The organism is Pseudomonas sp. TE6283 (assembly GCF_054060555.1).
Map to the genome: position 1 here is coordinate 1 of NZ_JBSSDH010000026.1, position 54,673 is coordinate 54,673.

Sequence of the window (54,673 nt, forward strand, 5' to 3'; positions counted from 1 at the left end):
CGGTCCTCCCGGGAGCAAGAACGGAGCGAGGGAACCCCGGAGCGAAGCGCAGGGGCCGGATGAACGGAGCGGAACGGTTTTGCCTACTTTTCCCAAGAGAAAAGTAGGCCGCCGTAAGGGCGGAAAGGTGACTAAATGTCGTTATCTTCTACGAATTCGCATAAAAATATCAAAACAATCATCCCAGAGCCAGAGCCAGAGCCAGAGCCAGAGCCAGAGCCAGAACCAGAACCCGAAAAAAGAACCGCAGTGCCAGGGGAGCACCAACACCGCGGTCCAAGGGGAAAGCCCGTCACTGCTGGGTAACAGTCGCCATGTTGGCATTACCATACTGCATAACATTGGCCGTCTGACTCGCACCGCTCTGGTCGACAAACGCCTGGTTGTTATTCCCCGCCTGAGTCACGTAGGCCAGGTTGACCCCATCGGTCTGCTTGATGGTCGCCTCGTTCCCATAGCCCTGCAGCTGGTAGGTGTAGCTCTGGTTGCCACTCCCCGACTGCTCGACGGTTATGCTGCCGCCGCTACCAGCAGCCAACCCCTCGGCATAGTTGCCAGTCCCCCGCTGGTCGGCGATAAGCAGGTTGTCGCTGCCGTTCTGCTCGAAGTACAGCTCGTTGTTGCTGTCCGCCTGGCGGGTCTGCATCTGGTTGCGGTTGCCATTCTGGTTCAGCCGCGCGATCTGGGCGTTGCCTTCCTGGGTGATATTCACCCCGTTGCCATGACCTACCTGGTTGATCTGCGCCTGCTGCCCGACCCCGAACTGCCCGCCGGACTTCTCGCCCTTCCAGTTGCTGGCCATGATCTTGTTGGCATTGCCCACCGTGTTGATGGTCAGGCTGTGGTTGTCACCGGTCTGGTAGGTGAAGTGCAGGTTGTTGTTGCCCACCTGCGAAATGTTCGTCACCGCCTGGCTGGTTTCGTATTGGTCCGACCAACTGGCGTTGCCACGGCCTGTCTGGCTGAGGCTGGCAGTGTTGCCCTGGCCGAAGCTCTGGTCGATGTAGCCTTCGTTGGCCTGGCCATTCTGGTAGACACTGGCCTGGCTGGCGGCCTGGTTGTCCTGCCACACTTCAACCGAGTTGCCGGTACCGTACTGGTCGATGCCGATGGTGCCGCCCAGGCCGTCGCGCTGGTCGCCGTAGGCCCAGTTCTGCTTGCCCTCCTGGTAGATGGCGATATCGCCATCCTGGTGGGTCATATGTTCGGCGGCGGCCTGGTTGTCGCTGCCACCTTGCATGATCGAACTCTTGTTGTTGCTGCCACCGAACAGCTGTTCGACGGTCGCACTGTTGCCGAAGCCCGACTGCAGGGTGGTGGCCTTGCTGCCGGTCTGCGTGTCCTGCCAGATGATCGACTGGTTGCCGCCGCCGGCCTGGATCTGCAGCGCTTCGTTGTTTTCACCCACCGACTGGCTGGCGAATGCATCGTTGAGCTCGCCGCCGGCATGCTGGGTGATCTGGCTGCCGTTCTCGTACAGTTGCTCGGCGTAGCCGGCGTTGAACGAGCCGGTGGCGCTCTGCTGGATGTGGCTGGTGCTGGCGTCCTGCAACGCCATGTGGTTGTGGTCGTGACCGGTCTGGTTCTGCGTGGCCGAGGCGAAAGGCGCCTGCGACTGCTTGACCTCGGCTATGTTCTGGGCGCCTTGCTGGTTCTGGGTCGAAACGCTGTCGTCAGCCATGGCCTGGCCGGCAAGGGCCAGGACGATGGCAGCGCTCAGGGGGGCGAGCTTGTGCATGGTGTTGCCTCCAGATCTGTCGTGTTGGGCCTAGCGGTATTGGGTGACATGGACCTGCTGGCCGTTGCCGGCCTGGGTCACGGTGCTGTTCAGCCCCGTGCCGCGCTGGTCGATGGTGGCGCTGTTGTGGTTGCCGATCTGTTCGATGGCGGCGCTGTTGTCGCTGCCGTTCTGGCGGATCGTGGCGTTGTTGCCCTGGCCCTGCTGGCTGATCGCGGCCGTCAGGTCGCTGCCCTCCTGCAGGATGTACGCTTCCTGCGCGCTCCCGGCCTGGACGATCCGGCCCAGCAGGGCCTGGCCGTTCTGGTCGAGGGCGGCGCGGTTGCCCGTGCCCAGTTGCTCGATCACCGCGGCCTGGCCGGCGCCCGCCGGCAGCAGGCGCAGCACCAGCGGCTCGCCGAGGTCGCTGCCGACGGCGAGGTCGGCGTTGTCCATCAGGTCGTCGGCCAGGGCCTGGCCGGTGAGGGCCAGGCTCAGCAACAGTGGGTACAAGGCGTTCATGGCATCCCTCCGAGTCTTACTGCACCACCACGTTGACCGTGCGCGTGGTGCCCTGGCTGCTGGTCACCGTGGCGGTCGGCGTGGCGGTGGGCACCAGCGTCGTGCTGTTGCTCACCGTCAGGCGCCAGCGGCCGGTGACCGGCACGGTGGTGGTGCCCAGGGTCTGCACGCCGGTGGTGGTGGTGACGCGTACGGTGATGGTGTTGCCGGTGGTTACCGAGGACGTGCCGCTGATGTCCCAGTTGAAGCGATTGTTCGAGCGCGCCGTGACCGTCGCCGCGGTGACCGCGAAGGTCTCCTGGGCCGGCCGTGGCGATACCTGCACGGTGACCGTGCCGGGCGTCGAGGTGGCGCCGATCGCGTCACGGGCGATGTAGCTGAAGCTGGTGGTAAACGCCGCGCTCACCGTGGCCGGTGGCGTATAGGTGATCACGTTGCCGTCGGTACTGACCGTGCCGCGCCCGGCCGGGGTCGGCTGGGTGACGCTGGCGATGGTCAGCGGCAGGTTGCCTTCCGGGTCGGTGTCGTTGGCCAGCGCGTTGATGGTCAGTGGCACGCCGAGGGTGGCAACGCTGTCGGCCACTGCAGTCGGAGGTTGGTTCGGCGCGACATTGACGGTTACCGTGGCCGGTGTCGAGTTCAGTCCCTTGGCGTCCTGGGCGCGGTAGCTGAAGGTCGCCACCACGGGCGAGGTTGCACCGCTCGGCGGGGTGTAGGTCACCGAAGTGCTGCCGTTGAGCACCACGCCGCCCAGGCCGGTGCCAGGCTGGGTGAGGTCGGTGATGCTCAGCGGCACGTTGCCGTCCGGGTCGCTGTCGTTGGCCAGCAGGTTGAGGGTGATCGGCACCCCGACACTGGTGCTGGCGCTGTCGGCCTGGGCCACGGGAGCCTGGTTCTCGGTTGGCACCGGGGCGTTGCCGACCACCACCACCGGCTCCACATCGACCCCGCCATGGGCCGACTTGACGGTGATGCTGGCGGGTGGCTGGGCCAGGTCGTTGACCGTCAGGCTCTGCTGCACGCCAGACTTGGACATGCGCCCGAAGCCCTGTACCAGCAGGTCGGGCACCACCACTTCATCACTGGAGCGGGCCTCGACCAGCAGGCGCCTGGCGCTCCAGTCATAGCGCGCGGTGGCAACCTTGACCACGTCACTGAGCTTGCTCGACAGCGCTGTCGGACGCGTGGTGCCGGCCGGGCTGCTGGCAGTGACTACCACCACCGACGGCGGCACGGCCTGGCTCAACTGCTGGCTGAAGAACAGCCCGTTGTTGTCGGCGAGCATGCTGAACTGGCACGGCGACGGCGGCGAGCCGATCAGCGCCAGGCCGTTGCGCAGGCACAGGCTGGCGCTGTTCGGCGCCTTGGCGAAGACCTCGACGCGGGTGCCGGCGGCGTTGCGCTGGTAGGTGGCGCGTTCCAGTGTCACCGGGGTCTGCTGGCGCTGGTCGAGGACCTTGCCCGAGACGCTGAAGACGTTGGTCTGGATGGTGCCCGCCGGGCCCTGGATGCGCACGAAGTTGGTGTTGTTCGGGCTGCCGGTCACCGCCTCGGTGATGTTCGGGTCGCCGACGAAGGTCTCGGTGGCGCCGGTGTCCGGGTTGACCTCGGTGTAGGGGCCGCCGACGCCGCGCAGGAACGGGCCGAGGTTGCCGGTCAGGGCACCGCTGAAGTTGCCTGGCGCGCCGATGCCGATGTCGCGGGTGATGTTGATCGCCCGCCGGCCGGCGGTGGTCACGTTGACCGTCTCGACGCCGAACGGGTGGGTGATGGTGTAGGTGCCGGTGCGCGGCACCGAAGCACGGATGCGGATGCGGGCGAAGCTCTGCTGGTCGCCGTTGACCGGGTTCTCGGCGGCGAAGGCCGCCTCGAGGCCTGCGACATAGACTTCCAGCTCGTAGCCGCTGTTGCCCACCTGCGGGATCTGGGTCTCGGCCAGGAACCAGAACATCTCCGGCGGCCAGTTGTCCGGGAACACCAGCGGCAGGGCATCGTCGTAGACCCCGGGCTCGGGCAGCAGGGTGCACATGTAGGCCGGTGCGCCTGGCGCGCCCGGTGCCCGCGAGCTGGTGGCGCGTGACTGGCACAGCTCCAGGGCAAGGTTGTTGGCGTCCTTGTACCACATCGGGTAGCCCCCGGTGGCGAAGGTGTAGGGGCCGGGATCGACCTCGCTCAGGGCGGCCCAGGCCGCGCTGCTGACGGTGAGGGTGAAACCGGCGGCGCACAGCGCCCGACGCGACCAAGTATTCATGCGGCCTCCTTGAAGGCGGTGTCTGTTCATGGCACCAGCACCACGTCTTCGTTGTCGCTGCCGCCGTGGCTGCTGGTGACTTGCACCTGCGCCGGCGGGATGGGTGACAGCCCGGTGGTCAGGGACTTGACCGCGCCGTTGCCGCTCAGGTTGCCGATCAGCGTGCCGTTGCCGGTACGGGCGGTGAGGGCGGGCGGGCTGGTCTCGTCGCTGCTGCTGGCGACCAGGGTCAACTGGCCGCTGGCCAGGCTGTATTCGGCGCGGCTGATGGTCACCAGGTCGGTCAGCGGCATGGCGGCGCTGGTCGGCGTGCTGGTGGCGATGGCCAGGCTGTTGTCGGCGGTCACCTGCAGGGTCAGCGGCAGGGTCGGGTTGAGCGCCGATTGGGCGTACCAGGCGCCGGTGCCGTTGGCCTCGCCCAGGGGCAGGGTCGGTGTCTGGCTGGTCAGGGTGACCGTGGCCGGCGCTGGCGGCGCCATGACGAACACATCCTGCTGGGCCCGCAGGTCGCCGTTGACGGTGTGCCGCGAGTAGGTGCTGCGCTGCGGGATCAGCGGTGTCGGGCGGTTGACCGTGGACAACTTGCCGGAGACGGCGAACAGCTCGGTGCGCAGGTCGATGCCGTTGGGGCCTTCGATGCGCACGAAGTTGGTGTTGAAGGGGCTGCCGGTGACCGGCTCTTCCAGGTTAGGGTCGCCGATGTAGCGTTCGCTGGCGCCGGTGTCCGGGTTGGTTTCGGTGTAGGGCCCGTTGACGCTGCGCAGGAACGGCCCGACGTCACCCTTGAGCGCGCCGCTGTAGTCGCCGGGAGAGCCGATGCCGATGTCGCGGGTCATGTTGATCGCCCGGCGCCCGCCCGCCGGCACGTCGAAGACCTCGACGCCGTAGGGGTGGGTGATCGTGTAGGTGCCGGCCACCGGCACATCGACGCGAATGCGCACCCGGGCGAAGCTGACCTGGTCACCGTCCACCGGCTCTTCGGCGGCGAAGGCAGCCTCGATGGCCGAGCCAAAGCTCAGGTCGATACCGCGGGCGGCATCGACGATGGCGGCGTCGGCGGTGAACCAGAAGGCCTCGTCGGGGAAGTTGCTGGGGAAGACGATCGGCTGGGTATCGTCGAACACGCCGGGGGTGGGCAACAGCGTGCACATGTACGAAGGCGCGCCTGGGGCACCGGCGACTCGCGAGCTCACCGCCTTGGACAGGCACAGGTCGAGCACCCGGCCGTGGCTGTCCTGGTACCAGGCGGGGAACTTGCCGGTGGGCAGGGTGTAGGGGCCGCTGTCGACCGCGTACAGCGCAGCCTGGGCCGGTAGCTGGAGCAGGCCGGCGAAGATCGCCACGGCCAGCGGGTGGGGAGTCGGTCGGTGCATGAGTTGCTTCCTCCTGCAAACGGGCCCATGGGTTGGGGCGTCTGGGGAGGGATCGGCAACTGTTGTGCCAGGTTTTTCAGGGGGCGGTTGAAGGGCTCTGGGGTAGGGGTTTCAGCGTTTCTGGCAAGTGTTCGGCGAGGTACGGCGGGTGGGCGGGGGGACCCAGGATTGGGGAATGGGGCAGGGCTTTCAGGTGTTCGCCGATAGCCTTGCAGCGCCTCCCAGCGCATACCTGATGACTACCAACGATTTCTGACGCACACTGCCGAAAAAACCGATGCCCATTGCCCCGTCTGAGCGGGGCACCCCTGGAGCACGCAATGGCGCGACAACTTCCAACAACAACCGCCAACGACCCGCTGCAGCAATCCCGTCTGGTCCGCCTGAAACTGGCCAGCGAAGGCGAACTGCCCTCCGGCATGCTGCGTGACGAAATCGATGCCTCCTGGCGCCGCAGCCTTGGCCATGGCCTTGACTGCCTGCAGGGCGAGCAGGTGGGCCTGGGCATTCGCCATGGCCTGGACCTGCGCGCGCTGCTGGAGCACAACCGCCTGCTGATCGACGCAGTCACCCCCGAACTGGATTATCTGGTCAAGCGCCAGGGCAAGAGCGGCATCGTCATCCTCGGTGACGCCCAGGCCAACGTGCTGGCCATCGAGGGCCAGAAGCACGTGCTCGCCCGCGAGGGCCTGCGCGACCTGCACCCGGGCAGTTGCTGGAGCGAGGCCCTGCGCGGCACCAACGCCATCGGCACGGCGGTGGTCGAGGGCCAGCCGACCCTGATCAACTGCGGCGAACACTATCTCGACCGGCTCAGCCCGTTCTCCTGCACCTCGGTGCCGCTGCGCGATCCGCGTGGCGAGGTGATCGGCGTGCTCGACGTGACCCGCGAAGGCGTCATGGCCCAGCCCCAGGACAGCCTCTCCACGTTGCTGCTCGCCGCCGGCAGTATCGAAAGCCGGTTGTTCGGGCTGTATCACCCCGAGCACCTGGTGCTGGCCTTCCACAGCCGCCCGCAGTACCTGGCCAGCGCCTGGCAGGGCCTGCTGGCACTGAGCCTGGAAGGCGAGGTGCTGGCCGCCAACGACAACGCCTGCCAGCTGCTGCAGATGCCGCGCCAGGCGCTGCTTGGGCGCCGCAGCAGCGACCTGCTGGGCGAGCGCTCGCCGGCATTCATCGCCCGCCTGTGGCAGGGCGGTGTCAGCAGCGTGCAGACGGCCAAGGGCGAATTCTTCTTCCGTGCCTTGCAACTGCCACGGCATGGCCGTTTCAGTGGTCCGACGCCCACCACCAGGTCGACCGAGCCGGCCAAGATCCAGGCCCTGGAGGCCCTGGCCGGCGGCGATGCACGCTTGGCCCGTGCCTTGCGCATGGCCCGCCAGGGCCTGGCCAATGGCTTGCCGGTGCTGCTGCTGGGCGAAACCGGTACCGGCAAGGAAGTCGCCGCCCGCGCCCTGCACCAGGCCGGAACGCGGGCCGACAAGCCGTTCGTGGCGGTCAACTGCGCGGCGATTCCCGAGGGCCTGATCGAGTCCGAGCTGTTCGGCTACCGTGAGGGCGCCTTTACCGGCTCGCGCCGCGGTGGCATGGTCGGACGGCTGATGCAGGCCCATGGCGGCACGCTGTTCCTCGACGAGATCGGCGACATGCCCCTGGCCTTGCAGGCCCGTCTGCTGCGTGTCCTGCAGGAGCGCCGGGTGGCGCCGCTGGGCGCCGGCGACGAGCAGGACATCGACGTGGCGCTGATCTGCGCCACCCACCGCGATCTCAAGCGCCTGGTCGCCGACCAGCAGTTTCGCGAAGACCTCTATTACCGGGTCAACGGCGTATCCCTGCGCCTGCCGGCACTGCGCGAGCGCGACGACCTGGCGACGCTCATCCAGGGCCTGCTGGACAAGTCCGGGGCCAGGGGCGTAAGCCTCGATGCGCCCTTGGTGGCGCTGCTGGAGAACTTCGACTGGCCGGGCAACATCCGCCAGCTGGAGATGGTGGTGCGTACTGCCCTGGCGATGCGCGAGGAGGGCGAGCAGGTGCTGACCCTCGACCATCTCACCGACTGCCTGCTCGATGAACTGGCCAGCGGCGCCGCGCCGTCCGGCAGCCTGCGCGACAACGAGCTGGAGCTGGTCCGCGCCGCCCTGGCCCGACATCAGGGCAATGTCTCGGCAGCGGCCGAGGCCCTGGGCATCAGCCGCGCGACGCTGTACCGCAAGCTCAAGCAGTTGCGTGGCTGAGCCATGGGCGGACTGTTTTCCCGATTGATCGAATCCAGCGACCCGGCGCTGATGCGCCAGGCGCTGGCCTGGCTGTATGGCTTCGTGCGTCCACACCGTGGCGCCATCGGCGCGCTACTGGCGCTGTCCCTGGGCGCCTCGTTGCTGGCCCTGGCGCAACCCTGGCTGGTCAAGACGCTGATCGACGAGGGGCTGCTGGCCAAGGACTACCAGACCCTCTGGCACATGGCGGTGATCATGATCGTCGCCGGCCTGCTCGGTACCGTGCTGGCCGGGGTCAACCGCTACCTGCACACACGGCTGTCCGGGCGCATCCTGTTCGCCCTGCGCGACGACCTGTACCGCCACCTGCAACGGCTGTCGCCGACCTTCTACGGGCGGCGGCGCACCGGTGACATCCTGTCGCGGCTGGACGGCGATGTCGCCGAGATCCAGCGCTTTGCCGTGGATTCGCTGTTCTCGGCGGTGTCGGCGCTGATCGGCCTGGTCGGCGCCGTGGCCTTGATGCTGATGCTGTCCTGGCAGCTGTCGCTGCTGCTGGCGCTGCTGATCCCGCTCGAGGTGCTGTGGCTGCGCTGGATGCGGCGCAAGGTCGAGCGCGAGGTGCGCAGCCTGCGCGAGCGCTCGGCGGACGTGTCGTCGTTCCTGGTCGAGACGCTGCCGGCGATGAAGTTCATCCAGGCCGCCGGCCAGCAGCAGCGCGAGGCCGAACGCCTCGACCGGCTGGGCCAGGGCTACATGGGGCAGCTGCTCAAGGTACAGGTCACCGAGTTCTTCACCCAGGCGGTGCCCGGCACCCTGACCTCCTGGTGCCGGGCATGCGCGTTCCTGGTCGGCGGCTGGTGGGTGATCCAGGGGACCTGGCAACTGGGCGCGCTGATCGCGTTTTCCACCTACATGGGCATGGCCGTCGGCCCGGTGCAGAGCCTGCTGGGCCTGTACGTGGCGGTGCAGCGGATGGCCGTGAGCCTGGGGCGGGTGATGGAACTCAAACAAGAGGCGGTCGCGGTGCGCGAGGCGGATGATCCCAAGCCCATGCCGCAGGGGGCCGGCGAGCTGCGCCTGGACGGTGTGTGCTTCGCTCACGACGGCCGCCAGGGCAGGGTGCTGGACAAGGTCGATGCCTGCCTGCCGCCCGGGGCCAAGGTCGCCATCAGCGGCGCCTCCGGTGTCGGCAAGTCGACGCTGATCGACCTGCTGCAACGCTTCTACGACCCCGATGACGGGCGCATCCTGCTCGATGGCGTCGACCTGCGCGAGCTCGACCTGCAGGCCCTGCGGCGACGCATCGCCGTGGTCAGCCAGGACATCGTCCTGTTTCGCGGCACCCTGGCGCAGAACCTGGCCTACAGCACGCCCCAGGCCAGCCGTGACGACCTGGAGCGAGTGGTGCGCCTGACCCGCCTGGACAGTCTGGTGCAGAGCCTGCCGCTGGGGCTCGACGGCCTGCTGGGCGAGCGCGGCCAGCAGCTGTCCGGCGGGCAGAAGCAACGCATCGCCATCGCCCGGGCGCTGCTGCAGCAACCGACAATCCTGGTGCTGGACGAAGCCACCTCGGCGGTGGACGAAGCCACCGAGCGCGAGGTGATCGCCGCCATCGACCAGTTGTTCGCCGGGCGCACACGGATCCTCATCAGTCACCGCGCCTCGACCCTCGCCGACGCCGACCTGCACCTTGAGCTGCACGGCGGGCAGTTGCGCAGCAAGGAGGCCGCCGACCATGGCCGCTGAACCGTGGATTGGCGTGATCGACAGCGGCTGCTCGCCGGAGCAGGCGGCCGGCCTGCTGGATGCGCGACGTTTCTGGCTCGAAGAGGGCAGGTTGCGCGAGGGTGACTCGCTGCCGGACGCCTTGGGCCATGGCAGCGCCGTGCTGGCGCGGCTGCGCGCCGAGTCCGGTGCCCTGCCCGTGCTGCTGGCCCAGGTGTTCGCCGGGCAGGGCAGTACCAGTGCCTTGCAGGTGGCGGCTGGCCTGTTGTGGCTGGTGGAAGCCGGTGCGAGCGTGGTCAACCTGAGCCTGGGCCTGCGCCAGGACCGCCCGGTGTTGCGCCAGGCCTGCGCCGAGGCCGTGGCCGCCGGGGTGCTGCTGTGCGCCTCGAGCCCGGCGCGGGGCGAGCCGGTTTACCCGGCCAGCTACCCTGGGGTCATCCGCGTGACCGGTGATGCCCGCTGCGCTCCCGGGCAGTGGTCGTGGCTGGACACGGCCCAGGCCGACTTCGGCGCGGCGGTCGGCAGCGATGGCGGGGCAGGCGCCAGCCTGGCCTGCGCCGCGTTCAGTGGCCGGGTGGCGGCCCTGCTGCGCAATGAGCCCGGCATGACCCGGGAGGCGCTGTTGCGGTGGCTGAAGCATCACGCGGCGTTCGCCGGCCCTGAGCGCAAGGGGCCGATCGATGCCTGAAGCAAGCATCCTGGTGCTCGGCGCCGGGCCTGCCGGCGCGGCCACGGCCCTGGGGCTGCGGCGGATGGGCTACCCCGTCACGGTGGTGTCCGACTGGCGCCGCTTCGCCGCGGTGGAAGGCGTGTCGCAGCGGGTGCTGGAGGGCCTGCGTCATGCAGGCCTGGGCGCCGCCCTGGCCGAGGCCACCACGCCGGCCACGCGCCAGGTGCACTGGAACGGCGAGCGGCTGCAACCGAACCAGGAGTGCCTGCTCGATCGCCAGCGTTTCGACCAGGCCCTGCGCGACGACCTGCGCCGCGCCGGTGTCGAGCTGGTCGAAGGGCGTGTGCGCGAGGTGGAGCGGGGGCAGGGGTACCGGATACACCTGGACGACGGTCGCATCCTGCACGGCGAGTTTCTGGTCGAGGCCCGTGGTCGTCAGGCCCCGTTGAGTGAAGGTCGCCTGCGCGGGCCGGAGACCGTCAGCCTGCTCAACCTCTGGCAGGCCGTGCCCGGCACGCCGGTGTCGGCGGTGGAGAGCCTGGACGACGGCTGGACCTGGATGGCGCGACTGGCCGATGGCCGCTGTTACTGGCAGGTGACGCTGGACGCGACGACGGCGCAGCTGCCGGGCAAGGCGGCCTTGCCTGAATACTGTGCCGAGCGTCGGCGTGGTTCGGCGTTGGTGGCGCAGCTGTTCGGTGAGCGGGCCTTCGCCCCTGCGCAGGTGCATGCGCGCAGCAGCACGGCGATCCTGGCCGGCAACTGCGCGGGCCAGGACTGGCTGCGGGTTGGCGATGCCGCGATGGCGGTCGACCCGCTGTCGGGCAATGGTATCTTCCAGTCGTTGTCCTCGGCGCTCCAGGCGCCCGTGGTGATCAATACCCTGTTGCAACGACCCGGGCAGGCGGACTTGGCGCAGCGCTTCCATCAGACACGGGTCGAGCAGCTGTTCCTGCGTTTCGCGCGGATCGGCCGGGACTTTTACGCACAGGAGACACAGCGCGGTGAACAGCCGTTCTGGGCCCGCCGCCGCAATTGGCCGGATGCCCAGCCGCTGCACGCGGCGGCGGACTGGCAAGCGGTGCGGGTGGAGCGACGCCCGGTGTTGCGCGAAGGCTGGGTGGAGGAGGCCGAGGTGGTGGTGACGGCGGACCAGCCGCTGGGCGTGTGGCACCTGCTGGGTGTCGAGCTGGCGCCGGTGGTACGCGGGGTGCAGGCTGGCATCGGCCTGGAGCGCCTGGTGACACAAGCGCACCAGCCGATGGTTGCGCGCTGGTTGCGCGAACAGGGTTTTTGCTGAGGGTCCATCGCGGGGCAAGCCCGCTCCCACCAGTGCGACCTGACACGGCACCGGTGGGAGCGGGCTTGCCCCGCGATAGGGCCTTTGGCCTAGAAGAAAGTCCCCACCACCAGTTGCAGGTAGGTCCCGCTATCCCGCCCACCCAACTGCACGCCGCCATCCTGCGCACTGCGCTGTGGGGTATAGAAGCCCACCAGCGGGCTGATCAGCCAGTGCTCGTTGATCATCCATTCGACATACAGGTCCACCTCGCGCCCACCCAGGTTGCCCTGGTCGGTCTTGAGCGTGTCGAAGTCGAAGTACAGCGCCCCCACGGTCAGGCCCTCCCGCGGCGTGGCCTTGAGCGCCACATGGTGCACCTGGGTGTTGCTGTTGAAGGGCCCTGCGTAGTTGGCCGCCACCTCGCCCTGGAACCAGGTGCCGTAGCCTCGGCTCAGGCCATAGAACAACGGATCGAAATGCTCCGAGAAGCGGCTGTAGCGGTAGGTGGCGGTGGGCGACCAGGGCAGTGCGGAGAAGGTCCAGTTACCCTCCAGGTACCAGGCGTTCTCGCGTCCGCCAGTGCGGTCCTGGGTGACGTATTCGGCGGCCAGCTCAAGGTCCTTCACCCCCAGGTTGCCGCGCCCACGCAGGCTCACCGTGTCCATGCCGTCGCGGTGTTCCAGGCCGAGGATCTCGGCGTAGCGGCGGTCGACATCCAGGCCGTGGATCCAGCTCAGGCCCACGGTGCCTGCGTCAGCGACATGTTCGAAGTTGGCCACCGCCATGGAGGTGTCGGCCTGGAACGGGTTGTCTGATTTGAGCCACATCAGGTCGCCACGCCAGCCTTGCTTGCCCCCCAGGCGCAGCACGGCGGTGCGGTCGAAGGCCTTGCGCGCCGCCAGGTAGTAGGCGCCGCCCCGGTCGAAATCGGCGCCCAGGTCGACATTGCCGGCATTGACCGGGTCGCCCTGGATCAGGAAACCGTCGCCGAGGGTGATGACCTGGCGCCCCCCGGAGACATCGATGCCATCCTCACCGAGGGCCGGGAACAGGCTGCCCGAGCGCCAGCCGAGGTAGGCGTCCTCGACGCCGGTGCGACGCTCGTTGCCCAGGGTGAAGCCGGCGGCGTCGCCATCGCCCCAGGTGGCCGAGCTGAGCAGGCTGAAGGCACCGTACAGCGTGCCGCTGTCGGCCAGGGCCTGGCTGGCGCTCAGGCCGTATTTGACGTAGCCCTCGCGCCAGTTGCTGCTGCCGGGCTGGCGGTTGCCGAACTGGTCGAAGCTTTCGTCGCTGTGGAATACCCCGAACAGGGCCTCGAGGTTGGCGTCCAGGGTGGTGCCGGCGTTGTTGTAGATTTCGTGGGCCTGGGTGAGGGGAGAGGCCAGCAGCAGGGCCAATGTGCAGGCGAGCTTGTGCTTCATGGTGTGCTCCATGTTTTTATTGTGGTCTTGGTGTTTCTGTCGCGGGGCAAGTTGCAGCGGCGAACCACCCCGCGATGGCGTGATCTAGAGCTTGATCAATACCGACTTCAGCTCGGTGTAGTGCTCGATCGCCGCCGCGCCCATCTCGCGGCCGACGCCGGAGAGCTTGTAGCCGCCGAACGGCAGCGCCGGGTCCAGCGCGCTGTGGCAGTTCACCCACACCGACCCGGACTTGATCCGCGGGATCATCCGGTGCACTGCGGCCAGGTCGTTGGACCAGATGCTCGCGCCCAGCCCGTAGGGGTTGTCGTTGGCCATGCGCACCACCTCATCGAGGTCGTCGAACGGCATGGCCACCAACACCGGGCCGAAGATTTCCTCCTGCACCAGGCGGTGGCGCTGGTCGACATCGACGATCACCGTCGGCTTGACGAAGTAGCCCGGGCCGAAACCTTCGCCGCCGCAGGCGATGGTCGCGCCCAGCTCGCGGCCCAGGTCGATGTAGCCGGTGACCCGGTCCTGCTGCTTGGCCGAGATCAACGGCCCCATCTGCACGGTAGGGTCCAGGCCGTTGCCCAGTTTCATGGCGTTGGCGATGCCGGCGATATCGGCCACCACGTTGTCGAAGTGCTTGCGGTGTACGTACAGGCGGGAACCGGCGCAGCACACCTGGCCCTGGTTGAAGAAGATCGCCGTGGCGGCGCCGGCGGCGGCTTCCTGCAGGTTGGCGTCGGGCAGGACAATGGTCGGCGACTTGCCGCCCAGTTCCAGGGTGACGCGGGTCATGTTGTCCATGGCGGCCTTGCCGATCAGCTTGCCGACCTCGGTGGAGCCGGTGAAGGTCAGCTTGTCCACGCCCGGGTGACGGCTCAGGGCGGCGCCGGCGTTCAGCCCGGTGCCGGTGATCACGTTGAACACGCCGTCCGGGTAACCGGCCTCGCTCACCAGCTCGGCGAGCTTCAGCGCGGTCAGTGGGGTTTCGTCGGCAGGCTTGAGGACTACGGTGCAGCCGGTGGCCAGGGCCGGACCGAGCTTCCAGCAGGCCAGCAGCAGCGGGAAGTTCCAGGCGACGATGGCGCCGACCACGCCGACCGCTTCGCGACGAATGAAACCATGGAACTGATCGTCGGGCATCAGCGGCAGCGAGGGCTCGACCGTGCTGCCTTCGAGCTTGGTGGCCCAGCCGGCCATGTAGCGCAAAAAATCGATGGCCAACTGCACGTCCATCGCTTGGGCCACGGTGGCGCTCTTGCCGTTGTTCAGGCATTCCAGCTCGGCCAGCTCCCGGGCATCGCGCTGCATCAGGCCGGCCAGGCGCCACAGCAGGTTCTGCCGTTCACGCGGGCGTGTGCGGCTCCAGGCCGAATTGTCGAAGGCCTGGCGCGCGGCCTGCACGGCACGGTCCACGTCCTGGGCCTCGGCTGCGGGCACCTCGCCGAGGATCTCGCCGGTGGCCGGGTTGCGCAAGGTCATGGTGCGACCGCTGGCGGCGTCCTGCCAGTCGGCGCCGATGCGCATCCTGGGCTTGCGTGCGAGGAAGTCGCGTGTGGCGGGAAGGATCGGCAGTTCGGAATGCATGGGGCGGCGCCTCTTGTCATGGTTGTGACCAGGGTAGGGGCAATGGGCGTGCCAAAGGACTCAGGTGGCGGGCAAGGCCCGGCTAGCGGTGGTTTTTGCCGGATTGGGAGTGAATAGAATCAGGGTTGATCTGTTGCATATTGAGATCGGGTGAGACGTCATGCGATACACATGGTTATGCGTTCGGCTCGAGGGTGCTGGGGGCTACGAAGCAGCCCCAGGATTGCCAGCCCCGGCGGATGTCTCAAGGTGAAACACCCAGTCGCGAAATGGGACGTTCACCTACAGTCCCAGACGCACGCCCTTACCCGCAAAACCAAGGCAACTTACTGATCCATAACATTTTTGCTGCAACTGGCACACTTCCTGTATCGCAACTGTCACATGCACACCGCTGTACCCAAGCGTGCGAATAACGATAAGAACAACACCGTGGAGGTCTGACCTTGAAGACGACTCGACTCCGGCGGCAGGCGGGCACACTGGCGCTGGTCGCCACCGCACTGCTGTCCGCCCAGGCCATGGCGGCCGAACAGGGCCCGAGCCTGTTGCAGAACAAGTGCATGGGTTGCCATATCCCCGAAGGCAACGACAGCTACAGTCGCATCAGTCACCAGCGCAAGACCCCGGAAGGCTGGCTGATGAGCATCGCCCGCATGCAGGTGATGCATGGCCTTTCGATCAGCGACGACGAGCGCCGCACCCTGGTCAAGTACCTGGCCGACAAGCAGGGCCTGGCGCCCAGCGAGACCGAAGGCGTGCGCTACGCCATGGAGCGCCGGCTGAACACCGTCGAGCACTTCGACGATCAGCTCAGCCAGATGTGCGGCCGTTGCCACTCCGGCGCCCGGGTCGCCTTGCAGCGGCGTCCGGCCAAGGAATGGGAACACCTGGTCAACTTCCACCTCGGCCAGTGGCCGTCCCTCGAGTACCAGGCCCAGGCCCGCGACCGTGACTGGCTGGACATCGCCCTCAAGCAGATGGTGCCGGACCTGGCCAAGCGCTTCCCCCTCGACAACCCGGCCTGGGCCGAGTGGCTCAAGGTGCGGCCCGAGTCCAAGGTCCTGGCCGGGCAATGGGCGTTCAGCGGCCACATGCTGGCCAAGGGCGACGTGCGCGGGGTGATGACGGTCAGCGCCGAGCAGGGCGACACCTTCAAGGTCGAGCTCAAGGGCACCTATGCCGATGGTACGCCGTTCAACGGCAGCGGCTCGGCGATCCTCTACAACGGCTATGAGTGGCGCGGCAACGTCAAGGTCGGCGAGGCCAACCTGCGCCAGGTGTTCGCCGCCATCGACGGACAGATGAAGGGCCGCATGTTCGAGGCCGAACACGACGAGCGCGGCCTGGACTTCAGTGCCTCGAAAGCCGGCCAGGGTCGCCTGCTGGCAGTACAGCCGGCCTTCATCAAGGCCGGTGCCGAGAGCGAGATCACCCTGGTGGGCAGCGACCTGGCCGGCAACCCGGACCTGGGCGCGGGTGTCGAGGTGACCGAGGTGCTGGAGTCGACGCCGACGCTGATCCGGGTCAAGGCGCGTGCCGCCAAGGACGCCGCGAGCGGCCAGCGCGAGGTGGCAGTGGGCGCGCTCAAGGGCGTGCAACTGGCGGTGTACGACAAGGTCGAGGAGGTCAAGGTGGTGCCGGCGTTCTCCATTGCCCGCATCGGCGAGAACGGCGCCTCGGTGCCCAAGGTCCAGGGCCGCTTCGAGGCCGAGGCCTGGGGCAGGGACGCCGGCGGCCAGCCGCTGCGCATCGGCTACCTGCCGGCCAGCTGGAAGGTCGAGCCGTTCAACGAGCGCGCGGTCGAGGACGAGGACGTCAGGTTTGCCGGGCAGATGCAGGCCGATGGCGTGTTCGTGCCGGGCGGGGCAGGGCCCAACCCCGCGCGCAAGATGATGACCAACAACGCCGGCAACCTGAAGGTGATCGCCACCCTCGCCGACGGCGGCCAGCAGGGCGAGGGTCACCTGATCGTCACCGTGCAACGCTGGAACAATCCGCCGCTGCCATAGGCATCAACTGACGCATCGAATACCGGGAGGTCGCCATGGGCGCACTACTGAACCTGGTCGAACGCAACCTGCACGAAGTGCAGGTGGATGCCGACCGCATGCTGTTTCATATCCCCAGCAGTTCGCTGTTCGCCGCCGATGCGGTGACCGGCGGTATCATCGACACCCTGCGCCGCCAGGGCTGCTCCGCCGAGGAGCTGATGCAGCGCCTCGGCCAGCAGTTTTCCGGGCAGGAGATCGAGGAAACCCTGCGCGAGCTGATCGCCCTTGAAGTGGTCAGCGACGGCTCGCCGCTGACCCCGGAGATCGCCCTGAAACAGGTCGAGCGCACGGCGCTGAACACCGTGGTGCTCAACGTCAACACCGGCTGCAACCTGAGCTGCACCTACTGCTACAAGGAAGACCTCGACAAGCCGTCGGCCGGACGCAAGATGAACACGGCCACCGCCGAGGCCTCGGTGGAGATGCTGCTCAAGGAGTCGCCTGACGAGGAACGCTACAGTGTGGTGTTCTTCGGTGGCGAGCCGCTGTCCAACCGGGCGCTGATCGAGCACATGGTGGCCTACTGCGAGCGGCGTTTCGCCGAGGCGGGCAAGCAGGTCGAGTTCATCATGACCACCAATGCCACTTTGCTGACCGAGGAAATCGTCGACTGGCTCGACGCCCACCGTTTCGGTTTGTCGGTCAGCATCGACGGGCCCAAGACCGTGCACGACCGCAACCGCATCACCGTGGGCGGGCAGGGCACCTACGACGTGGTACGGCGCAAGGCCGACATGCTGCTGTCGCGCTACCGCAGCCGGCCGGTGGGCGCGCGGGTCACCCTGACCCGTGGCATCACCGACATCGAGACCATCTGGAACCACCTGTTCAACGAACTGGGCTTCGCCGAGGTCGGTTTCGCCCCGGTGACCTCCGGCGACATGGCCGATTTCAACCTCACAGGCGACGAGCTGGTGCAGGTGTTCGCCAACATGAAGGCCCTGGGCCGGCGCTACCTTGAGGCGGCGCTGGAGCACCGCAACATCGGTTTCTCCAACCTGCACCAGCTGATCACCGATATCCACGAGGGCCACAAGAAGGCCCTGCCGTGCGGGGCCGGGTTGAAGATGCTGGCGGTCGACCACGAGGGCGAGCTGAACCTGTGCCACCGTTTCACCGGCTCCAGCTTGCCGACCTTCGGCAACGTGCACCAGGGCGTGAAGCAGGCGCAGCTCAACGACTTTCTCTCGCAGCGCCTGGACCGCAGCGGCACCGGCTGCGACAGCTGCCGCATCCGCAACCTGTGCTCCGGCGGCTGCTACCACGAGAGCTACGCCCGCTACGGCGATCCGCAGCACCCGACCTACCACTACTGCGAGCTGATGCGCGACTGGGTCGACTTCGGCATCGAGGTCTACAGCCGCATCATGGCCGCCAACCCGGCCTTCATCGATCGCTACATCACTCCCAGGAAGGCGCACTGACATGAAGCACCTCAAACCGCTGAACAACAAGGCGCGCATCCTTGAACAGGCCGCCGCCGAAGACCGCGTCGACGAAGTGCTGGCCATGAGCGCGGTGGCCGGCTGCACCGCCACCACCGACCCGGGCTGGGAGGTGGATGCGTTCGGGGGCGTCAGCTCGCTGTGCCAGCCGATGGAGGCCGACCTGTACGGTTGCTCCGACCCTTGCTGGTGGCCGGCCCAGGTGCCGGACATGATGAGCACCTACCAGGACTGGAACGCCCAGGCGAGCAACTCCGCCGAAGACTGGCGCAACCTCGGCACCGTATTCCCGAAAGACAAATAGAACGACAAGGGGAAACCGCATGAAAGCTGGATTCTGCGCGCAGCTCGCGCTCACCGTCGCCGCCACGGCCTGCGCCTGGGCGGCCCAGGCCGACGAGGCAGGCAAGGCCTTGAAGGCTGGTCATGAATACCTGATCGCCACCAACTACCCGAACAACCTGCACGTGGTCGAGGTGGCCAGCGACACGCTGTACAAGACCTGCCGCATGCCCGATTCATTCGGCCCCGGCACGGCGATGATGGCGCCGGACAACCGCACCGCCTATGTGCTGAACAACCATTTCGCCGACATCTACGGCATCGACCTGGACAGTTGCAAGACCACCTTCCACGCCAACCTCTCCAGCGTGCCGGGCGAGGTCGGCAAGGCCATGTACTCCTTCGCCATCAGCCCCGACGGCAAGGAGGTCTACGCCACGGTCAACCCCAGCCAGCGCCTGAACGACCACTACGTGGTCAAGCCGCCGCGCCTGGAGGTGTTCCGCACCCGCGACGGCCTCGACGCCAAGCCCGTGCGCACGTTCCCGATGCCGCGCCAGGTGTACCTGATGCGCGCCGCCGATGACGGCAGCCTGTACGTGGCCGGGCCGGACATCTACAAGCTCGACGTCAAGACCGGCAAGTACAGCGTCGCGCTGCCACTGCGCAGCTGGAACCGCCCGGGCTACAGCGCCCCCGATGTGCTGTACTTCTGGCCGCACCAGAGTTCGCGGCATGAGTTCTCGATGCTCTACACCATTGCGAAGTTCAAGGATGCCAAGCAGGACCCGGCCACCGCCGAGCCGCTGTACGGCTACCTGAGCATCGACCTGAAGACCGGCAAGGCCCACACCCAGGAGTTCGCCGAGCTGACCGAGCTGTACTTCACCGGCCTGCGCTCGCCGAAGGATCCGAACCAGATGTACGGCGTGCTCAACCGCCTGGCCCGCTACGACATCCAGCAGAAGAAACTGGTCAAGGCCGCCAACCTCGACCATACCTACTACTGCGTGACCTTCGACAAGGCCGGCGACAAGCTCTACCTGGGCGGCACCTTCAACGACCTGGCGGTGTTCGATCCGAACACGCTGGAGAAGGTGAAGAACATCAAGCTGCCTGGTGGCGATATGTCGACCACCACGCCGCAGGTGTTCGTTCGCTAGCGCCATCGCGGGGCAAGCCCGCTCCCACGCCGGCCACACTGGACCGGTGGGAGCGGGCTTGCCCGCGATAGGGCCATGTCAGGAAAAACAAAGACAAGAGACAGCCCATGCCCCAGCCCAGCCATACCCAAGGCTCAAAAGCCACTCCACTGCTCACCCACTGCATCGGCGACGCCTTCGACGCCACCGTCGCCCGCTTCCCCGACCGCGAAGCGCTGGTGGTGTGCCACCAGCACCTGCGCTACACCTGGCGACAACTGGCAGAGGCCGTCGAGCGGCACGCCCGCGCCCTGATGGCCCTGGGCCTGCAGGCCGGCGATCGCCTGGGCATCTGGGCACCCAACTGCGCCGAGTGGTGCATCACCCAGTTCGCCAGCGCCAAGATCGGCGCGATCCTGGTCAACATCAACCCGGCCTACCGCACCAGCGAGCTGGAGTACGCCCTGGGCCAGTCGGCCTGCCAATGGGTGATCTGCGCCGACGCCTTCAAGACCTCCGACTACCACGCCATGCTGCTGGACCTGGCGCCCGAGCTCGGCGCCTGCCGCCCGGGCGAGCTGCACAGCGCGCGCCTGCCCGAGCTGCGCGGGGTCATCAGCCTGGCCGCCACGCCCCCCAATGGCTTCCTGGCCTGGTCGGCATTGCAGGCCCGCGCCGGCGAAATCGACGCCGGGCAGTTGGCCGTACGCCAGGCCAGCCTGCACCGGCATGAGCCGATCAACATCCAGTACACCTCCGGCACCACCGGTTTCCCCAAGGGCGCGACCCTCAGCCACCACAACATCCTCAACAACGGCTACATGGTCGGCGAAAGCCTCGGGCTGACCGAGCACGACCGGCTGGTGGTGCCGGTGCCGCTGTACCACTGCTTCGGCATGGTCATGGCCAACCTCGGCTGCATGACCCACGGCAGCACCCTGATCTACCCCAACGACGCCTTCGATCCGCTGCTGACCTTGCAGGCCGTGGCCGAGGAACGCGCCACCGCACTGTACGGCGTGCCGACCATGTTCATCGCCGAGCTCGACCACCCGCGCCGACATGAGTTCGACCTGAGCAGCCTGCGCACCGGCATCATGGCTGGCGCCACCTGCCCGATCGAGGTGATGCGCCGGGTAATCGACGAGATGCACATGGGCGAAGTACAGATCGCCTACGGCATGACCGAGACCAGCCCGGTGTCGTTGCAGACCGGCGCCACCGATGACCTGGAACGCCGGGTGACCAGCGTCGGCCGCACCCAGCCGTGGCTGGAGAGCAAGGTGATCGACAGCGCAGGTGGCACCCTGGCACGCGGCGAAATCGGCGAGCTGTGCACCCGCGGCTACAGCGTAATGCTCGGCTACTGGAACAACCCCAAGGCCACCGCCGAGAGCATCGATGCCGATGGCTGGATGCGCACCGGCGACCTGGCGGTGATGGACAACGAAGGCTATGTGCGTATCGTTGGCCGCAGCAAGGACATGATCATCCGCGGTGGCGAGAACATCTACCCGCGGGAGCTTGAGGAGTTCTTCTTCACCCACCCGGCGGTGGCCGACGTGCAGGTCATCGGCATTCCCTGCAGCCGCTATGGCGAGGAGATCGTCGCCTGGGTCCGTCTTCACCCGGGGCAGGCGCTGGGCGAGGACGCGCTGCGTGACTGGGCGCGGGCGCGCATCGCGCACTTCAAGGTGCCGCGGCACTTTCGCTTCGTCGACGCGTTCCCGATGACGGTGACCGGCAAGGTACAGAAGTTCAGGATGCGCGAGATCAGCATCGAGGAATTGGCAGGCGGCACCGATCGATAGCCGTCAGCCCTGTGGCCGGGCGCCGTTCAGGAACAGCTGCTCGACCGTCCGCGCGCTGTCGGCGCTCGCGGCGCGGCCACGGTGCTCGGCATCGACCATGCCGTAGACCAGGGTCATGAACGTTTCGGTGAACACCGCCGCGCTGATATCGATGCGCAGCACGCCCAACTGCTGGGCGCGCAGGAAGAACGCGTCCATGGCCTGGATATAGGCCTGCCAGCGCAGGTCCTCGGCGTCGTTGAGCAAGGTGTCGGGGCGGTACTGGAACATCAGGAACATCAGCAGCTCGCGGTGCTTGAGGTGTTCGGCGATCAGGTGGCGAATACCGGCCAGCGGTTCGATGCGTTCCAGGTCGGCTTCGAGGATGACCTGGTTGAGCACCTGCTCGCCATGGTCCTCGAGCAGCTTCACCAGGTTGTCGCGGGTGCCGCAGAAACGGTGCAGGGTGGCCTTGCTGACCCCGGCGGTTTCCGCCAGCTCCTTGAGAGTGGCGCGGGGGTGGACGACAATGGCCTGGGCCAGTGCCTTGAGCAGGCGCTCTTCCTGGAGGGTTCTACGCATGTGGGACCTCGAGTCGGGATTCGGCGACGAAATATCCACAATTGTATCATATGAGACGAATAAATCTCATTGAGCGCATGATGACCGAGATTACGCGATCCCACAGGGATCGCGTATGGCCTGAGGCAATGGCCGGGCTCAAACCGTGTAATGCTTCAACTCACGCGCAATCAGCATGCGTTGGATCTCGCTGGAACCCTCGTAGATCTGGGTAATGCGCGCATCGCGATAGTACTTCTCCACCGGGTAGTCTTCCAGGTAGCCGTACCCGCCATGCACCTGGATCGCCATCGAGCAGACCCGCTCGGCCATTTCCGAGGCGAACAGCTTGGCCTGGGAGGCCTCGGACAGGCAAGGCTTGCCGGCGCTGCGCAGGCGCGCGGCATGCAGGATCAGCAGGCGAGCTGCGTTGACCTGCACCTGCATGTCGGCCAGCAGGTTGGCGATGCTCTGGTGCTCGTTGATCGGCTTGCCGAACTGGATGCGCTCGCGGGAGTAGGTCAGCGCCGCCTCGAACGCCGCGCGGGCAATGCCCAGGGCCTGGGCGGCGATGCCGATGCGCCCGCCTTCGAGGTTGGACAGGGCGATGGCCAGCCCCTTGCCGCGCTCGCCCAGCAGGTTGGCGGCCGGGATGCGGCAGTCGTCCAGGGTCACCGCACAGGTGTCGGAGGCGCGAATGCCCATCTTGTGCTCGCTGCGGTCGACCTTGAAGCCTGGGTTGTCAGTGGGTACCAGGAAGGCCGAAAGGCCTTTCTTGCCCAGTTCCGGGTCGGTCACGGCAAAGACGATGGCCAGTTTGGCGCGGCGGGCGTTGCTGACGAACTGCTTGGCGCCGTTGATGACCCACTGGCCATCGACCAGTTCGGCGCGGGTGCGCAGGTTGTGGGCCTCGGAGCCGGCCTGGGGCTCGGTCAGGCAGAAGCAGCCGATCGCCTCGCCGCTGGCCAGTCGCGGCAGCCAGGCCTGCTGCTGCTCGGGCGTGCCGTAGGCCAGCAGCGGGCCGCAACCCACCGAGTTGTGGATGCTCATCATCGCCCCGGTGGCGCCATCGGCGGCGGAGATTTCCTCCACCGCCAGGGCGTAGGCCACGTAGTCGGTGTAGCTGCCGCCGAACTGCTCCGGGGCGACCATGCCGAGCAGGCCCAGTTCGCCCATCTTGCGCACCACGTCATCGTCGATCCAGCCGGCCTTTTCCCAGGCCTGGGCATGGGGCGCGATCTCGCCGCGGGCGAAATCGCGGGCCATGTCGCGGATCATGATCTGCTCTTCGCTCAGTTCCAGGTCTTGCATCTGTGTACTCCCGGGCTCACAGGCCTTCGAAGAATTGGTCGACCCGCTGGGTGGTGAGGCCGGCCAGGGTCGGCGGATTCCAGCGGGGTTGCTTGTCCTTGTCGACGATCAGGGCGCGCACGCCTTCGATGATATCGCCGTGGGCAAACCACTGGCGGTCGATGTGCAGTTCCATGGCGAAGCAGTCTTCCAGGGCCAGGTGGCGGCCACGGCGCAGCAGTTCCAGGGTCACGGCCATGGCCAACGGCGAGCGGGTTTCCAGCAGGTCGGCGGTGTCCAGCGCCCACTGGCGACTGTCGCCGATGGTCACGGCGCGCAACTGCTCGATGATGCTCGGCAGGTCGGGCAGGGCGAAGAAGTGGTCGATCACCGGGCGCAGTTGCGCCAGTGGCGCGTCCGCCAAGGTCTGGGTGCCGAGCTTGGCGAGCAAGCCTTGCAGGTCCTTGAGCGGGTTGGCGCCGAAGGTCAGGCGGTCGAGCCCGTCATCCAGGGCCGCGAGTTTTTCACTGTCGACGTACCAGTCGGCCAAGCCGCAGTAGAGGGCATCGGCCGCCTTGACCTGGCTGCCGCTGACGCCCAGGTAGATGCCCAGCTCGCCCGGTACCCGGGGCAGGAAGTAGCTGCCGCCGACATCCGGGAAGTAGCCGATGCCCACCTCGGGCATGCCCAGGCGGCTGCGTTCGGTGACGATGCGCAGGTCGCAACCCTGGGCCAGGCCCATCCCGCCGCCGAGGGTGAAACCGTCCATCAGCACCAGCACCGGCTTGCGGTAGCGGTGGATGCACAGGTCCAGGGCGTATTCCTCGACGAAGAAGTCCTCGTGGAGTTTCTCGCCGGCCTTGTAGCTGTCGTGCAGCGAGCGGATATCGCCACCGGCGCAGAAGCCCTTGGGCCCCTCGCCACGCAGCATCACGGCGTGCACCTGCGGATCCTGGGCCCACTGGTCCAAGTGGCGCTGCAGGCTGCGCACCATGTCCAGGGTCAGGGCGTTGAGGCCGGCGGGGCGGTTGAGGGTGAGGTGGCCAATGTGGTTGCGGACCTCGGCCAGTACTTGATCCGTTGCCGAGGGTTGAGCGTGCGCGGTCATCGCGGTCTCCCTGCTTTGTTATTGATTTTCCAAGTGAAGTCCTGGAATGCGCGGGCGGATCGAACGATCCTGTCATGCAAAATTACCTCGCACAATTGGCAAATCTGCAGGGCTGCCCTGCATTTTTGTCATCACGCGCATTCCCGGTCCGACGCAGTACTGTAGCAATAGCGCGCAATCTGTAGGAGCGGCCTTGCCGAGGCGTCGGACCGGTCGGAAAGGGCCGCAAAGCGGCCCCGGCGATAGGTGCATCAACGCTGAAAACCTGGGGGCGCTGCGCGCCCCTGTCGCGACACAAGGCCGCTCCTACAGGGATCGTGCGGCAATTAAGACTTGCCCTTCATCTCCCTCACCCCGAAGGGTGATAGCCGCCCCGTCCCCCCCATGAAACAATCCCGTCCAGCACTCACCCTGGCGGGGACAACAACAATGAGCAACGCCCAGCTGAATTCGCCCGACTGGTATGCGCAGATGGCCCGCGTGGTCGATGCCATCGGCACGCCCGGCTTCGTCGAGGCATTGTTCGCCGCCCTCAACCAGCTGGCGCCGTGCCAGGCCATCACGGTGTTCCTGTACCCACGCAAAGGCCTGCCCTCGGCACTGTTCGCCAAGGACGACGAGGGGCCCTGGCTGCCCGAAGGCAACGTGCAGAAGTACCTCGAAGGCTACTACCTGTTGTGCCCGTTCTACCGCGCCTGCATGGACGGCATGCCCGCCGGCTGCTACCGCCTGAGCGATGTCGCCCCCGATCATTTCAAGCGCAGCGAGTACTACACCTCGTTCTACCAGCATGCCCACCTGGAGGACGAGCTCAACTACCTGGTGCCGCTGGACGCCCAGCTGTCCATCGCCGTGGCCCTGGGCAGCACCCGGCGCCTGGGCAGCCGCCAGGTGGCCGAGCTCAAGTGCGTCGCCGCCTGGGTGGTGGCGGTGGTGCGCCGGCACTGGGGGCAGCTGGATGCCGAGGCCCTGGGCGGGCGCTTCGAGAGCGCGCTGGGGCGGCAGATCAACGCCGCGCTGAACAATTTCGGCTCATCCCTGCTCACCGAGCGTGAATGCCATATCGCCCAGTACCTGCTGCGCGGCCATTCCACGCGCTCGCTGGCCGAGCGCCTGGGGATCAGCGAGGACACCGTCAAGACCCACCGCAAGAACCTCTACGCCAAGCTCGACATCGCCACCCAGGCCGAGCTGTTCTCGCTGTTCATCGCCTCGCTGGCCCAGGCCCAGGAAGGCCTGAGCAAGGACCCGCTGGAAAGCTACCTGCGACGGCGCTGAACCACCGTTTCACCTTATCCAGACAACGACAATCACCGGCCCCGCGTGTGGCCGGAGGGGAGACCTGCGTGCATACGAAAAGCGATTGGCAGCAGCGCGCTGCACGGCAAAGCTTCATCACCACCGCGTTGATCGACGGCCGCCCGGTGGCGGCCCGCGACGGCGCCACCTTCGCCGCCGTCAATCCGGCGACCGGGCGCTGCCTGGCCCAGGTCGCCGCCTGCGCCGACGACGAGATCGACCAGGCGGTGCGTGCCGCCCGCCGAGCCTTCGAGCACGGCCCCTGGGCACGCATGGCGCCGGCAGAGCGCAAGCGCGTGCTGCTGCGCCTGGCCGAGCTGATGCTGGCCCACCGTGAGGAGCTGGCGCTGCTCGATTCGCTGAACATGGGCAAGCCGGTGATGGACGCCTACAACATCGACGTCCCCGGCGCTGCCCACGTCTTCGCCTGGTACGGCGAGGCGCTGGACAAGCTCTACGACCAGGTCGCGCCGACCGCGGCCAGCGCCGTGGCAATGATCAGCCGCGAGGCGCTGGGCGTCATCGGCGCGGTGGTGCCGTGGAACTTCCCGCTGGACATGGCCGCCTGGAAGGTTGCCCCGGCGTTGGCCGCAGGCAACAGCGTGGTGCTCAAGCCCGCCGAGCAGTCGCCGTTCTCGGCCCTGCGCCTGGCGGAGCTTGCATTGCAGGCCGGGCTGCCGGAGGGCGTGCTCAACGTGGTGCCGGGCCTGGGCGAGACCGCGGGCCGCGCCCTGGGCCTGCACCCGGACGTGGACTGCCTGGTGTTCACCGGCTCCACCCAGGTGGGCAAGTACTTCATGCAGTACTCGGCGCAGTCCAACCTCAAGCAGGTGTGGCTCGAATGCGGCGGCAAGAGCCCGAACCTGGTGTTCGACGACTGCCGCGACCTCGATCTGGCGGCGCAGAAGGCGGCGTTCGGCATCTTCTTCAACCAGGGCGAGGTGTGCTCGGCCAACTCGCGGCTGTACGTGCAGCGCTCGATCCATGACGAGTTCGTCGAGCGCCTGCTGCGCCAGGCCCGTGAATGGTTGCCGGGCGACCCGCTGGACCCGGCCAGCCGCGCCGGTGCCATCGTCGATGCCGGGCAGACCGCGCGCATCGAGGCGGCCATTGCCCAGGGCCGGGCCGAGGGCGCTCGCCTGCTGTGCGGCGGCGAGCGGCTGAGCGTGAACGGCTCGCAGAACTTCATCACGCCGACGATCTTCACCGACGTGCGCCAGGACATGGCCCTGAGCCGCGAGGAGATCTTCGGCCCGGTGCTGGCGGTCAGTGCTTTCGACGACGAGGAGCAGGCCATCGCCCTGGCCAACGACAGCGTCTACGGCCTGGCCGCATCGGTCTGGAGCGACGACCTCAACCGCGCCCACCGCGTGGCCCGGCGGCTGAAGGCCGGCACGGTGTCGGTCAACACCGTCGATGCCCTGGACGTCACCGTTCCCTTCGGCGGCGGGCGCCAGTCCGGCTTTGGCCGCGACCTCTCGCTGCATTCGTTCGACAAGTACACCCAGCTCAAGACCACCTGGATCCAGCTGCGCTGACATTCACCCGAGGAGCACGACAATGAACGCACCTTTCTCGCCCAAACGCGACACCCGCGACTACCAGGCCAGCGACGCCGCCCACCACATCCACGCCTTCCTGGACCAGAAGGCGCTCAACGCCGAGGGGCCACGGGTCATCACCCGCGGTGAAGGCCTGTACCTGTGGGACAACGACGGCCGCCGCTACCTGGACGGCATGTCCGGCCTGTGGTGCACCCAGCTCGGTTATGGTCGCAAGGACCTGACCGCCGCCGCCGCCGCGCAGATGGACCAGCTGGCGTACTACAACATGTTCTTCCACACCACCCACCCGGCGGTGATCGAACTGTCCGAGCTGTTGTTCAGCCTGCTGCCGGGTCACTACAGCCACGCCATCTATACCAACTCCGGCTCCGAGGCCAACGAGGTGCTGATCCGCACCGTGCGCCGCTACTGGCAGGTGGTCGGCCAGCCGAGCAAGAAGATCATGATCGGCCGCTGGAACGGCTACCACGGCTCGACCCTGGCGGCCACGGCGTTGGGCGGGATGAAGTTCATGCACGAAATGGGCGGGCTGATCCCGGACGTCGCGCATATCGACGAGCCTTACTGGTTCGCTGCAGGTGGCGAGCTGACCCCGGCCGAGTTCGGCCGCCGCTGCGCCCTGCAGCTGGAGGAGAAGATCCTCGAACTGGGCGCCGAGAACGTCGCCGGTTTCATCGCCGAGCCGTTCCAGGGCGCCGGCGGCATGATCTTCCCGCCCGAGAGCTATTGGCCGGAGATCCAGCGCATCTGCCGCCAGTACGATGTGCTGCTGTGCGCCGACGAGGTGATCGGCGGTTTCGGTCGTACCGGCGAGTGGTTCGCCCACCAGCACTTCGGTTTCGAGCCCGACACCCTGTCCATCGCCAAGGGCCTGACCAGCGGCTACGTGCCCATGGGCGGCCTGGTGCTGAGCAAGCGCATCGCCGAGGCGTTGGTGGAACGGGGCGGGGTGTTCGCCCACGGCCTGACCTATTCCGGCCACCCGGTGGCGGCGGCGGTGGCGGTGGCCAACCTCAAGGCCTTGCGTGATGAAGGCATCGTGCGTCAGGTCAAGGACGACACCGGGCCGTACCTGCAGCGCATCCTGCGCGAGGTGTTCGCCGATCACCCGCTGATCGGCGAGGTGCAGGGCGCCGGACTGGTGGCGGCGCTGCAGTTCGTCGAGGACAAGGCCACGCGCAAGCGCTTCGCCAACGAGAACGACCTGGCCTGGCAGTGCCGCACCTTCGGTTTCGAGGAAGGAGTGATCATCCGTTCGACCCTGGGGCGGATGATCATGGCGCCGGCGCTGGTGGCCAGCCGAAGCGAGCTGGATGAGCTGGTGGACAAGACCCGGATCGCGGTGGATCGCGTGGCGGGGATGGTCGCCAGACGCTGAGTCTGGCTTGGCACCCTGGGGCGCAATGCGCCCCAGGGTCGTCATGGGTCCTGCGGATCATGTCCCAGTGACTGCAGGAACAGCGAAAACAACTCCGGCTGCGACGAGATGTCCAGCTTGGCGTACAGGTGCCGGCGATGGACCTTGATGGTCTCCGGAGAAATGGCCAGCCGCTCGGCCATGGCCTTGGATGAATACCCCCGCAGGATCAGCCGGGCGATTTCCAGCTCGCGCTCCGACAACACTTTCGCCCCGAACAGGCTCATGGCGTCGCGCACCTGGTGGGCCATGCCCGTCGCAGGCGCCGGGCGCAGGCTCAACTGCAGCCAGTGCTGGGCCATCAGCGCGACCACCCACGGACATACCACCGCCAGCAACCCATGACTGGCGCTGTCAAACCGCTCGCGGCGGCCCAGCGACAACGACAGGGCGCCACTTTCACCCAACTGCACGATGAACTGCACTTCGTCTTCCAGCACATGGTCGTGGAAGTACTTGAGGTAGTACTCGCTCTGGCGGAACTGGTCCGGCGCCACTTCCTCCAGGCGATGCAGACCATCGCCGATGCGCTCCTGGCAGGCCTGGTAGAACGGGTCGAGCTGGTACAGCCCGCTGAGGTACAAGGCCATGGCCTCGGGATTGCCTTCGCCCCGGGCATCGAAGATCTCCAGCGCGCGGGGCAGGCCGGCGCGCGGGTAGACCATCGCCAGCGCGTTGTCGAACGCCAGCCATTGCTGCAGCAACAGGATCAGCTGGCGCCAGAAGCGCGGCTGGCCGATCTGCTCGACGGTGCGGGCCAGGCCTGCGTGGGTACTGGCTTCGGTGAACAGGTTATGCATGCGGCGGCGCCATGAGAGTGAAGGAAGCGGGCTCGCCCGCGACAAGGCTCCCGCAGTGTTCAGAGCTTTTCACCCCGGCGTCAAGGGGCGTACCCCCTAAGGGTAATTGGCCCGGGCGTTCGCTCGGCCTACAGTCCAGCCCAGGTCCAGCGGCCGCGTGACCGGTTTTCCCCTCACAACCAATAACAACCAGAGGAAAAACGCCATGAGCTCCAGCGCAGCGCCCACGGGCGCGCTCCAGCAACGGCTGGGGGTGTTCGACGTGGTCGCCATCACCGTGTCGGCGGTGACCCCGGCCAGTTCCGTGTTCGTCATCGCCCCGTTCGCCATCCAGCAGGCCGGCAGCGGCGCCTTTCTTTCCTTCATCATGGCTGCGGCCCTGGCGCTGATGTTCGCCTGGTGCTACGCCGAACTGGGGCGTGCCCACAGCTCCGCCGGCGGTGAGTACGTGTACGCCAAGCGGGTGTTCGGTGGGCTGGCCGGCTACGCCACCTTCCTCACCGTGCTGGCCTCGATGCTGTTCATCCCGCCGGTGCTCGCCGCCGGTGCCGCCACCTACCTGAACAACGCCCTGGGTACCACGTTCGACACCCAGGCAGTGGCCCTGGTGATCGTGGTGTCGAGCTATGCGCTGGGCATCCTCAATATTCGCCTGAACGCCTGGATCACCGGGCTTTTCCTGTTCTGCGAGGTCGCCGCGTTGCTGGTGATCGTGACACTGGGTTTCGGCAACGCCAGTCAGCCGGTAGCGAGCCTGCTGCAACCGCAGATGCTCGAGCAGGGCAGCCTGGTCGTCGCACCCTGGGCGCTGGTGCTGGGGGCGGTGGGCATGGCCCTGTTCGCCTTCAACGGCTATGGTGGCGCGGTGTTGCTGGCCGAGGACATGAAGGACCGTGGCCGTACCGTGCACCGCGCAGTGCTGTGGTCGCTGGCGGTGGTGGTGGCGATCGAGGTGATTCCACTGGCGGCGCTGCTGGTCGGCGCGCCGTCGCTGCAGGCGATGCTGGCCAGCGGTGATCCGATCGGCTATCTGCTGACCGCCCATGGCAACGAGACCCTGGCGCGACTGGTCAGCGCCGGGATCTTCCTCTCGGTGTTCAACGCCATCGTCGCCATCGTCATCCAGGTCGGCCGTGTGGTCTACAGCAGCGGCCGCGATGCGATCTGGACGCCAACCCTCAATCGCGCCTTCACGCTGATCCATCCGCGCTGGGAGTCGCCGTGGCTGGCGACCCTGTTCCTGGCCGTCCCTTCGGCATTGCTGAGCCTGTCCGGCAGCCTGGAGCAACTGACTTCGTTCACCGTGCTGCTGTTGCTGCTGATCTACCTGGTGGTGGCGGCCTGCGCGCTGTGCAGCCGGGTACTGCGGCGCGACCGTGAGCACCCGTACCGCATGCCGCTGTGGCCATTGCCAGCCCTGCTGGCAGTCAGCGGCGCCGGCTGGCTGCTGGTGACCTTGCTGCGCGAGGCGTCGCTGCGCGACCTGTCGATCATTCTCGGGCTGCTGGCCGTGTCGATGGTGCTGTACAGCACCCACGGCCGCCTCAGCCCGACTTTCCAGAAATTGTGAGCATCCAAGGAGTACACATGCGTGCGCGTCAACTGGGCATCACCCTCGGCCACGGCACCCCGGGCCCGTTCAATGCCATCACCGACGTACCGGGAGTGCGGGTCGGCCACAGCACCCTGATCGACGAACAACGCCCGGCGCCGATCCGCACCGGGGTGACCCTGATCGAGCCGCGCGCGGGTGCGGCTCGCCAGCAACCGTGCTTTGCCGGTTGCCATGTGCTCAACGGCAATGGCGACGCCACGGGGCTGGAGTGGATCCGCGAGGCCGGGCTGCTGACCACGCCGATCGCCATCACCAATACCCATAGCGTCGGCGTCGTGCGCGACGCGCTGATCGCCGCCGAGCGCGAGCGCCTGCCGGACGACGCGGTGTACTGGTGCATGCCAGTGGTGATGGAAACCTATGATGGCCTGCTCAATGACATCTGGGGGCAGCACGTGACGCCGGCGCAGGTGCGCGAGGCGCAGCAGGCCGCGGAGTCCGGCCCGGTGCAGGAAGGTCCGGTGGGTGGTGGTACGGGAATGATCTGTCATGAGTTCAAGGGCGGTATCGGCACGGCCTCGCGGCGCCTGGTAGATGACCAGGGGGGCTGGACCGTCGGCGTCCTGGTCCAGGCCAACCATGGCCAGCGGCGCGAGCTGCGGGTCGACGGTTATCCGGTGGGGCGCCAGTTGGGTCACCTGCCGTCGCCCTTCGCCGAGGCCGAGGCGGGCACCCCGGGGATGGGGTCGATCGTGGTGGTGATCGCCACCGACGCGCCCTTGCTGCCGCACCAGTGCCAGCGCCTGGCGCAGCGGGCGTCGATCGGTATCGCCCGTACCGGCGGCGGTACCGAGGACTCCAGCGGCGATATCTTCCTGGCGTTTTCCACCGGCAACCAGGACCTGCCCGCAGCGGACTATGCGCGCAAGGGACTGGCGCAGTGCACGGCGGTGCGCATGCTCAACAACGACCATATCTCGGCGCTGTTCATGGCGGCGGCGGAGGCGGTGGAGGAGGCAATCGTCAATGCCTTGCTGGCGGGGCGGACGATGCAGGGAAAGGGCGGGCTTGTGGTGCCGGCGCTGGAGGGGGACACGCTGTTGACGGCGTTGCACGAGGCGGGGTGGAAGCCTCGCAACTAGCGTTGTGACCATTGCGAGCCAAGCCCGCTCCCACAGATCCTGCGCCGGCTGGCTACAGGCGTGGGAGCGGGCTTGCCCCGCGATGAGGTTGCCTGCTGTCTAGCGGGCTCCAGCCAACACGGCACTACCACCTCGCGAAACCCGCAACGCCACCAGGCTGCCGACCACGATCAACCCCGCCAGCGCATACAGCGCCGCGTCGGTCGAACCAGTCTGGTCCTTGATGAAGCCCACCAGGTAAGGGCTGAGGAAACCCGCCATCTGCCCCACCGAGTTGATGATCGCCAGGCCCGCCACCGCGGTGCCTGCAGTCAGCAGTGCAGTTGGCATCGGCCAGAACATCGGCAGGCCGGTCAGCGCGCCCATGGTGGCGATGGAAAGGCCGAGGATGGCGATGGTCGGGCTGCCGGCGAAGTTCACCGCGATCAGCAGGCCCAGGGCGCCCATCAGCATCGGCACCACAAGGTGCCAGCGGCGTTCGTTGCGCAGGTCCGCCGATCGTCCGACCAGGATCATGAACACCCCGGCCAGCAGGTAGGGAATGGCGCTCAGCCAGCCGATCAGCAGCGGGCTTTCAAAGCCCATGTTCTTGATGATCGACGGCAGCCAGAAGTTGATGGCGTAGACGCCGCTCTGGATGCAGAAGTAGACGAAACCGAAAGTCCAGATCAGCGGGTTGCCCAGCACCGACAGCACGCTGTCGCCGCGGGTGGCCGGCTTGCTGGCGGCGTCGGCCTTCAGGTCCGCCTCGATCAGTTGGCGCTCGGCCGGGCTCAGCCAGCGGGCGCTCTGGTAGCCGTCACTGAGCAGTACGATCGCCAGCGCGCCGAGCACCACGGTGGGCAGCCCCTGGATCAGGAACATCCACTGCCAGCCGGCCAGGCCATGCTGGCCGGCGGCGAAGTGGTCGAGGATCCAGCCGGAGAACGGTCCGCCGAGCAGGCCGGACACCGGGATCGCCGACATGAACAGCGCCATGATGCGGCCGCGGCGGTCCGCCGGGAACCAGCGCGAGAGGTACAGCACCACGCCGGGGAAGAAGCCCGCCTCGGCGGCGCCGGTGAGCAGGCGCAGGGCATAGAACTCGGTGGGGGTGGTGACGAACAGCAGGCAGGTGGACAGGCTGCCCCAGGCGATCATCATCAGCGCGATCCAGCGCCTGGGGCCGAAGCGGTTGAGTGCCAGGTTGCTGGGCAGGCCGCAGAGCACGTAGCCGATGAAGAAGATGCCGGCGCCTAGGCCGTACACGGTTTCGCTGAACTTCAGCGCGTCGAGCATCTGCAACTTGGCGAAGCCTACGTTGACGCGGTCCAGGTAGTTGAACAGGTAGCAGATGAAAATGAACGGGATCAGCCGCAGGGTGATGCGCCGGTACAGCGCGTTGCGGGTGCTCTCGATGCCTTGGTCAGGGGCGGGGCTGTGTGCCATGATCGGGTTCTCTGTTGTTATGGTTGTCACCGCGTCGCCTGTGCCGGCGCTCGCCTTGAGCAGTCTCGGGGAGTGTAGCGCGGCTGTCTTTGTGCTTTTGCACAGCTTCAGCCGCAGGCTGCTGTGCCGCCGACCAAAGTCGAAGGACCCTTGCAATGTTCGAACTGGACCATGACCTGGCCCAGGACATCGTCAATCGGGCGATGGCCATCCTGCCGTGCAACGTCAACGTGATGGACAGCCAGGGCCTGATCCTCGGCAGTGGCGAGCCCGAGCGCATCAATACCCGCCACGAAGGCGCGCAACTGGTGCTGGCCAACGGTCGTATCGTCGAACTGGATACGGACGCGGCCAAGTGCCTCAAAGGCGTGCAGCCCGGTGTCAACCTGCCGCTGATGCTCGATGGCCGGCTGATCGGCGTGCTGGGGCTGACCGGTGATCCGCAGCAACTGCGCACCTACGGCGAGCTGGTGCGCATGACCGCCGAGATGTTGCTGGCCCAGCGTCACCTGCAGGTGGAGCAGCAATGGCGTCGCCAGCGCTGCGACGACCTGCTGGCGCTGTTGCTGGGTGGCAGCGGTGATTCACCTCGCCTGGTCGACGAGGCCCAGCAACTGGGGCTCAAGCCCAACCTGCCACGGATTCCCTGTCTGTTCGAACTGCGTGCCGGGCCGCCGGCCGAAGCGCTGTCGGCCTGGCTGATGAACCGTTACCCGGAAAGCTGGTGCGTCAGTCCTGCGCGCCAGTCGTTGCTGTGGTGCCGTCCGGCGGGCCTGGTGCTGGACGAGCCGCGCCTGTTCGAGCGCCTGCAGCGCCATGGCTGGGACGTGGAACGCCTGGCACTGGGCAGTCCGGCGCAGAGCCTTGAGCAGTTGCGCCGTGGCTATCGACGGGTGCGCGACCTGCTGGCCTATGGCCGGGAAGTGCTGCCTGACGAACGCCTGCTGAGCCTGGCCCGCTATCGCCTGCCGGCGTTGCTCTGGCGGCATCGCAACGACGATGCGCTGGATGAACTGCTCGAACCGTTGCAACGCATCCGCGCCAAGGATGCCAGTGGCCAGTTGCTGCTCACCTTGCGCGCCTGGTGCGCCCATGACGGGCAGAGCCAGGCCTGTGCCGAGGCGCTGGGGATCCATCGCAACAGCTTGCGTTATCGACTGGAGCGGATTGCCGAGCTGGGGGAGGTGGATCCGTTGCGGATGGAGGGGATGTTGAGCCTGTATCTGGGACTGCAGCTGTTGCCGGCAAAGGGGTTGTAGCGTCGCGAACAGGCATCCGCCCAAACAACGCCCTTGTGTTTTGTGCATCCGACCGAGGCCGCTCTGGCGCACACCTGTCAGCATGCACGGCAACAGGACAGGAGAATCCCCATGAAGATCGTCATCGCCCCCGACTCGTTCAAGGACAGCCTCGACGCCGCCGGCGTCGCCCGCGCCATCGCCGCCGGCCTGGCCGAGGTCTGGCCGGCGTCCGAGCGCATCGAATGCCCGATGGCCGATGGCGGTGAAGGCACCATGGAGGCGATCGTCGCCGCCAGCCAGGGCGAGTTGCGCCGCCAGGTGGTGCGCGGCCCGTTGGGCGAGCCGGTCGAGGCGGGCTGGGGCTGGCTGGCCGCGAGCCGCACGGCGGTGATCGAGATGGCTCAGGCCAGTGGCATCCAGCTGGTGCCCAACGGCCAGCGCGACGCCTGCCGCAGCAGTACCTGGGGCACCGGTGAGCTGGTGGCCGCGGCGCTGGCGGCCGGCGCCTCGCGCATCGTCCTGGCCATCGGCGGCAGCGCCACCAACGATGGCGGCAGCGGCATGCTGCGTGCGCTGGGCCTGCGACTGCTGGATGCACAGGGCGCGCCCTTGGCCGAGGGCGGACTGGCCCTGGCGCAACTGGCGCGAATCGATGCCAGCGATCTGGATCCGCGCCTGGCGCAGGTGCGGGTGGACGTCGCCGCCGATGTCGACAACCCGCTGTGCGGCGCCAACGGCGCTTCGGCGATCTTCGGCCCGCAGAAGGGCGCCAGTCCCGAGCAGGTGCAGGCCCTGGACCTGGCCCTGGCGCATTTCGCCGATCATTGCGCGGCGCTGCTGGGCAAGGATGTGCGTGACCAGCCGGGCAGCGGCGCGGCCGGGGGCATGGGGTTCGCCGCCAAGGCGTTCATGGGCGCGCGGTTCCGCCCGGGCGTCGAGGTCGTTGCCGAGCTGGCCGGCCTGGATGAGCTGGTGCAGGGCGCGGACCTGGTGATCACCGGCGAAGGCCGTTTCGATGCCCAGACCCTGCGCGGCAAGACGCCGCTCGGCGTGGCGCGGGTGGCCAAGCGCCACGGCGTGCCGGTGGTGGTGCTGGCGGGGACCCTGGGGGCCGGCTACGAGCAGTTGTACGCACAGGGCATCGATGCCGCCTTTGCCTTGGCCAGTGGGCCGATGAGCCTGGAACAGGCCTGCGCCGAGGCAAAGACGTTATTGAAGGCGCGGGCCGGGGATGTGGCGCGGTTGTGGCAGGTGGCGCGCCAGCGCTGATTCTCAAGTCCTGCGGTAACCCTGAACAACGTCATGGCTGCTGCGCTTGCTGCCCCATTTTCTCCAACCCCCGCATAGTCCGCGTGCGTCACCGGCACCAAGGCGGTGACGCCGCTCAGGCCTCGGCATACATCCACCGCATCAGCGAATGCCGGCCACTGATTCCCAACTTGATTGCGGCGCGGCGCAGGTAACTCTCCACTGTGTTGACCTTCAGCAGCAAGTGCTGCGCCTGCTGTGGCGCCGTACGCCCGGCCAGCAGCCCTTCGCATACCTGCATCTCGCGTTCCGAGAGGCTGATTCCGGTTTGACGCAGTCGTTCAAGGAACCGCTGACCGAGGCTGTCCAGGTCCGCCAGCCCGACGGTGACGGGCTGCAACGCATTGATGTGCTTCTCGAGCATAGGCAACAACAAGGGCGAAATATCTTCCAACCGGCTGCGTTCGATGGCAGAAAAACCATTGCGCGTGCCCGCCCGCAGCACGGTTATTTCGTAGCGGTAGCCATCCTTGCGTCGGGTCAGGTGCAAGCGCGACGAATCGTCGAAGCCCCCACCGGGATCGCCGGCACTGAATACCGTCTCGTTGATCAGTGTCGTGTCAGGCTGGCTGGCACACGCGGGGTCGATTCGCAGTTGACGGATATGCGTCGCGTCAATGGTCAGATGGGTCTGGATCAGGTCGTGCAGGTGCCTGGGAAAGTGGCGGCTACCGGTACTGGATATGGCTTTGCCGATCTGCGGAAACAGCAGGTGCGAATTCATCGTGTCATCCATGATATGCGGTGGAACGGAGGCCCGCGCGCGCCAGTGACCAGCATCCTTGACTGCCGGCGGGGCCATTGGAGCTGCTTGCTATGCTAGTACAACGATTGAGTGACGGTTAAATGAAGCGGCAATAATGGCATAACAATATCATTGTCGGTGCCAGTCATCCGCCGCACCGCGCAGTCGGGTATCATGCGGGTCCTTTCAATCACGAGGCCCGCTCCATGTTCCTGAGCCCCGAAAAGACCGACGAATTCCGCTCTTTCGCCGAGCAGCTGGCCGATGCCGCCGCGGAGGCGATCAAGCCCTACTTTCGCGCCAGCCTGGACGTCGAGGACAAGGGGGGGCGCCTCTACGATCCGGTGACCGTCGCCGACAAGGCCGCCGAGGAAGCGATGCGCCGATTGATCCAGTCTCGTTATCCGGACCATGGCATCCTGGGCGAGGAGCAAGGCACGGCAATGGGCAACAGCCCGTTGACCTGGGTGCTCGACCCGATCGATGGTACCCGCGCCTTCATTACCGGCCTGCCGTTGTGGGGCACCCTGATCGCCCTCAATGATGGCGCGCGCCCTGTGGTCGGCGTGATGAACCAGCCGTTCACGGGCGAGCGCTTCGTCGGCACCCCCCAAGGTGCCTGGCGTGGGCAGACGCCGCTCAAGACCCGCGGCTGCGCCGACTTGAACTCGGCCACGCTGATGTGCACCACCCCCGACATGTTCGATACCCCGGCGCGCAAGGCGGCTTTCGAGGCCGTGGCCGGCAAGGCTCGCCTCATGCGCTACGGCGGTGATTGCTACGCCTATTGCATGTTGGCGTCGGGCTTTGTCGATGTGATTGTCGAGGCGAGCCTGCAGCCGTATGACGTGCAGGCCTTGATGCCGATCATCGAAGGCGCGGGCGGGGTGATCTCCGCCTGGGATGGCGGTTCGGCCCAGAACGGCGGTTGCGTGGTGGCTTGCGGCGATCCAGCGCTGCATGCGCAGGTGGTGGAAATGCTGCGTCACGCCATGTGACCCTCGCCAGCGAGCAGGCCTTCGGACGGTTTGCGCGCGTTTCTGGTTACCTTGGTCGATCGTGCGGGAGAATCGCCCCCTTGGACTCACTTACCCAAGCCGTACTTGGCGCAGCCTTGCAAGGCACCGTGCTGGGTCGCCTGCAAGGCCGTCGCGCATTGCTCTACGGCGCCGCTCTGGGCACCGTGCCCGATCTGGATGTGGTGATCCGCTACGCCGATCCAGTGTCGCAGATGACTTTTCATCGCGGCTTTTCCCACTCGATCTTTGTCCTGTCTGGCCTGGCCCTGGTGTTGGCCTGGCTGGTTGCCTGGCGCTGGCCGGACAAGGGTTACACCCGGCCCCGGCTGTTCCTGGCTTTCTGGCTGGCACTGGTCACCCATCCCATTCTCGACGCTTTCACCGTCTACGGCACCCAGTTGTTCTGGCCGCTGCACCTGACGCCGCAGAGCTGGGCCGCCGTGTTCATCATCGACCCGGTGTACACCGTGCCGTTGCTGCTGGCGGTCGGCTATACGGCGATCAAGGGGCTGCAGGGCAGGGCGACCTCGCTGCTGGCGCTGGCGTTGGCGTGCAGTACCGCGTACCTGGGGTTCGGCCTGGCTGGGCGCATGGCCGCCGAGCAGCGCTTCGAAATGGCCTTGCGGGCACAAGGCGTCACCCCCGGCGAGGTCCGGGCGGTGCCTATAGCCTTCAACAGCCTGATCTGGCGGACACTGGCGAAAACACCGGAGGGTGACTACTACGAAGGTGTGAGCAGCTGGTTTGACCGCGAGTCGCCAGAGATGCTGCGCCAGTCGCGCAACCTGGAGGTGGCCAGGGTGCTTCGCGGTTCGGCGTTGCACGAGCGGCTGCGCTGGTTCACCGACGACTGGCTGCGCTACGACATCATCGGTGATTCGCTGGTGGTCACCGATCTGCGCATGGGCATGCCGGGCAGCTATAGTTTCCGCTTCGAAATGGCCCGGCGCGACCCCTCCGGGCGGTGGGTTGTCACCCAGCCCAGAGGGTGGATCGGGGGCGGCGCCGCAGCCCTGTTCGATGGCGCCAGGCTGGCCTTGATCTGGCGCCGGATCCTCGAGCAGCAACCACCGCTGCCCCTGGCGGCCTGGGCGGCGCCGGGTTCAGGGCATTTGTGATACCCAAAAAAAAGCCCGCCATGGCGGCGGGCAACAAGAGGCGTAGGGAGCAACGCACAACAAGTTTCGGGTCAGGCGGTGAGCGTCTGGCCAAGCAAACGGTCGGCCAGGGTTTCAGCGGCGCGGCGACTGGTCAACGGGCCGCTGATGGTTTCGCCGTTGCGCAGCAGGTACCAGCAGGCCAGCAGGCCTTGTTGGCGCAGGCTGCCGGGTACCGCGCTGCCGACAACGGACATGATCTGGATCGGGGCCATGATGGATCTCCTCTCGAACATGGCCCCACCTTACGCAGATGCCCTCAGGGTTAGAAATCAATGTCCTCGATAGTGGTCATTGCTTTTATCAACGATGGCGCCTACCAGCGCGGTGGACCGTAGTACACCGGCGGTGGGCCGTAGTAGCGACGGTAGACCGGTGGCGGTGCCGGCACGTAGCGTTCGACCACGTAAGGCTGGTAGTAGACCGGTGGTGGCGGCGCCTGCACGTAGACCGGGGGCGGCGGATAGTAGGCTGGTAGTTGCTGGACATAGACGGTACGCGGAGCACTGGAGACGGCCGCCCCGAAAATCGCACCGGCCACGGCAGCACCGACGACCGGCCCCGGGCCGTACCAGCCGCCACCGTGGGCGGATGCCTGCCCGCTGACGGCCAGCGCGCCTACCAGCAGGGCGATTCCGGGGATGAAACGGTTCATGGTCGATCCTCACAAGACAACCCCACGTTCGGGGTTCGATTACTATGACCCCATCTTTGCGCAACTGCTTCCAGGGCAAGGGTAAAGGTTGTGTAAGGGGCGACCGGCGGCAGGGTCTGCTACGCTGGCGCAATCGTTTCAGCCATGACAGAGGATCCGCGATGAGCCATTCACCGAGCCGGGACACGGTGCTGTGCATCTCCCTGGCCGGGCGCCCCGGGACGTTCGGCGTGCGCTTTCACAACCATCTCTACCGCCAGCTCGGGCTGGATTACTACTACAAGGCCATGACCACCCAAGACCTGCCTGCTGCCGTTGCCGGCATCCGTGCACTGGGCATCCGTGGCTGCGGCGTGTCGATGCCGTACAAGGAGGCTTGCCTGGCGCTGGTGGACGAGGTCGATCCGTCCGCCGCGGCCATCGCCTCGGCGAACACGCTGGTCAACACCGACGGCCATCTGAAGGCCTACAACACCGACTACCTGGCGGTGCGCCAACTGCTGGCCCGACACCAGGTCGATCCATCCACCGCGTTCGCCCTGCGTGGCAGTGGCGGCATGGCCAAGGCAGTGGCCAGTGCGTTGCGGGATGCAGGATTCCGTGACGGCACTATCGTTGCCCGCAACGAGCAGGCCGGGCGGCAATTGGCGGATGTCTGCGGGTATCGATGGCTGCCGGAGCTGGGCGACCGGTGTCCGCCGATGCTGGTCAATGTCACACCGATCGGCATGGCCGGAGGGCCGGATGCCGAGCGACTGGCGTTTGCCGAAGCCGCCATCGAGGCGGCGCAGCGGGTGTTCGACGTGGTAGCCATGCCTGCGCGTACCCCGCTGATCCGCGCCGCCGAGGCGCTTGGCACGCCAGTGATCACCGGGCTCGATGTCATCGCCTTGCAGGCGCTGGAGCAGTTCGTGCTGTATACCGGGGTGCGGCCGACACCGGAGCAAATGCAAGCCGCCGTGGCGTTTGCACGGGAAAGTTGACGCCAGACGTCCCTGTTACAGGGCGCCGTTAACGCGCCGTATCGCCGGCGTACCGGCGATACGGCCGGGGCAGGTCACAGGATTCAGAACACTTTCCGGCCAGTCTCGTCCAACTGCTGGTCAACCAGCGCCCTGCCATGGGCCAGGGACACATGCTGGGCATTTTCCAGGTCGGCGAAGAACTTCATCGGCATCGAGATTCGCCGGCTGCAGTGGCCCGCAGGATCGGTGATCACGCAACCGGCCGCATAGGGCAGGGGCGAGTCGGGGTGAGGCATCACGCTGGCGGTGATGGTGTGGTCGCGGTATTCACAGTGAAGGGTTTGCATCGTCCTTACCTCGCTGTGGCTGGGAACAGGCGCTCCTTCTAGATACCACAGCGAGGGGCCGGGAGTTCCCGGCCCGACGAGCGCGACCGACGATCAGGCCTTGAGTTCGGTCGGCTGAATGATCTCGACCCAGTAGCCGTCCGGGTCCTTGACGAAAGCCAGGTGCTTCATGCGGCCATCGCTCAGGCGCTTCTGGAACGGCACGTCCAGGGCTTCGAAGCGGGCGCACGCGGCGACCACGTCGGGTACCGAGATGCAGATGTGCCCGAAGCCGCGTGGGTCGGTGTTGCCATCGTGGTAGGCGAACTCAGGGTCGTTTTCGGTGCCGTGGTTGTGGGTCAGCTCGAGCACGCCGGGGATCGACTTCATCCACTGGTGGCGTTCGGCGTCATCGGCCGGGATGGCTTTCTGGTCAACCAGGGCCAGGAAGTACAGGCTGAAAGCCGCTTCCGGGAAGTCACGCTTGTCAACCAGGCTGAAACCCAGCACGCGGGTGTAGAAGTCCAGGGACTTCTCGATGTCCTTGACCCGCAGCATGGTGTGGTTGAACACGAAGTGGGCGGTGGCGGTGTCCGGCTGGGCGGTGACGCCGGGCAGGGTTTGCAGATCGTGCAGGCTCATGGGTACTCCTGGATCAGGGCCTAAAACAGGCGGACCATGATACGGAAGTCCATCGCCAGCGCAAATGAAAGCGCCCCGCACGGGTGCGGGGCGCTGGAATTAGAGGCCCGCATGTGCGGGCGCGTGATGGGGTCGCTAGTCCTTTAGCTGGTTCGATACTGGGCCTGCGCATGTGAAAAAAGTGTGAAGCAGGTGTCGAGGTTTCATCACCGCACCCAACTTTCCACCGTCTGCGCCCCGTACTGTTCCTTCCAGGCTTTCAGCCCCCGATGGTTGCCGCCCTTGGTCTCGATCCGCTCGCCGGTATGCGGGTTCTGGTAGACCTTCACCACCCGTGGCCGACGCTGCTGCTTGATCGGCGCCGGGGCGCGGCTCGCGGCCTTCGGATCGAGGATGGCGATGATGTCGCGCAGGTTCTTGTCATAGCTTTTCATCAGGCCGACTAGTTTCTGCTCGAATTCGATTTCGCGTTTAAGGCCGGCATCCTTTTTCAGCGCTTCCAGTTGTGCCATCTGTTCCTTGAGCGCTTTTTCGGCAGCACGAAACTCTGCAAGTCTGGACACTGTCATCACTCCTGTAAGTCTGCCGTGGCGGGACGTGACGAACATGAAAACAGACTGAACGCCGGCCACGTGGATGGGTAAAGCTGTTCGCTAAGCGAGAGTGTAGTAGTCGCTTGCGAGTGGGTAAACAGCAAACTTTCAATCAATTAGCCGGGAACTTTGCCGGTTTTTTACGCGCTATTCGAAACCACCCTGGCAGAGGCGTTAGACCATGGTCCCATGGCGCAGGCTAGAGCCTTTGGCGGAAAATTATGGATGATGGTCGACATGTATTCGTTCATCGCGTAGTGCCGGTGCAGATGACTGCCCGGATGGTTTTTCGCCCTTCTTTTGGATGTTCCCTCGCATGTTTGCCCCTTTCCCCCTCGCCCCCGGGCGCCGAGTTGCCGGCCTGTTCTTCCTGTGTGCCGGTGTCAACGCCCAGGCCGCCGGTTTTCTTGAAGACAGCAGTGCCAAGGTCGAAGCACGCAATGTCTATTTCAACCGGGACTTCCGTGATGGCCACAGCAGTTCCAAACAGGGTGCGTCGAAACGCGAAGAATGGGCGCAGGGGTTTATTCTGAATGTCCAGTCCGGTTATACCCAGGGGCCGGTCGGCTTCGGGGTGGATGCCTTGGGCATGGTCGGTTTCAAACTCGACTCCAGCCCCGCCGACAGCAACAGCGGCCTGTTGCCGTCTTCCGGTCACGACCCGCGCCACTCTGCCGACCAGTACGCCAAGATGGGTGTCGCCGGCAAGGTGAAAGTGTCCAATACCGTGCTCAAGTACGGATCGATGATGCCGGACGTGCCGTTGCTCAAGTACAACGACGGCCGCCTGCTGCCGACCATGTTCCACGGTGCCTGGCTGACCTCAGAGGAGGTGCGCGACCTCAAGTTCACCCTGGCGCGCCTGAACCAGTACACCGCGCGGGACTCCACCGACCGCCAGGATATCCGCGTGCACTGCAAGAACAAGCGCTATGCCTGTGACATCGAGGCCGACCACTTCGACCTGGCCGGTGTCGACTACCGCGTCAACGAGCGTGTCAGCGCCCAGTACCAGGTTTCCAAGCTTGAGAACATCTACCGCCAGCACTTCCTCGGCCTGGTCGCCAGCCAGCCACTGGAGGTCGGCACGCTGTCGGCCGACCTGCGCCTGATCAAGAGCGACGACATCGGCAACGCCCGCGCCGGGCACATCGACCACCGCGCCTTCAGCGGCATGCTCGGCTACAGCCTCGGTGGCCACAAGCTCAGCGCCGGCTGGCAGCGCATGTACGGCGACAGCGCCATGCCGTACCTCGACGGCAGCAACCCGTACCTGGTCAACTACGCCCAGGTCAACGACTTCGCCGCCGCCCAGGAACGCTCCTGGCAGGTGCGCTACGACTACGACTTCAAGGCCCTGGGCGTGCCCGGCCTGACCTTCTTCACCCGCTATATCAACGGCGACAACGTCAAGGTTCCCGGCAGCAATGCCGAAGGCAAGGAATGGGAACGCGACAGCGAGCTGAAGTACCAGGTGCAGTCCGGCACCTTCAAGGACGTCAGCGTGCGCCTGCGCAACTCCACCTACCGCAGCAACTACGAGAAATGGGCGCGCGACATGGACGAGACCCGGGTCATCGTCAGCTACAACTTCTCGATCTTCTGAGCCGCTTTGCCAAAGGGCCGGTGGTCGGTCGACAATGACCACTGGCAACCAGGCAGGGCAGGCGATGAAACAGCTTCTACTGATCGGCATCGGGCCGGGCGATCCGCGCCAGGTCACCTATGAGGCGGTGGAGGCCCTGCGCAGCGCCACGGTGTTCTTCGTCCTCGACAAGGGGGCTGACAAGGACGAACTGGTGCGCCTGCGCCGGGCCATTATCGAGCGCTACCGGCCCGAGGGCGGCTACCGCCTGGTGCAGGTCGAGGACCCCCGTCGGGACGGTCAGGCGCCGGACTATGTCGGTGCCGTGCAGGACTGGCACGTCCAGCGCGCCGCGTTGTACGCCCGCCTGATCGAGGATGAACTGGGCGCCGCCGACACCGGCGCCTTCCTGCTGTGGGGCGAGCCCGGGTTGTACGACAGCACCCTGCGCATCCTCGACCTGGTGCGCGAGCGAGGCGTGGCGCTGGCCTTGCAGGTGATTCCCGGCATCAGCAGCATCCAGGCCCTGGCCGCCCGCCACCAGATCCCCCTCAACCGCATCGGCGAGCCGCTGACCGTGTTGCCGGGGCGACGCCTGGGCGAACAGGCGCGGATCGACAACGTGCTGGTGATGCTCGACGGCCAGTGCGCCTTTGCCGACCTGGACGACCCGCAATTGGTGATCTATTGGGGCGCCTACCTGGGCACGCCGGACGAGTTGCTGGTCAGCGGGCCGTTGCTGGCGGTGAAGGCACGCATCATCCAGTTGCGCGAGGAGGCGCGGCGGCGCAAGGGGTGGATCATGGATACCTATCTGTTGCGCAGGGAGGGGTAGTGGTGCCCATGCTGTAATTTCGTCGGGCCAACAAGCCGGACCAGGCATTGGTACAGGATTGATTGGCCCGAAACAGATGCAGGAGCGGCCTTGCGTCGCGCGGGCGGCGCTCGATCTTGTAGGCGCTACAACTCTATCGCCAGAAACCCAGCAGACTCCGCCAACCCCCTCAAGGCCGCTGTGGCACCACGGAATTGCCAAAACTGTTACCCATGCGCGTCGAGGTCGCCGCCGGCGTCGCCAGCCCCATCTGGTTCGGCGCCCTGCGCTGCATCTGCCGTGCCGGATCCAGCTGCTCGCGCAGCCCCTTGGCGGCGCGCGGGTCAGTGCCTTGCAACTGCCGGGTCAGGCAGTCATAAGCCAGTGCCCGTGATTGGCCGACCTGCACGTCGATACAGCCCTGGCCGTCCTTGGACTGTTCGGCGTACGCCGGCAGGGCACAGGCCAACAGCAGGGGCAGGATGGTCAGGGGCAGGCGGGCCATGGCGGGTCTCCGGGCAATCGTTCCTCGGCGCAGTCTAGTCCCTGCAGGCCGCCATCGGGGTGAAGCTTTGGTTGCCGCTGGCTGTCACCACAGCGTCATACACAGGCCCCAGGATGACGTTTCCCCGGCGACGGCGGCCAGCAAGGAGGCCCGGACAGCTGTGCGTGCATTGCTCGTGGCCGGCGTGCTGATGCTGGCCGGGTTGCTGGCGGCTCCCGGTCTGCGCGGCCAGCCGTTGCTGACCCTGGATATCCCGGCGCAGGCGCTGGACCGGGCGCTGGACAGCTTCGGCCAACAGAGTGGCCTGGCCGTGCTGGTCGACCAGGCCTTGCTCGCCGGTCAGCGCTCCAGCCCGGTCGTGGGCCGTTATCCGGCGCGCGAAGGCCTGCAGCGACTGCTGCAGGGCACCGGTCTGCAGGCGAGCTACAGCGACGGCGGCTTCACCCTGCAACCGTTGCGCCTGCGCGGCACACCCGCGCGCGGTCGCGCCGGTGGCTCGTCACCGGGCAGTTATGCGCTGGCGCTGCAACACGCGGTCGAACGCGCCCTGTGCGCCTCGCTACTGACCCGGCCGGGCGCTTACCGGGCGGCCTTGCAGGTGTGGATCGACGCCAACGGCCAGGTGGTGCAGAGCCGCCTGCTGGCCTCGACCGGCGATTTCACCCGCGACGCAGCGCTCGTCGAGCGCCTGCGCACGGTGCGCCTGGAACAGGCGCCGCCGACATCCCTGGCGCAGCCGCTGACCCTGCTGCTGCGTCCGGAACCTATGGATTGCCCACTTTCGCAAGGAGCTGCGGCGGCATGAACAAACCTCGGGACAGTGCGCTGGTCAAGCTGTTTCTGACCTCCTACGACGCCTTCAGGGTACGCCTGAGGCGTCGACTCGGTTCTGATGACCTGGCCAACGACGTGCTGCAGGAAACCTACCTGCGGGTTGATCGCATGGACGCGACGCACGACCTGCAACGCCCTGGCGCCTACCTGTACCGCATGGCCCTTAACGTCGCTGCCGACCGCCGCGAGGCCGACGCCCGGCTGCTCACCGGTGCCGAGATCGAGGCGTTGCTGCAGGTGGCCGAGGACCAGGACCCGGCGCGCATCGTCGGCGGCCAGCGCGAGATCCAGAACCTGCTGGGCGCCCTCTACGAACTGCCGGCCCGGCGCCGGCGGATCTTCATCGCCGCCCGCCTGGAGGAGGCCTCGCACCTGGAAATCTCCCAGCGCTTCGGCATCTCCACGCGCACGGTGGAAAAGGAACTCAAGGCGGCGCTGGGGCATTGCGCGATGCGCCTGGACAGAAAAGTGTTTCAGCGGTTCGGTCCCGGCGCGGGAAAACCGTCTTGAACGATAGTCGACCTCTTCATGTGAGCCCCATGTCCCAGATTCCGCCCGATCCCGACTTGCAGCGCCAGGCCCAGGACTGGCTGTTGCGGCTGACGTCCGGCCAGGCCACCCAGGCCGATGCCCGGGCCCTGCGCCAGTGGTGCGCGCGCAGCCCGGCGCATGCCGAGGCGTTCGCCCAAGCACGCCAGCTCTGGCATTTGCTCGGCCCTGCGGCACGGCAGGCGGGGCACGGTGCGCCGTTGCTCGGTCGCCGGGCGTTGCTGGGCGGCGCGCTGGCGGCATCGGTGGCACTGGTGGTCTGGCGCGGCGGCCTGCTCGAGGCGGCCATGGCGCCAGCACCGGCGTTTGCCACCGAGGTCGGCGAGCAACAACGGGTGGAGCTGGCGCCGAGTATCGCGCTTGAGCTGAACGTGCGTACCCGGGTCAGCCGCGAACCTGAGGGTATCGCACTGCTGGCCGGCGAAATCGAGGTACAGGCCGGCCAGCCCTTGCAGGTGCGGGCGCAGGATGGGGTGATCAGCACCGAGCAGGCCCGGTTCAACGTGCGTGAGGACGATGAAGGAGTCTGTGTGGCTTGCCTGGGGGGCGAGTTGCGCGTGGCCGTCCAGGGGCGGGTCGAGGCGCTGCCGGCGGGCCGTCAGTTGCGCTATGGCGCCCAAGGCATCGGTGCGCCCGAACCGTTCGACCCGGGCCAGGTGATGGCTTGGCGCGAGCGCATGCTGGTATTTCGCGATGCGCCATTGGCCCGGGTGATCGATGAGATCAACCGCTACCGTCCTGGTCGCCTGGTGTTGCTCAACCCCACGCTGGGGCGCCGACGGGTGCAGGCGCGGTTCAGTTTCGACCAGTTGCGCCAGGCCGCCGAACTGATCCGTGTCGCCTATGGTGCGCGCTGTCTGGAGCTGCCGGGCGGCGTGGTGCTGGTCAGTTGAACGGCCCCAATACCTGGCGGTAACGCTCCTCGCCCTGAGGACCGCGGCGGGTAAGCCGCACCTCGAGGCCGATGGGGTTGTCGTCGGCCTCGCTGGCCGGTGCGCGCCAGCCGCCCTTGGCCTGCCAACTGCGCAGGTCGAAGGCGCTTACGTTATCCAGCACCGCCACCGCGGCCTTGGGCGCGGGCAGCGCAAAGCGCTCGCGCAGCGGCGCGGCGGCGCGATACAAGGTGCCGCCACGCACGTACCAGCGCACCCGTTGCAGACCGCTGCCAGAGGCGGCGCCTGAGCGCACCAGCTCAAGCCGGTCGGCACGGGCGCGTACTGCTGGCAACAATGGTTTGCCGGGCGGTTCGCGGCCGGGCAGGGCCGGCTCGACCAGTTCGACGGTGGCGCGCAGGGCCAGGTCGCGTTCCAGTTGCTGGAACACCCGCAGGATCGCCTGTTGGTCTTCGCTGGCCTCACGCACATGCCGGTCGGCGCGGCTGACGCTGTCCAGCCCGCGCCAGGCGACCAGGCTGACCACCGCCATCAGCAGGATGGCGATCATCACTTCGACCAGGGTGAAGCCCGCCTGCCGGTTCATGGCTGGCTGATCCGCACCTGGCCGGCGGCGTTGCGCGCCAGCTCCACCCGCACCGCGCCGCTGCGCAGGCGCAGGGTCAGTGGCGTGCCGATCCACTCGCCATCGAGCCATACCGCGCCGCGGGGCTCGCTTTGCACCTTGACCGCCTCGGCCTGCCAGCTGCGCGGCTTGAGTGGGCCGTCAGCGAGCACTTGGCCGTCGGCGCGGATGAAGCGGTAGCCGCCGCGGTCGCTGTGCCAGCGCAGCGGCTGGCCGTCGGCCTGGACCTCGCTCTGCGCCAGCTCCAGCAGGCGTGCCAGGCGCTCGGCGTCGGCGCGCAGGTGCTTGCCCGGGTCGGGGCGGATGTTCAGGCTGATGGTGGCGCTGGCGATACCGACGATCACCAGCACCACCATCAGTTCGATCAGGGTGAAACCACGTTGTCCGTTCACGGGGCGCTCCTTGTCCTGCCAGGCAGCTTGCCCGAGCAAGATGATCGCCGTGTGAAACAAAACCGTGAGAATAGGTCGGTATGCTCGGGCGCAGGCACACCAGGAGTGCGTGACCATGCGTATTGCCCGTCCAAATCTGTCCCCCGGCCTGTTGTTGCAGGGCTCGGGGTTGCTGGCCCTGATCGGCGGCCTGACGACCTGGACCAGTCTGTTGCTACAGCCTTCGCCGGGCGTGGCCGCGCCGCAACCCGTCGACGCCCTGGCCCTGAGCGAAACACCGGCCGGGCGTTGGTTCGCCGACCTGCCGTTGCAGGCGCAGATCCAGGTCAGTGGGGTGATGGCCGGCAGCCAGGGCGCGGTGGCCATCGTCAGCATCGACGGCGGCCCGGCGCGTGCCGTGCGCAGTGGCGAGGAACTGGCCCGCGGCGTGCGCCTGGTGGCCATCGAAGGCCGCGGCCTGGTGATCGAGCGCGGCGGCCAGCGCAGCCGCGTCGAGGTGCCGGTATTGGCGCAGGCGTCGTTCTGGGGCGAGGCGCCTCAGCCTTCGGCGAACTGACGCAGGCGCTCGCCGTCGAGGCGGTAGCGGATCCACTCGTCCTGCGGCTCGGCGCCCAGCGAGCGGTAGAAACCGATGGCCGGCTCGTTCCAGTCCAGCACGCTCCATTCCAGGCGACCGCAGCCATTCTCCACCGCCTCGCGGGCGATATGCCGCAGCAGCTTGCGCCCGGCACCGTCGCCGCGCTGCTGGGGCGTGACGTAGAGATCCTCGAGGTAGATGCCGTTGCGCCCCAGCCAGGTGGAGTAACTGTAGAAGTAGACGGCGAAACCGATGGCCTGGCCGTCGCGCTCGCAGACCAGGCTGCGCACCGTGCTGCTCGCGTCGAACAGGCTGTGCTCGATGTCGGCGAGGGTCGCCACCACTTCGTGGCGGGCGCGCTCGTAGTCGGCCAGTTCGGTGATGAAGGCCAGGATCTGGGCGGCGTCGCCCCGAACTGCGGGGCGGATGGTCACGGGCATGGTGGGCTTCCTTGTGATCGGTTGGGTACAAAGGTGATCGGTAGTGTCAGGGAAAACGAAGTGAGGCCGCCAGGTGCGTGGCGGATGATTTGTCGCGCCGATGATGTAGAAGCGGTCAGCAAACATGCATATGAATGGAACAGAAATTTGTATCTGCCCAATTTCGCGTAACTGTACCGGTCATTTCCCCCAACCCTCCGCTACTGTGGCCTTTCGATAATCAGAAAAGCCGGAAACCGCCGCCATGCTTGCCTCGCTCGACCTGCTCAGTGCGTTCGTCCTGTTCGCCTTCGTCTCTTCCATCACCCCCGGCCCGAACAACACCATGCTGCTGGCCTCGGGGGTCAACTTCGGCGTGCGCCGCACCATTCCCCACGCCCTGGGCATCAGTGTCGGTTTCATGGTGATGGTGCTGGCGGTGGGCCTCGGGCTGGGCGAAGTGTTCAAGGCCTGGCCGCCGCTGTACAGCATCCTGCGCTATGCAGGCGCGGCGTACCTGCTGTACCTGGCCTGGAAGATCGCCACGTCCGGTCCGATGTCCGGCGACAGTGCCGGCAGCCGCAAGCCGCTCGGGTTCTGGGGCGCCGCTGCGTTCCAATGGGTCAACCCGAAGGCCTGGGTGATGGCGGTCGGGGCGATCACCACCTATACGCCGGCCCAGGGCTACGTGTTCAACGTGATTGTCATTGCCGCCGTGTTCGCCCTGGTGAACCTGCCGAGCGTCGGTATCTGGGTGATGTTCGGCAGCGCCTTGCGCAACCTGCTGCGCAATCCGCGCGCGGTGGTGCTGTTCAATGTCCTGATGGCCGTGCTGCTGGTGATTTCACTGTATCCGCTGCTGTTTGTAGAATCGGCGTTTTCCTAGAGCCGATGAGTGCCGTCGATGGAGTTGATTCCCTGGTCCCATGAATGCGCCGAAGGCTTTACCCTGCGTGGATGGCGAACCCCCGCCAGCGGCAAGCCGCTGCTGCACTTTCTGCATGGCAACGGTTTCTGCAGCCTGGTTTACCAACCTATGCTCATGCGCCTGGGCGAACACTTCGACCTGTGGTTGAGCGATGTGCAAGGCCATGGCGACAGTGACCACGGCGGCGCGTTTTGCGGTTGGAATCGCAGCGCGGCGCTGGCGGTAGAGGCCTTCGAGACCGGGCGCGGCGAGTATGGAGATGTTCCACGTTACGCCCTGGGCCACAGTTTCGGCGGCGTGCTCACTGGCCTGATCCTGGCCAGCGAGCCGCAGTTGTTCCAACGCGCCGTGTTGCTCGACCCGGTGCTGTTCAGCCGACGCATGATCGGAGTGATGGGCGCCGCCGCCATGGTCGGCCTGCACCGGCGCCATGCTCTGGCGCGCAAGGCCGCCACCCGCCGTAGCCACTGGCCCGACCGTGAGTCGGCGCAGGCCTCGCTGCAAGGGCGCGGGATCTTCAAGGGCTGGACCGATGCCGCCTTGCAGGCCTACGTGGAGCACGCCATCGGGGATTGTGGCGAAGGCGTGGTGCTCAAGTGCCGGCCCAGCCGCGAGGTGGAGATCTTCAGTTCGTTCCCCGAACGCATGTGGCAGCACCTGGGCCGTATCCAGACGCCGACGCGGATCCTGTACGGCGAGCAGACCTATCCGTTCGTGCCGCACTCGGTACAGCGCCTGGTGGGCCTCAATGCCCGGGTGAGCGCGCAGCAGGTGGCGGGCGGGCATTGCTTCATGCAGGAAGATCCGCCGATGGCTGCAAAGCTGGTGCTGGCGTTCCTGCAGGGTTGAAAGCATCCCACAGCCAACGCAATCCCCTGTAGGAGCGGCCTTGCCGAGCCGTCGGACCGGTCTGCAAGGCCGCTCTTACAGGTTCCGCACGCGGGATTAGCGTGGACTGATCTGCTGTCCATTTTGCGACGATTGCTTGCCGATTCGCGAGCGAACGACAATCACAGTTTCCGTACCCTGGCGCTCCCACCATCGGATGGAGCCCAGCATGAACCAGGCGGTCAGCCCAGATCCCCAGCACACCCTCGAGCAAACCCAGACCCGGCGCCGCCAGCGCCTGCTGCGCCTCGGCCTGGCCGGGGGCGTGGGGCTGCTGTTGGCGGCCTATGGCGGCTACTGGTGGCTCGATGGTCGTTTCCTGGAGCAGACCGACGACGCCTACGTGCGCGCCGACTGGGCACCGATCAGCGCTCGGGTCAGTGGTTATGTGGCTGAGGTGGCGGTGGCGGATAACGCCGCGGTCAAGACCGGCGACCTGCTGGTGCGCCTGGACGAACGTGACTTTCGCGATCGCCTGCGCAAGGCCGAGGCGCACCTGGCGGTGAGCGAGGCGGCGTTGCAGGTGCAACGCATGCGCCTGCGCGCCTTCGCTGCCGAGCAGGACGAGCAGGCCCACGCCATCGCCCGTGCCGACGCCGAGCGTGGTGGCAGTCGCGGCGAGGCGCAGCGGGCCGAGGCCGACTGGCAGCGCTACCAGCACCTGGCGCAATGGCAGGCGGCCAGCGTGCAGCGCATGGAGCAGGCCCGCGCCACTCGTATCCAGGCCCAGGCCATGCAGCGCGCCGCCGACGCCGAGCTGGCGCGTCAGCATGCACGCAAGGCGATGCTGGAGCAGCAGGGCAAGCAACTGGAGGCTGAGCTGCTGCAACGCCAGGCCGACCTCGACCAGGCCCGCGCCGAGGCTGACCTGGCCCGCAGCGCCCTGGCCGACACCGAGATCCGCGCGCCGTTCGACGGCGTGGTCGGCCAGCGCAAGGTACGCCAGCAGCAGTACGTCACCCCCGGCCTGCCGCTGCTGGCGGTGGTGCCGGTGGCACAGGCGTACGTGGTGGCCAACTTCAAGGAAACCCAGCTGGCGCAGATGCGTCCCGGCCAGCCGGTGACGCTCGAGGTGGACACCTTCGGCCAGCACTGGCGCGGCACGGTGGACAGCGTCTCCCCGGGTTCCGGCGCGGTGTTCGCGCTGCTGCCGCCGGACAACGCCACCGGCAACTTCACCAAGATCGTCCAGCGCTTTCCAGTCCGCATCCACCTCGACCCGGCGGGTGACGACAGCCCAAGTCTGCTGCCCGGCATGTCGGTGATCGCCACCGTCGACACCCGGCAGGCCCGCCATGAGCGCTGAAGAAAAAGTCTCCCTGCGCGCCTGGGTGGCGGTAATCGGCGGCCTGTTCGGCTGCTTCATGGCTGGCATGAACGTCCACGTCACCAGTGCCGCTCTGCCCGAGATCGAGGGCGCGCTGGGGGCCAGCTTCGAGGAGGGCTCGTGGATCTCCACCGCCTACCTGGTGGCCGAGATCAGCATGATCCCGCTGACCGCCTGGCTGGTGCAGGTGTTTTCCCTGCGCCGGGTGATGCTGGTGGGCTCGGCGGTGTTCCTGGTCAGCTCGGTGAGCTGCGCCATGGCCGGCAGCCTGGAGGCGATGATCAGCCTGCGGGTGATCCAGGGCGCCTCCGGTGCGGTGCTGATCCCGCTGTCGATGCAATTGATCATCACCGAGCTGCCGGCCAGCCGCCTGGCGCTGGGCATGGCGCTGTTCAGCCTGTCCAACAGCGTGGCCCAGGCCGCCGGGCCGTCGATCGGCGGCTGGCTCACCGACATGTACTCCTGGCGCTGGATCTTCCTGCTGCAGTTGCCGCCGGGCATTGCCCTGCTGGCGGCGGTGGCTTGGTCGATCAAGGGCCAGGCCGGGGATCGCAGTGCCTTGCGCCAGGCCGACTGGCTGGGCATCGCCGCCATGGCGCTGGGGCTGGGTGCGTTGCAAGTGGTGCTGGAGGAGGGGGGGCGCAAGGACTGGTTCGAGTCGCGCTTCATCGTCGGTTTCAGCCTCGTCGCGATGATCGCCCTGGCGCTGTTCATCCAGCGCCAACTGTGGGGCACACGGCCGTTCATCAACCTGCGCCTGCTGGGCAGCTACAACTTCGGTGTATCGAGCCTGGCCATGGCGGTGTTCGGTGCGGCCACTTTCGGCTTGGTGTTCCTGGTGCCCAACTACCTGTCGCTGGTGCAGGGCTACAGCGCCAGCGAGATCGGCAAGAGCCTGATCGCCTACGGCATGGTCCAGCTGCTGCTGGCGCCGTTGCTGCCCCGGCTGATGCGCTGGCTCAATGCCAAGCTGCTGGTGGCCAGCGGCTTCGCCATCATGGCCCTGGGCTGTTGGCTGGGGTCGACGCTGACGGTGGACTCGGGCAGCAACGTGATCATCCCTTCGACCGTGGTGCGCGGCATCGGCCAGCCGTTAATCATGGTGGCGTTGTCGGTGCTGGCAGTGAAGGGCCTGGACAAGGCCCAGGCCGGCTCGGCCTCGGCGCTGATCTCGATGCTGCGCAACCTGGGTGGTGCGGTGGGCACGGCGTTGCTGACGCAACTCGTGTCGCAGCGCGAGCGCTTTCATTCAGTGCGGGTGGGCGAAGGGCTGACGCTGTTCGACGGCGCGCTGCAGCAACGACTACCCGGTGGCATGGTCGATCCGCAGTCGCCGCAGGTCATGCAGACCCTGGCGCTGATCGACCAGAGCGTGCGCGAGCAGGCTTACCTGATGGCCTATTCGGATGCGTTCTATCTGTCGTGCGTGGCGTTGCTCGGTTGCGCACTGGCGTCCCTGCTGCTGCGCAGTCGCTAGCCATCACGGCTGGCGTTCGGCCACGGCGCGCAGGGTCTTCAGGGTAACCATCGGCGCATCCACCACGAAGCGATTGGCCAGCCAGCCCGGCACATCGCCGGCCGGGTCGGCGCGTAGCTGGTAGGTGACCTCGGTCTCGCGCTCGCCCAGCGGACGCATGATCCATTCGCCGCTGAGCCGGCGCACCCGGATCAGCCCGGGCGCAGCCGGCACCCGTCCGGGCTCGGCGCTCAGGTGACGGACCAAGGTGTCGCCGTCGAGGCGCTCGGTGCGCACCTTGAGCACCATGTCGCGGGGCTTGGCCGGCCAGGGCAGGGCGGTGGTGAGGTAGACCCAGGTGGTGTCGCCGTCCACCTCCAGCAGGCGCATGTCAGCGCAGGCGTACAGCCATTTACAGGCCACCCGCAGGTTCTCCTGCAGGTCGGTGAGGGTGCGCAGGCTGGCCTTGATCCGGGTGATGCCGCGGAACTGCTGGTAGGCCGAACCGTCAACGCTGCTCAGGTAGACATCGATGCCGTCGTCCTGGTGGGCGAGTTGCCAGTCGTCTGCCCACGGCAAGGTGCCCGGCAGCAG

At 66.9% G+C, this 54,673-nt stretch carries 51 protein-coding genes (1 of these 51 cut by a window edge); 29 read left to right on the forward strand and 22 right to left on the reverse strand.

Annotation, left to right across the window (positions count from 1 at the left end; translation table 11 throughout):
* Positions 1-292: 292 nt before the first annotated feature.
* From ACVWZ5_RS23545 to ACVWZ5_RS23560, 4 genes are read right to left on the reverse strand one after another with little or no spacing between them, the layout of a single operon-like run.
* The gene (locus ACVWZ5_RS23545; protein ID WP_457340894.1) at positions 293-1,738 is read right to left on the reverse strand and encodes a curlin; all 1,446 of its coding nucleotides are present in this window, start codon (positions 1,736-1,738) and stop codon (positions 293-295) included.
* Positions 1,739-1,768: 30 nt separating this feature from the next.
* Positions 1,769-2,239, reverse strand: a complete 471-nt coding sequence (locus tag ACVWZ5_RS23550; protein WP_258802042.1) for a curlin — start codon at positions 2,237-2,239, stop codon at positions 1,769-1,771.
* Between the two features lie 16 nt (positions 2,240-2,255).
* Positions 2,256-4,490: an Ig-like domain-containing protein gene (locus ACVWZ5_RS23555; RefSeq protein ID WP_186600774.1), complete on the reverse strand. Its 2,235-nt coding sequence runs from the start codon at positions 4,488-4,490 to the stop codon at positions 2,256-2,258.
* Between the two features lie 26 nt (positions 4,491-4,516).
* On the reverse strand, positions 4,517-5,863 hold the full coding sequence (locus ACVWZ5_RS23560) for a hypothetical protein (RefSeq protein WP_084942924.1): 1,347 nt from the start codon (positions 5,861-5,863) through the stop codon (positions 4,517-4,519).
* Between the two features lie 320 nt (positions 5,864-6,183).
* On the opposite strand from ACVWZ5_RS23560, the gene ACVWZ5_RS23565 reads away from it, so the two are divergent.
* From ACVWZ5_RS23565 to qhpG, 4 genes are read left to right on the forward strand one after another with little or no spacing between them, the layout of a single operon-like run.
* A complete protein-coding gene (locus ACVWZ5_RS23565) occupies positions 6,184-8,097 on the forward strand; it encodes a sigma-54-dependent Fis family transcriptional regulator (RefSeq protein WP_457340895.1) in 1,914 nt (637 codons plus the stop codon).
* A 3-nt stretch (positions 8,098-8,100) separates the two neighbouring features.
* Positions 8,101-9,828 (forward strand): ABC transporter ATP-binding protein, encoded by a 1,728-nt coding sequence (locus ACVWZ5_RS23570; protein WP_062573929.1) that lies wholly within the window; start codon positions 8,101-8,103, stop codon positions 9,826-9,828.
* Positions 9,818-10,495 (forward strand): subtilisin-like serine protease QhpE, encoded by a 678-nt coding sequence (qhpE, locus tag ACVWZ5_RS23575; protein WP_084942917.1) that lies wholly within the window; start codon positions 9,818-9,820, stop codon positions 10,493-10,495. The genes ACVWZ5_RS23570 and qhpE overlap by 11 nt, the downstream gene beginning before the upstream one ends.
* Positions 10,488-11,777: a flavin-dependent monooxygenase QhpG gene (gene qhpG / locus ACVWZ5_RS23580; protein WP_084942914.1), complete on the forward strand. Its 1,290-nt coding sequence runs from the start codon at positions 10,488-10,490 to the stop codon at positions 11,775-11,777. Before qhpE ends, qhpG begins: the two co-directional genes overlap by 8 nt.
* 89 nt (positions 11,778-11,866) lie before the next feature.
* Here the strand turns inward: qhpG and ACVWZ5_RS23585 are convergent, their stop codons facing one another.
* On the reverse strand, positions 11,867-13,180 hold the full coding sequence (locus ACVWZ5_RS23585) for a hypothetical protein (RefSeq protein ID WP_343580391.1): 1,314 nt from the start codon (positions 13,178-13,180) through the stop codon (positions 11,867-11,869).
* A gap of 84 nt (positions 13,181-13,264) precedes the next feature.
* A complete protein-coding gene (locus tag ACVWZ5_RS23590) occupies positions 13,265-14,758 on the reverse strand; it encodes an aldehyde dehydrogenase family protein (protein WP_062573932.1) in 1,494 nt (497 codons plus the stop codon).
* A gap of 446 nt (positions 14,759-15,204) precedes the next feature.
* On the opposite strand from ACVWZ5_RS23590, the gene peaA reads away from it, so the two are divergent.
* The 5 genes from peaA (at position 15,205) to ACVWZ5_RS23615 (ending at position 21,492) form a co-directional block, all read left to right on the forward strand.
* Complete coding sequence (gene peaA, locus ACVWZ5_RS23595) at positions 15,205-16,770, forward strand: quinohemoprotein amine dehydrogenase subunit alpha (protein ID WP_062573933.1); 1,566 nt, start codon at positions 15,205-15,207, stop codon at positions 16,768-16,770.
* Positions 16,771-16,805: 35 nt separating this feature from the next.
* The gene (gene peaB, locus ACVWZ5_RS23600) at positions 16,806-18,236 is read left to right on the forward strand and encodes a quinohemoprotein amine dehydrogenase maturation protein (RefSeq protein WP_062573934.1); all 1,431 of its coding nucleotides are present in this window, start codon (positions 16,806-16,808) and stop codon (positions 18,234-18,236) included.
* A gap of 1 nt (position 18,237) precedes the next feature.
* The gene (qhpC, locus tag ACVWZ5_RS23605) at positions 18,238-18,561 is read left to right on the forward strand and encodes a quinohemoprotein amine dehydrogenase subunit gamma (RefSeq protein ID WP_028692088.1); all 324 of its coding nucleotides are present in this window, start codon (positions 18,238-18,240) and stop codon (positions 18,559-18,561) included.
* A 19-nt stretch (positions 18,562-18,580) separates the two neighbouring features.
* Positions 18,581-19,702, forward strand: a complete 1,122-nt coding sequence (gene peaD, locus ACVWZ5_RS23610; protein ID WP_062573935.1) for a quinohemoprotein amine dehydrogenase subunit beta — start codon at positions 18,581-18,583, stop codon at positions 19,700-19,702.
* A 107-nt stretch (positions 19,703-19,809) separates the two neighbouring features.
* Positions 19,810-21,492 (forward strand): AMP-binding protein, encoded by a 1,683-nt coding sequence (locus ACVWZ5_RS23615; RefSeq protein ID WP_457340896.1) that lies wholly within the window; start codon positions 19,810-19,812, stop codon positions 21,490-21,492.
* 3 nt (positions 21,493-21,495) lie between these two features.
* Here ACVWZ5_RS23615 and ACVWZ5_RS23620 read toward each other — a convergent pair whose 3' ends face one another.
* From ACVWZ5_RS23620 to ACVWZ5_RS23630, 3 genes are all read right to left on the reverse strand, one after another.
* Positions 21,496-22,053 (reverse strand): TetR/AcrR family transcriptional regulator, encoded by a 558-nt coding sequence (locus ACVWZ5_RS23620; protein ID WP_028692085.1) that lies wholly within the window; start codon positions 22,051-22,053, stop codon positions 21,496-21,498.
* Between the two features lie 138 nt (positions 22,054-22,191).
* Positions 22,192-23,343, reverse strand: a complete 1,152-nt coding sequence (locus tag ACVWZ5_RS23625; RefSeq protein WP_050705342.1) for an acyl-CoA dehydrogenase family protein — start codon at positions 23,341-23,343, stop codon at positions 22,192-22,194.
* 16 nt (positions 23,344-23,359) lie between these two features.
* On the reverse strand, positions 23,360-24,430 hold the full coding sequence (locus ACVWZ5_RS23630) for an enoyl-CoA hydratase/isomerase family protein (protein ID WP_062573937.1): 1,071 nt from the start codon (positions 24,428-24,430) through the stop codon (positions 23,360-23,362).
* A gap of 429 nt (positions 24,431-24,859) precedes the next feature.
* Here ACVWZ5_RS23630 and ACVWZ5_RS23635 point away from each other — a divergent pair, with 429 nt between their 5' ends.
* The 3 genes from ACVWZ5_RS23635 (at position 24,860) to ACVWZ5_RS23645 (ending at position 28,672) form a co-directional block, all read left to right on the forward strand.
* Positions 24,860-25,708 (forward strand): helix-turn-helix transcriptional regulator, encoded by an 849-nt coding sequence (locus tag ACVWZ5_RS23635; RefSeq protein ID WP_232857244.1) that lies wholly within the window; start codon positions 24,860-24,862, stop codon positions 25,706-25,708.
* 68 nt (positions 25,709-25,776) lie between these two features.
* Complete coding sequence (locus tag ACVWZ5_RS23640; protein WP_084942892.1) at positions 25,777-27,267, forward strand: aldehyde dehydrogenase; 1,491 nt, start codon at positions 25,777-25,779, stop codon at positions 27,265-27,267.
* A gap of 22 nt (positions 27,268-27,289) precedes the next feature.
* Entirely contained in the window at positions 27,290-28,672 is a 1,383-nt protein-coding gene (locus ACVWZ5_RS23645) for an aspartate aminotransferase family protein (RefSeq protein WP_062363373.1), read from the forward strand.
* 41 nt (positions 28,673-28,713) lie between these two features.
* Here the strand turns inward: ACVWZ5_RS23645 and ACVWZ5_RS23650 are convergent, their stop codons facing one another.
* Positions 28,714-29,511: a helix-turn-helix transcriptional regulator gene (locus ACVWZ5_RS23650; protein WP_069017021.1), complete on the reverse strand. Its 798-nt coding sequence runs from the start codon at positions 29,509-29,511 to the stop codon at positions 28,714-28,716.
* A 205-nt stretch (positions 29,512-29,716) separates the two neighbouring features.
* Between ACVWZ5_RS23650 and ACVWZ5_RS23655 the strand changes: the two genes are divergently transcribed.
* Both ACVWZ5_RS23655 and ACVWZ5_RS23660 read left to right on the forward strand, forming a co-directional pair.
* Positions 29,717-31,081: an APC family permease gene (locus ACVWZ5_RS23655; RefSeq protein ID WP_084942889.1), complete on the forward strand. Its 1,365-nt coding sequence runs from the start codon at positions 29,717-29,719 to the stop codon at positions 31,079-31,081.
* Positions 31,082-31,098: 17 nt separating this feature from the next.
* The gene (locus ACVWZ5_RS23660; RefSeq protein WP_457340897.1) at positions 31,099-32,208 is read left to right on the forward strand and encodes a DmpA family aminopeptidase; all 1,110 of its coding nucleotides are present in this window, start codon (positions 31,099-31,101) and stop codon (positions 32,206-32,208) included.
* Positions 32,209-32,307: 99 nt separating this feature from the next.
* Here ACVWZ5_RS23660 and ACVWZ5_RS23665 read toward each other — a convergent pair whose 3' ends face one another.
* Positions 32,308-33,636 carry an MFS transporter gene (locus ACVWZ5_RS23665; protein ID WP_096047872.1) on the reverse strand — a complete coding sequence of 443 codons (1,329 nt, stop codon included), beginning with the start codon at positions 33,634-33,636 and terminating at the stop codon, positions 32,308-32,310.
* A 155-nt stretch (positions 33,637-33,791) separates the two neighbouring features.
* On the opposite strand from ACVWZ5_RS23665, the gene ACVWZ5_RS23670 reads away from it, so the two are divergent.
* Positions 33,792-34,895 carry a sugar diacid recognition domain-containing protein gene (locus ACVWZ5_RS23670; RefSeq protein ID WP_280071532.1) on the forward strand — a complete coding sequence of 368 codons (1,104 nt, stop codon included), beginning with the start codon at positions 33,792-33,794 and terminating at the stop codon, positions 34,893-34,895.
* A gap of 111 nt (positions 34,896-35,006) precedes the next feature.
* Positions 35,007-36,146: a glycerate kinase gene (locus tag ACVWZ5_RS23675; RefSeq protein ID WP_028692074.1), complete on the forward strand. Its 1,140-nt coding sequence runs from the start codon at positions 35,007-35,009 to the stop codon at positions 36,144-36,146.
* 115 nt (positions 36,147-36,261) lie between these two features.
* Here ACVWZ5_RS23675 and ACVWZ5_RS23680 read toward each other — a convergent pair whose 3' ends face one another.
* On the reverse strand, positions 36,262-36,909 hold the full coding sequence (locus tag ACVWZ5_RS23680) for a helix-turn-helix transcriptional regulator (RefSeq protein WP_457340898.1): 648 nt from the start codon (positions 36,907-36,909) through the stop codon (positions 36,262-36,264).
* A gap of 227 nt (positions 36,910-37,136) precedes the next feature.
* On the opposite strand from ACVWZ5_RS23680, the gene hisN reads away from it, so the two are divergent.
* Entirely contained in the window at positions 37,137-37,928 is a 792-nt protein-coding gene (gene hisN / locus ACVWZ5_RS23685; RefSeq protein ID WP_457340899.1) for a histidinol-phosphatase, read from the forward strand.
* 80 nt (positions 37,929-38,008) lie between these two features.
* Complete coding sequence (locus ACVWZ5_RS23690) at positions 38,009-39,067, forward strand: metal-dependent hydrolase (RefSeq protein ID WP_084942880.1); 1,059 nt, start codon at positions 38,009-38,011, stop codon at positions 39,065-39,067.
* Between the two features lie 71 nt (positions 39,068-39,138).
* On the opposite strand, the gene ACVWZ5_RS23695 is transcribed toward ACVWZ5_RS23690, so the two are convergent.
* A complete protein-coding gene (locus ACVWZ5_RS23695) occupies positions 39,139-39,321 on the reverse strand; it encodes a hypothetical protein (protein ID WP_028692218.1) in 183 nt (60 codons plus the stop codon).
* A gap of 101 nt (positions 39,322-39,422) precedes the next feature.
* Entirely contained in the window at positions 39,423-39,761 is a 339-nt protein-coding gene (locus ACVWZ5_RS23700; RefSeq protein WP_457340900.1) for a hypothetical protein, read from the reverse strand.
* A gap of 161 nt (positions 39,762-39,922) precedes the next feature.
* Here ACVWZ5_RS23700 and ACVWZ5_RS23705 point away from each other — a divergent pair, with 161 nt between their 5' ends.
* Positions 39,923-40,744 (forward strand): shikimate 5-dehydrogenase, encoded by an 822-nt coding sequence (locus ACVWZ5_RS23705; RefSeq protein WP_062363390.1) that lies wholly within the window; start codon positions 39,923-39,925, stop codon positions 40,742-40,744.
* 83 nt (positions 40,745-40,827) lie between these two features.
* On the opposite strand, the gene ACVWZ5_RS23710 is transcribed toward ACVWZ5_RS23705, so the two are convergent.
* From ACVWZ5_RS23710 to ACVWZ5_RS23720, 3 genes are all read right to left on the reverse strand, one after another.
* Positions 40,828-41,073 (reverse strand): hypothetical protein, encoded by a 246-nt coding sequence (locus ACVWZ5_RS23710; RefSeq protein ID WP_028692221.1) that lies wholly within the window; start codon positions 41,071-41,073, stop codon positions 40,828-40,830.
* A 93-nt stretch (positions 41,074-41,166) separates the two neighbouring features.
* Positions 41,167-41,694, reverse strand: coding sequence for a lactoylglutathione lyase (gene gloA / locus ACVWZ5_RS23715; RefSeq protein ID WP_028692222.1), 528 nt, complete (start codon positions 41,692-41,694; stop codon positions 41,167-41,169).
* Positions 41,695-41,900: 206 nt separating this feature from the next.
* Positions 41,901-42,257 (reverse strand): histone-like nucleoid-structuring protein, MvaT/MvaU family, encoded by a 357-nt coding sequence (locus ACVWZ5_RS23720; protein ID WP_028692223.1) that lies wholly within the window; start codon positions 42,255-42,257, stop codon positions 41,901-41,903.
* Positions 42,258-42,603: 346 nt separating this feature from the next.
* On the opposite strand from ACVWZ5_RS23720, the gene ACVWZ5_RS23725 reads away from it, so the two are divergent.
* Both ACVWZ5_RS23725 and cobF read left to right on the forward strand, forming a co-directional pair.
* A complete protein-coding gene (locus ACVWZ5_RS23725) occupies positions 42,604-43,893 on the forward strand; it encodes an OprD family porin (protein WP_084942878.1) in 1,290 nt (429 codons plus the stop codon).
* 64 nt (positions 43,894-43,957) lie between these two features.
* Positions 43,958-44,707: a precorrin-6A synthase (deacetylating) gene (cobF, locus tag ACVWZ5_RS23730; protein ID WP_062573949.1), complete on the forward strand. Its 750-nt coding sequence runs from the start codon at positions 43,958-43,960 to the stop codon at positions 44,705-44,707.
* Positions 44,708-44,876: 169 nt separating this feature from the next.
* Here the strand turns inward: cobF and ACVWZ5_RS23735 are convergent, their stop codons facing one another.
* Positions 44,877-45,191 carry a hypothetical protein gene (locus ACVWZ5_RS23735; protein WP_186600665.1) on the reverse strand — a complete coding sequence of 105 codons (315 nt, stop codon included), beginning with the start codon at positions 45,189-45,191 and terminating at the stop codon, positions 44,877-44,879.
* Between the two features lie 160 nt (positions 45,192-45,351).
* Here ACVWZ5_RS23735 and ACVWZ5_RS23740 point away from each other — a divergent pair, with 160 nt between their 5' ends.
* From ACVWZ5_RS23740 to ACVWZ5_RS23750, 3 genes are read left to right on the forward strand one after another with little or no spacing between them, the layout of a single operon-like run.
* The gene (locus ACVWZ5_RS23740; protein WP_457340901.1) at positions 45,352-45,996 is read left to right on the forward strand and encodes a secretin and TonB N-terminal domain-containing protein; all 645 of its coding nucleotides are present in this window, start codon (positions 45,352-45,354) and stop codon (positions 45,994-45,996) included.
* Positions 45,993-46,535: an RNA polymerase sigma factor gene (locus tag ACVWZ5_RS23745; protein ID WP_028692228.1), complete on the forward strand. Its 543-nt coding sequence runs from the start codon at positions 45,993-45,995 to the stop codon at positions 46,533-46,535. The genes ACVWZ5_RS23740 and ACVWZ5_RS23745 overlap by 4 nt, the downstream gene beginning before the upstream one ends.
* A gap of 29 nt (positions 46,536-46,564) precedes the next feature.
* Positions 46,565-47,467 carry a FecR family protein gene (locus ACVWZ5_RS23750; RefSeq protein ID WP_336198047.1) on the forward strand — a complete coding sequence of 301 codons (903 nt, stop codon included), beginning with the start codon at positions 46,565-46,567 and terminating at the stop codon, positions 47,465-47,467.
* On the opposite strand, the gene ACVWZ5_RS23755 is transcribed toward ACVWZ5_RS23750, so the two are convergent.
* On the reverse strand, positions 47,460-48,053 hold the full coding sequence (locus tag ACVWZ5_RS23755; RefSeq protein WP_062573952.1) for a type II secretion system protein GspJ: 594 nt from the start codon (positions 48,051-48,053) through the stop codon (positions 47,460-47,462). The genes ACVWZ5_RS23750 and ACVWZ5_RS23755 overlap by 8 nt on opposite strands.
* Positions 48,050-48,484, reverse strand: coding sequence for a GspH/FimT family pseudopilin (locus ACVWZ5_RS23760; RefSeq protein WP_081100285.1), 435 nt, complete (start codon positions 48,482-48,484; stop codon positions 48,050-48,052). The genes ACVWZ5_RS23755 and ACVWZ5_RS23760 overlap by 4 nt, the downstream gene beginning before the upstream one ends.
* Before the next feature lie 115 nt (positions 48,485-48,599).
* Between ACVWZ5_RS23760 and ACVWZ5_RS23765 the strand changes: the two genes are divergently transcribed.
* Positions 48,600-49,040: a general secretion pathway protein GspC gene (locus tag ACVWZ5_RS23765; protein WP_096050200.1), complete on the forward strand. Its 441-nt coding sequence runs from the start codon at positions 48,600-48,602 to the stop codon at positions 49,038-49,040.
* On the opposite strand, the gene ACVWZ5_RS23770 is transcribed toward ACVWZ5_RS23765, so the two are convergent.
* A complete protein-coding gene (locus ACVWZ5_RS23770; protein ID WP_028692233.1) occupies positions 49,022-49,501 on the reverse strand; it encodes a GNAT family N-acetyltransferase in 480 nt (159 codons plus the stop codon). The genes ACVWZ5_RS23765 and ACVWZ5_RS23770 overlap by 19 nt on opposite strands.
* Positions 49,502-49,745: 244 nt before the next feature.
* Between ACVWZ5_RS23770 and ACVWZ5_RS23775 the strand changes: the two genes are divergently transcribed.
* The 4 genes from ACVWZ5_RS23775 to ACVWZ5_RS23790 all read left to right on the forward strand — a co-directional run bounded on the left by ACVWZ5_RS23775 (position 49,746) and on the right by ACVWZ5_RS23790 (position 54,100).
* Positions 49,746-50,366, forward strand: a complete 621-nt coding sequence (locus tag ACVWZ5_RS23775; protein WP_084942869.1) for a LysE family translocator — start codon at positions 49,746-49,748, stop codon at positions 50,364-50,366.
* Between the two features lie 18 nt (positions 50,367-50,384).
* On the forward strand, positions 50,385-51,257 hold the full coding sequence (locus tag ACVWZ5_RS23780; RefSeq protein WP_062573955.1) for an alpha/beta fold hydrolase: 873 nt from the start codon (positions 50,385-50,387) through the stop codon (positions 51,255-51,257).
* A gap of 208 nt (positions 51,258-51,465) precedes the next feature.
* A complete protein-coding gene (locus ACVWZ5_RS23785; RefSeq protein WP_062573956.1) occupies positions 51,466-52,602 on the forward strand; it encodes an HlyD family secretion protein in 1,137 nt (378 codons plus the stop codon).
* Positions 52,592-54,100, forward strand: coding sequence for an MDR family MFS transporter (locus tag ACVWZ5_RS23790; RefSeq protein ID WP_186600663.1), 1,509 nt, complete (start codon positions 52,592-52,594; stop codon positions 54,098-54,100). The genes ACVWZ5_RS23785 and ACVWZ5_RS23790 overlap by 11 nt, the downstream gene beginning before the upstream one ends.
* A gap of 3 nt (positions 54,101-54,103) precedes the next feature.
* Here the strand turns inward: ACVWZ5_RS23790 and ACVWZ5_RS23795 are convergent, their stop codons facing one another.
* Positions 54,104-54,673: the 3' portion of an START domain-containing protein gene (locus ACVWZ5_RS23795; protein ID WP_062573958.1), read on the reverse strand. Its footprint extends 36 nt past the window's final position; only the last 570 of its 606 coding nucleotides appear in the window; the start codon falls outside the window, past its right edge — the gene reads right to left on this strand; the stop codon is at positions 54,104-54,106.

What these genes read in the sequence shown, in the direction of transcription:
- ACVWZ5_RS23555 (WP_186600774.1), bottom strand. Translation starts at nt 4,490, where the DNA reads ATGAATACTTGGTCGCGTCGGGCGCTGTGCGCCGCCGGTTTCACCCTC.
- peaB (WP_062573934.1), top strand. Translation starts at nt 16,806, where the DNA reads ATGGGCGCACTACTGAACCTGGTCGAACGCAACCTGCACGAAGTGCAG.
- ACVWZ5_RS23675 (WP_028692074.1), top strand. Translation starts at nt 35,007, where the DNA reads ATGAAGATCGTCATCGCCCCCGACTCGTTCAAGGACAGCCTCGACGCC.
- ACVWZ5_RS23665 (WP_096047872.1), bottom strand. Translation starts at nt 33,636, where the DNA reads ATGGCACACAGCCCCGCCCCTGACCAAGGCATCGAGAGCACCCGCAAC.
- ACVWZ5_RS23625 (WP_050705342.1), bottom strand. Translation starts at nt 23,343, where the DNA reads ATGCAAGACCTGGAACTGAGCGAAGAGCAGATCATGATCCGCGACATG.
- ACVWZ5_RS23700 (WP_457340900.1), bottom strand. Translation starts at nt 39,761, where the DNA reads ATGAACCGTTTCATCCCCGGAATCGCCCTGCTGGTAGGCGCGCTGGCC.
- ACVWZ5_RS23680 (WP_457340898.1), bottom strand. Translation starts at nt 36,909, where the DNA reads ATGAATTCGCACCTGCTGTTTCCGCAGATCGGCAAAGCCATATCCAGT.
- ACVWZ5_RS23550 (WP_258802042.1), bottom strand. Translation starts at nt 2,239, where the DNA reads ATGAACGCCTTGTACCCACTGTTGCTGAGCCTGGCCCTCACCGGCCAG.
- ACVWZ5_RS23645 (WP_062363373.1), top strand. Translation starts at nt 27,290, where the DNA reads ATGAACGCACCTTTCTCGCCCAAACGCGACACCCGCGACTACCAGGCC.
- ACVWZ5_RS23660 (WP_457340897.1), top strand. Translation starts at nt 31,099, where the DNA reads ATGCGTGCGCGTCAACTGGGCATCACCCTCGGCCACGGCACCCCGGGC.
- ACVWZ5_RS23590 (WP_062573932.1), bottom strand. Translation starts at nt 14,758, where the DNA reads ATGCATTCCGAACTGCCGATCCTTCCCGCCACACGCGACTTCCTCGCA.
- qhpG (WP_084942914.1), top strand. Translation starts at nt 10,488, where the DNA reads ATGCCTGAAGCAAGCATCCTGGTGCTCGGCGCCGGGCCTGCCGGCGCG.
- ACVWZ5_RS23785 (WP_062573956.1), top strand. Translation starts at nt 51,466, where the DNA reads ATGAACCAGGCGGTCAGCCCAGATCCCCAGCACACCCTCGAGCAAACC.
- ACVWZ5_RS23565 (WP_457340895.1), top strand. Translation starts at nt 6,184, where the DNA reads ATGGCGCGACAACTTCCAACAACAACCGCCAACGACCCGCTGCAGCAA.
- peaD (WP_062573935.1), top strand. Translation starts at nt 18,581, where the DNA reads ATGAAAGCTGGATTCTGCGCGCAGCTCGCGCTCACCGTCGCCGCCACG.
- ACVWZ5_RS23770 (WP_028692233.1), bottom strand. Translation starts at nt 49,501, where the DNA reads ATGCCCGTGACCATCCGCCCCGCAGTTCGGGGCGACGCCGCCCAGATC.
- ACVWZ5_RS23735 (WP_186600665.1), bottom strand. Translation starts at nt 45,191, where the DNA reads ATGGCCCGCCTGCCCCTGACCATCCTGCCCCTGCTGTTGGCCTGTGCC.
- qhpC (WP_028692088.1), top strand. Translation starts at nt 18,238, where the DNA reads ATGAAGCACCTCAAACCGCTGAACAACAAGGCGCGCATCCTTGAACAG.
- ACVWZ5_RS23630 (WP_062573937.1), bottom strand. Translation starts at nt 24,430, where the DNA reads ATGACCGCGCACGCTCAACCCTCGGCAACGGATCAAGTACTGGCCGAG.
- ACVWZ5_RS23765 (WP_096050200.1), top strand. Translation starts at nt 48,600, where the DNA reads ATGCGTATTGCCCGTCCAAATCTGTCCCCCGGCCTGTTGTTGCAGGGC.
- ACVWZ5_RS23570 (WP_062573929.1), top strand. Translation starts at nt 8,101, where the DNA reads ATGGGCGGACTGTTTTCCCGATTGATCGAATCCAGCGACCCGGCGCTG.
- ACVWZ5_RS23560 (WP_084942924.1), bottom strand. Translation starts at nt 5,863, where the DNA reads ATGCACCGACCGACTCCCCACCCGCTGGCCGTGGCGATCTTCGCCGGC.
- gloA (WP_028692222.1), bottom strand. Translation starts at nt 41,694, where the DNA reads ATGAGCCTGCACGATCTGCAAACCCTGCCCGGCGTCACCGCCCAGCCG.
- ACVWZ5_RS23750 (WP_336198047.1), top strand. Translation starts at nt 46,565, where the DNA reads ATGTCCCAGATTCCGCCCGATCCCGACTTGCAGCGCCAGGCCCAGGAC.
- ACVWZ5_RS23650 (WP_069017021.1), bottom strand. Translation starts at nt 29,511, where the DNA reads ATGCATAACCTGTTCACCGAAGCCAGTACCCACGCAGGCCTGGCCCGC.
- ACVWZ5_RS23585 (WP_343580391.1), bottom strand. Translation starts at nt 13,180, where the DNA reads ATGAAGCACAAGCTCGCCTGCACATTGGCCCTGCTGCTGGCCTCTCCC.
- ACVWZ5_RS23545 (WP_457340894.1), bottom strand. Translation starts at nt 1,738, where the DNA reads ATGCACAAGCTCGCCCCCCTGAGCGCTGCCATCGTCCTGGCCCTTGCC.
- ACVWZ5_RS23615 (WP_457340896.1), top strand. Translation starts at nt 19,810, where the DNA reads ATGCCCCAGCCCAGCCATACCCAAGGCTCAAAAGCCACTCCACTGCTC.
- ACVWZ5_RS23620 (WP_028692085.1), bottom strand. Translation starts at nt 22,053, where the DNA reads ATGCGTAGAACCCTCCAGGAAGAGCGCCTGCTCAAGGCACTGGCCCAG.
- ACVWZ5_RS23780 (WP_062573955.1), top strand. Translation starts at nt 50,385, where the DNA reads ATGGAGTTGATTCCCTGGTCCCATGAATGCGCCGAAGGCTTTACCCTG.
- ACVWZ5_RS23655 (WP_084942889.1), top strand. Translation starts at nt 29,717, where the DNA reads ATGAGCTCCAGCGCAGCGCCCACGGGCGCGCTCCAGCAACGGCTGGGG.
- ACVWZ5_RS23635 (WP_232857244.1), top strand. Translation starts at nt 24,860, where the DNA reads ATGAGCAACGCCCAGCTGAATTCGCCCGACTGGTATGCGCAGATGGCC.
- ACVWZ5_RS23725 (WP_084942878.1), top strand. Translation starts at nt 42,604, where the DNA reads ATGTTTGCCCCTTTCCCCCTCGCCCCCGGGCGCCGAGTTGCCGGCCTG.
- ACVWZ5_RS23755 (WP_062573952.1), bottom strand. Translation starts at nt 48,053, where the DNA reads ATGAACCGGCAGGCGGGCTTCACCCTGGTCGAAGTGATGATCGCCATC.
- qhpE (WP_084942917.1), top strand. Translation starts at nt 9,818, where the DNA reads ATGGCCGCTGAACCGTGGATTGGCGTGATCGACAGCGGCTGCTCGCCG.
- ACVWZ5_RS23790 (WP_186600663.1), top strand. Translation starts at nt 52,592, where the DNA reads ATGAGCGCTGAAGAAAAAGTCTCCCTGCGCGCCTGGGTGGCGGTAATC.
- ACVWZ5_RS23710 (WP_028692221.1), bottom strand. Translation starts at nt 41,073, where the DNA reads ATGCAAACCCTTCACTGTGAATACCGCGACCACACCATCACCGCCAGC.
- cobF (WP_062573949.1), top strand. Translation starts at nt 43,958, where the DNA reads ATGAAACAGCTTCTACTGATCGGCATCGGGCCGGGCGATCCGCGCCAG.
- ACVWZ5_RS23745 (WP_028692228.1), top strand. Translation starts at nt 45,993, where the DNA reads ATGAACAAACCTCGGGACAGTGCGCTGGTCAAGCTGTTTCTGACCTCC.
- ACVWZ5_RS23695 (WP_028692218.1), bottom strand. Translation starts at nt 39,321, where the DNA reads ATGGCCCCGATCCAGATCATGTCCGTTGTCGGCAGCGCGGTACCCGGC.
- ACVWZ5_RS23775 (WP_084942869.1), top strand. Translation starts at nt 49,746, where the DNA reads ATGCTTGCCTCGCTCGACCTGCTCAGTGCGTTCGTCCTGTTCGCCTTC.
- ACVWZ5_RS23670 (WP_280071532.1), top strand. Translation starts at nt 33,792, where the DNA reads ATGTTCGAACTGGACCATGACCTGGCCCAGGACATCGTCAATCGGGCG.
- hisN (WP_457340899.1), top strand. Translation starts at nt 37,137, where the DNA reads ATGTTCCTGAGCCCCGAAAAGACCGACGAATTCCGCTCTTTCGCCGAG.
- ACVWZ5_RS23705 (WP_062363390.1), top strand. Translation starts at nt 39,923, where the DNA reads ATGAGCCATTCACCGAGCCGGGACACGGTGCTGTGCATCTCCCTGGCC.